The sequence below is a fragment of the Colwellia sp. BRX10-4 genome, from assembly GCF_014077465.1.
GTDB lineage: Bacteria > Pseudomonadota > Gammaproteobacteria > Enterobacterales > Alteromonadaceae > Colwellia_A.
Map to the genome: position 1 here is coordinate 1 of NZ_JACGVZ010000023.1, position 57,671 is coordinate 57,671.

Below are 57,671 nucleotides of genomic sequence, written 5' to 3' on the forward strand. Positions count from 1 at the left end.
ATCATAACTTCGCCCTTTCTTTATATGAGGGCTCGCCAGTTGTAGACCTCCAAAAAGAATGTGCTAACACGCCTTGGGCATCAGTAAAAACCGAATTAACTTTTATAAACGGTTTGGCTAGTGGTACAGCAAATATGTTGGGACCAATTTGGTACCCAAAAACGGTTCAAGTATCGTGTAAATAAAATATAACAACACGCCCTGAGGTGGACAACAAGTTAAATTTAGCTAGTTATTGCAAATTTTAACAACGGTGAGCCTCTTCGTTTTAATGCTCTCATTGATTTTAACTCAGGTATTATCACTGAAAGTTTATCTATGTGAAGTTTAATCATTTTAACTTGTATGAATGCATCTGTGGGGTCATTTTTTGCGCCGCTAGGTGTTAATGCTTTGTGGTAATTTGCGACCGCGGATGGATTCACCGTAAATAAGACGAGGTGGTCATATTTTGCGAACGCATAAATTAAGGAACTTTTTTAAGTTTACACACAATAGCAATTTTCTGATCTGTGTAACGCAGCTTAAGCTCCATTGCCCATTTGCGAATCGCTTCTGGTTTATGTTTTATAATGGTGTAGTGATAGTGTTTGGTGTTTTTTGGGATCTCACATATATCATGTTTATTGTCAGCCCAATCGATACCAATAAGTGCATCGAAATCATCGACGTTATATGCTTTCATTTTATGCTCCAGCGAGTAAAGTTATAGATGGAATGTGCTTAAGTCTCGTTTCTCGCAGGTCTTATAGATAGTCTTCGTAGGCGATCCCTGAGTATGCGTTTGAAGCGAGTAGCTCTGTTGGTTCGAACGTCTTGTTAGAAACATTGGATGTTTGCCGTTCAATATTCGTAACCAACAGAGTCATATTCCACTTATCAACTATTGTAAATTAATCGATTGACAAATGGATTTGTCCAACTATAAGCAATTCAACAGGACTAAAAAAGCGGGCTGTTTGCTTCGCTCCATTTTAGGCCACTATTTTTAGTCTGTTATTTGGGCTTTAGGGAGCAGAGATAATCTCTGCACATTATTAAGGAGTTGAAAAATGATTAAGTTTTTATTTTTGTGTTTGTGCATAATACCCAATGTTGTATTAGCTGCTAGTGATGAATTTTATGACACAAGTACGATTCAAGAAGTAAAATCTATTTATTGGTTAAATCAAAAGCAAGATAGTGCAATTATTTATGCTAGATGGGAAAATTTTAATTTAATAAAAAATTTTATTGATACTGTAGTATTAATGGGGTCAACAACCAAAAATCCAGTCAACCTAGAAAGTGCTGACATATTGTTGTTAACGTCTCCAAATCAGAATGAATTGTTTAAAGTGTACTTTACTGATGGCTTCATCACTATAAATAGACAATCATATACTGCAGACTCAGCAGTCATTTCTAAGTTTAGAGAAATGAATAAGAGTAGGATTGCTAAGGGGGATTCAATAACTTCCAAGGTATTAAAACGCGTGTTTAAATCAAATGATTAGAGCTGACTGGTGTTAACTGCTTTCTGGCAAGCGTTTAAACGAGCGTTATATGTAAAGGATAGTCATGTTAAAGTTAATAGTTTTAAGCTCAATTTTTATAGTTTCAATTTTTTCACCTGAGGCAAAAAGTGATGAATGTAATCTTACCGGCATTTGGGATCACTCAGCTAAACTGGCAAAACTTTTTATTGATTTAACTAAAGGCGAAATCTCCGTTTATTCTCATAACTTAAACCCTGAGTATATAGGGTTAGTTGTATTAAAAAGTATTAAGATAGGCTCAACAAAATCTTCTTGGGATGCAAAAATGTATAGTGCAGCAGAAGGTTCATTCGTTGATGTTCAAATAACTGCAAAAAGCTGTGATCAAATAAGTGTCGCGTTTCAAGGCGAAGAAGTATTAGGATTAGTTAGGTAATTTACTATAAGCTATTCAAGTGGAAAAAATATAGTTGGCTATTTGCATATTATTGGCGCGTTATGTTTAAGAACAAACTATTTCTAACAATTAATTCAAAGTATTTTAAGCATAAAAAGCCAATTAAGCAGGAATAAATACAGCGAACTGTTCGTCCTGTTCTATTATAGGCCACAATTTTTAGCCCGGTCATTGGGTGTTATATTACAAGGGATTTTTGTATGAAAAATAATATTATTAACTTTAGTACTTATTTCTACTTGTGGCTGTGCTACAAAGCAGATAAATCTGGAACCTTCACCATTAAATTACCTTGAAGTTGATCAAAGTTTAATTGAGTTGCTCATTCAGAAAGGATCTAATGCAAAGAAAGTACACTGGGTAAGTTTTATGGTTGACTGCAAAAGTCAGCAACAAGTTGCTGAAATAATATCAAGAGCAAAAATTGTTTGCTTTGACGATGATTACATATTCTATTCTGAAAAAAGGCAACTTTGCTCTTCATCTTTAAGCGCTTATATGAAGTTGAATTTAAGTGAGATTTCTTCATTTAGAGCTAAATTAATGCCCTTAATTCCATCAAACTCATGTGGAACAGTAGGTTGGGGCGCATCGGTAGAAATGTAATATAAGCTATACAAGCAAGGCAAATAACAGTTGGCTCTTAATAGGGCGTTAGGCATCAAATATATACAGGGATAGTGTATGAAATCATATTTAGCATTTATATTTCTCTTGGTAAGCTTTAGCAGTTCAGCCAACGATGAAACTCTATTACCAACAAAGAAAGGACTTTATGATCTTGGTGGTTTTAAACTTTATTTAGAATGCTATGAAAACGATAAACCTAAGTTGATTTTAGAGCAAGGTTATAGCAGAGCAGGCTCGGATGGAGCTTGGATGAATAATGTTAAGCGGTTAAATAAAACTTTCAGTATTTGTTTATACGACCGTTTAGGGTTGGGGAAAAGTGAGAAAGGGCCTGTACCTTTTACCGTTTATGATACGGCAAACTGGTTACATGAATTATTGTCTGTCGCCAATGTTAAACCTCCATATTATTTTGCTGGTGGTTCCTATGCATCCTACATTATTCGAGCTTACAATCATTTATATACCAGTGATGTTTTAGGTGCTGTATTCATTGACCCAGGTATTTATGGGTATTTTCATACAATGGCTACAAGATGGCCTGATGGCTTTGAAACAGAAAATAAAGATTTGCGAGATATAATGGAATTTGAGTTAGGTGTAAAAGACCCTATGTTTAAAAACATGGCTGAAAAAGTAGATCATCTTAAAAGTTATGAGTTAATCACAGCTTCCAAAACTTTTGAAGGTAAGCCTCTTATTGTTCTTTTTTCAAAAACAAGTAAAGATTATATTAACCAAACACCTAGATATGATGAGCCTTTTGTTCCCGACAGTATTGCTAAGCCTATGAATGATTTATATGCTAATGCAATTAACAGTTTTAAAGCTTTATCGACTGATACTAAAATTATTTTTTCTGAATCAAAAAGACATCATCTTCATATAGCAGATCCTGATCTAGTTGTTAGTAATATTGAATCATTGATTGGTGGTCATTGATGCTTAGTGAAGCATTCAAGCAGGCATTTTAACCATTGGTTAGGTGGCGTTAACATTATAATCACCAATTAAAAGGCTCTTAATAGGGCGTTAGCTGTATTTGTAGTATCCTGCTATTTTTTTGAATATTTCTGTTATTTCAGGAGATTGCTCAATTTTTCTTAATTCCAATATTTTATTTTGAGCCTTAAGATATGCTTGTTCAAAGGTTTTATTATCAATTGTGATATCAGTTTTTTTCTGTTTGCCATTTACAATAATTTGAATATGTAAAATTTGTTTTATTGAACCACTTTTATTTTTTAATGTTCGTTTTAGTCCAATAACGGTTCCATCGGGATGAAATATCTTATTTATATCTAACTGCATACGTATTTGACGATATAGTCTTTTTTGAGAGATTTCTTTTTGTCTTTTCTCTGCTAAAATTTTAGCTTTGTCACCATGCTTGGCAATAGAAAAGTATTCTTGAATACCAAAAACCTTATCTTGAACTCTATATCGCTTAACATTTTGTATATTTGGGTGTGCCATGACAGTCATAATTGTAATATTTACCTGCGTTTAATGGAGTTAATTATAAATCGTTCATTCCTTAAACTTATTAGCCAGCAGGATTATAAATATTTTAATGTAATATTCAAGCTTAAATAGAAGACAAAAATGTAGTTTTTTCCTACGTAACAAGTAGATAACATAAAGCTAACAAGCCATTTAACAAGGACAAGTAAGAGTTTGCTATTTGCTCCCTCGTCACTTTTTTAACCAACAATTAAAACCTCTTAATGGGGCATTTGGAAGCTAAATGAAAGTTCAGCATATCATCGACGATTTAGAGTCTGTCTTTAGCAAGCAGCCTGAAACAAAAGAGTATGATGTCGCCTTTGCCTGTTACTCAGAAGACGGGTCAGGAAGTATAGAAATTGACTACGTGAAGCCTTTGATTGGGATGATGATGATGAATTTTTTCTTATTCCTGAAAACTGTGCGAAACACTATGAGCGAGAAGCAGTTAAGTATAAAGCAGCGCACTTTGTAGAAGAATTAAAAAACATTAAAATTGAGAACTTTTCAGAATTTAAAACTTATGTAAGAGAAAAGATTAAAATAGCAAAGGACGGTTCTGTTGTTTCATTAAACTCACCTATGTGGGGAACAGGTGTTCACGATGCTGAGAAGTTTGTATATTTCTATCACGGCAAAGAGAGGGCGTAGCTAAAATAATACGGTGGTCTCTTTTCTCCATTATATTTTCTTGGTGTTATTTGTAAGCCTTCCACTTCAAGTATTACTGCTAAGCTAGCTGGAATAGGCTAATGATAAAACCAGGTGTTTTCCAAAACTTAAACTTGCAGTTTTTTCAGTGTATGTGCTTCTATAGTTAAACAGGTATAACTTTGTGTTATTTGGCTTAACGGGTAATCATAATCCTAAACTATCAACAAGATTATAATTTTTGTCTTTTGCGGCCTTATCAATATTGCCTAACGGTTATGATTTTTTAGCTATGAAGCATCAATAGTATAATAAACAACCAGATCTTTCTAAATAACATCATAATTATGAGTAATAGATAGTGTTACTTGGAGTGTTACATTAGCGGTGGGATTTTATAACACAATATAGGTTTGTAAAAAGCGTTATAATTTTGCTAGTTAGTTGTTTGGATTGGCTTTTAGGCATAAAAAAAGACGCCCTAGGACGTCTTGATTTATAAATGTGGTCGGAGTAGCAAGATTCGAACTTGCGACCTCACGTCCCCCAGACGCACGCGCTACCAAGCTGCGCTATACCCCGAATCAGTAAACATTAAGAGGGTTAATCTGTTTACTGTCTGTATAATAATGGTTTAAATACTGATTGCAATATAAAATATAGAAAATCAATCTGTTAGTTTATTTATTGTTCAATTTCTCTACCTGCTTACTAAACTGCTTAATAAAGTTTACCCCATCAATCATTAATGGAAAATCAGAGTTTACCATTATAGGAGCCGCTAATTGTCGAGAGTAGCTTTGGAAATTACCGTTTTGATCAATAAACACTGATTTGTCTTTACTAAATACCATCATGCCATCGTCCATGGTATTGGCAATAATACGGTCTTTGGATAACCGCAGAACATTTTTGCCATTACTATAGGTTTTTTCATTAATGTCACAGTTTAACCATTCCTGTATTAAGGTTGGTTGAATATCCATGTGACTGGTTAAATGGCTCACTGTCTTACTTTCACTTTCAGGCAAAATGAGTAACGAAGGTTTAATAGATAAACTGGTCGCCTTGGTCTTGTTACCAACGGAAGTGATCCAAATAATATCTTTAGTTTGTTTTGTTTTTTGTGCTAGTAGCAAAGCATCCATAAACAATTCAAATTGGTAAGTATTACTGTCAGCAAAATAAAATAAATGTAAGCCTACAGGTAAGCTATTAAGCTTATCAGCAAAGACTAGTGATGAAATATTATCAAGTGTCGTTTGCTGATTAAATAAAGGTTCAAAACCTTGTGATTCTAGAACTAGTTCTTTATTTATCTTGTCATCGCCATGGATCATTGTGTAAGAACTTGCCAACTTATTTCTGTCTAATAATTGAAAGAGTAAAGGGATCGCCTTTTGTTCTTCCAAGCCTTCTTGATAAATACTTGGCAAGCTGTAAAACAAGTTAAACCACGCGTTTTTGTGTAAGGCGTTATCGATATGATGTTCGAGCGTTAACTGGTTTTGGGTGTTTCTCTGCTTAAATTGCTTGATCTGTTTATCTGTTAAGCTGACATCGTTAACCACCATAAATACTGATTTCTGTATTGGTGTTTGTGAAACACAGGCTTCATTGAGCAGCGGGTATTGCGGAATAGCATTGGTAAAGGCTAGTGGGCTTGTTGTTCTTTCTATATATGCTTCACGGTCAAACATACCGTATTTTGTGAGTAATGTTTTAGCCGTCGATGGGTATGACAAAGGTAATACTGTGTCTTGCCTTAAAATATCATATTCTAAGTTCGCATCAGCCCAAATATGTAATAAGTGGCTAAAGAAAAAAGAACAGACTAAACCGATAACAACAAACTTTGCGAAGACGACTTTCTGTAAGTCTCTTAAATGTTTCCACGCATAATTACTTATAGTTAATTCGAAGGCTAAAATAAATAAGGTTAATACGATACTAACAAACCAAAACATACGGCTGTTATGTTGTATTTGCGTGCTAATTAAATCAACAATTTGTGCACTTGAAGAAGCATTTAGATGGTAACCCAAACTGTTATATATATAAGCATCTAGCAGTAATATTAACAATTGCAGGGTAAAAACCACAGAGGCTATCGCTCGAATAAAACGGGTATGTGGAAATATTAAGGTGATCGGGAATAATATTAAAACAAAAGTCATAAAGGTTAAAAAACCCATATGACTAAACCACGTGGTGATTAAATAAAATTGTCCAAGGAATGTCTCGGGACCTCCTTCACTAAAAATATAAAAGGATGATAATCCAATGGCGGCAATTATATTAAAAAAAGTGAACCAATGGCTCCAACTGATTAGGTGTAACAGGCGCTTGCTATACGTTTTTGAATCAAATGCAACCATAGTTAATTATCATTCTCTTATTATTGTAGTTTATCAGTTCTATATTTTATGAATATAGGGGTAATTATAAGACCGACTTTTTTAAAGCATTAGTGAAATTGGTTACTATATCAGCTCTTTTTGCTTCAGGAATATTTTTATTAATAATTTCTGTTAAGGTATTTCCTAAGCACATCAGCGCTAGATCAGGGGTTGCAGACTCATTAACTAAAACATTATGTAAATCTTGGATAATTTTTTCTACACGTTCATTCGAATACTTGGATACAATAGGCATCTTAAATACTTAATAGGTTATTTGATAGATTGGTACAAGTTTATCAAATGCCTGAACAATATAAAACTGGCCTTTAACTATGAGCTTAATTATTTCAAACATTGCCCTACATTTTTTAACCAAAAAAGAAGAAACCGGTGAAGTTGTACTGCGTTTAGGGCCAGAATCTATCGATATCAGCAATAAGATTGAAAATTTTGTTGATGGACTTCATAAAATCTATAATGCTAAAGCGAGTAAAGCTTACGGACATTTTACCACTATGCCTGCAGTAGGAGATACTGCTCGTTTTGTTGATATTATGGAAAGCTACTTAGGTGAATCACAAAGTTTTTATGCTTTTAGTAGTCAGGCGGCTAATTTATTAAAAAATGAATTGGAAAAATATAACCTGGCTGAAACCGGCTACTTAGTTGTTTGCCACTATGAGTATATGGGTGGTCGTTATTTACTAGCTACAGTGATCCCCGTTTCTGAACATTATTCTGTTGATGGCGAATTGAATATTTCTGCTGACAAACACCTTGATACCGCGCGTATGCAATTAGCAGCGCGTATCGATTTATTTGATTATAAAGAAAATCAGCAAGGTAATAAGTATGTTTCGTTTATCAAAGGTAGAGCGGGTCGTGTTGTTTCTGATTTCTTTTTAGACTTTTTAGGTTGTGAAGAAGGCTTAAATTCCAAAGAACAGACACAAACGTTAGTGCAGGCTGTTGAAGATTATGTTGCTGTTAATCAACTTGATGCGACAGAAAAACAGAATACCCGCAAAGAATTATTGAGTTACTGTAAAGAACAAAAAAGCGCTGCTCAGGATGTCTCCATTCAAGAAATAGGGCAAGTGATCAAGCAAGAGGGCGCTACTCAAGATTTTCATCAATTTTGCCAAGAGCAATCTTATCCGTTGGAAGAATCTTTTCCACATGATCAAACGGTTGTTAATAAAGTCACTAAGTACTCAGGGTATGGTAATGGTATTAGCTTGAGCTTTGAACGCAGCCACTTTGGTGAAGACGTTGTTTACAATGCGGCAAATGAAAGTATCACTATTTATAAAGTCCCCCCAAATTTAAAAGAGCAATTATTAGCGTTATTGCAAACAGCTGATAAGAAAGAGCAAGATGCTCATCAATCTGAAAATACAGAATTTTAAAGTTAGTTAACTAATTTATAGGTATAAAAATGACAACATTAACCATTACTCGCCCAGACGATTGGCATGTACATTTACGCGATGGCGATGCTTTAACGACCACAGTTCCAGATATTAGCCGTTACTTTGGCCGCGCTATTATTATGCCAAACTTAGTTCCTCCCGTTACCAATGCAGAATTAGCGATGCAATATCATCAACGCATTATGGCTGCTAATATAAACGGCTCAAAACAAAGTACGCCATTTCAACCATTAATGGTGCTTTATTTAACTGATAAAACAACCGTACAAGAAATATATGACGCTAAAGCAACGGGTCTTGTTTTTGCGGCTAAGTTGTATCCTGCTGGAGCAACGACAAACTCTTCTTCTGGTGTGACGAGTATTGATAACATCGCTGATGTACTTGTAGCAATGCAAGAAGTGGGCATGCTTTTATTGGTCCACGGCGAAGTGACTGACAGCCATATTGATATATTTGATCGTGAAGCGATATTTATTGAAACTATTTTAACGCCCTTAGTAGCAAAATATACGGATTTAAAAATAGTTTTAGAACATATAACCACTAAAAATGCGGTTGAATTTGTTGAGCAAGCAGGTCATAACGTTGCGGCGACAATTACCGTTCACCATTTATTATTTAATCGTAACGATATGTTAGTTGGCGGGATTAAACCTCATTACTACTGTCTACCTATTTTGAAACGTAATATTCATCAACAAGCATTAATTGCTGCAGCAACTGGAGGGAGTCGTAAGTTTTTCTTAGGAACTGATTCTGCTCCTCACCCACAACATGCCAAAGAATCGGCTTGTGGTTGTGCAGGATCTTATACGGCACATGCAGCAATTGAGCTCTATGCTGAAGCATTTGAAGCAGCAGGGGCCTTGGATAAGTTAGAGGGCTTTGCGAGTTTACATGGGCCAGCATTTTATAATTTACCGGTTAATAGCGATAAAATAACTTTAGAAAAAGCCCAATGGCATGTACCAGCGACTATGTCGTTTGGTCATGATGTTGTTGTGCCAATCCGTGCTAACGATACTATTGCTTGGCAAGTAAAAGACTAGATTTAAATAGGAAGTAATAATGCAATTATTTGTAAATGATTTAACGGTCATTGATTTTTCATACTGTTGCCAGGAACGTGGCATTGTCGGCGAGAGTTGGATCGTTGATGTACTCCTTGATGGTGCTCTCAATGAAATGAGCATGGTGCTTGACTTTGCTGTGGTTAAAAAGCAAATTAAAGCAATTATAGATGATGCTGTTGATCATAAATTATTATTACCGATGAAAAACGAATGTATGACTGTTACTGATTCATTACATCAGAAAAACCATGAATACGTTGATTTTATCAGTGAGCGTGCCAGTTACTATTTACAGTCACCAAAATGTGCTTTTGCTAAAATTACTAGTGATACGATTGATGTAGCATCTGTTACTGAGCATTTAACCGCAATAATTCTTGAGCAATTACCACAAAATGTTCAAGGTCTTAAGCTAACCCTTCGACCAGAGAATATAAGCGGCGATTTTTACCATTACACCCATGGTTTAAAATTACATGACGGAAATTGTCAGCGTATTGCTCATGGTCACCGTTCTACTATTCATATTTTACAAAAAGGTCAACGTGTAGCGGCATTAGAAAAAGCTTGGTGCTTACGTTGGCAAGATATTTATATTGCTTCAGGTGTTGACCGTGTTGCAAAAGCAGATATTGAACTGTCAAATTTTGCTCAACACAATTTGACGCCCGATCACCATTTCTTTTCTTATACCGCGCCACAAGGTCGCTTTGACATCGCGGTTGAGAATAAGGTATTAGACGTTGTCGATTGTGACTCAACCGTTGAGCTTTTAGCCGACTTTATTGCCAGACAATTAGTTGCTGATAATCAACGTGAGGTAACGGTTGTTGCCTTTGAAGGTGTTGGTAAAGGCGCGATTGCAAATGCTTAATACTAAAAACACTAAGCTTATAACCTTATGTTTAATAGGTGTTTTTTTTAGTCAGCACTCGTTTGCTGATATTAAGCTTTCCGGAGAAATAAAGCAGGGCGCTTTAGTTATAGGTAAAACAGCTAATGATAATGTTGTTACCTTTGATGGGAAAGTACTGCCTTTATCTGAGTATGGCGATTATGTTTTTGGATTTAGCCGCGATGATGATAAAACGCATCAATTAGTGATCACTCAGCCAAATGGTGAAAAAGAATTAAAGTCTTTAACACCGGTAAAGCGTCAATACGATATTCAACGTATTGAAGGTATTGCCAAAAAAATAATGAACCCCAATCCAAAAGCTGTTACTCGTTCTAAGCAAGATGGCGCGCAAGTGAGTACAGCCAGACAAACCTTAAGTACTAAAACTGATTTTGCAAAAGGTTTTATTGCACCAATAACAGGCATTATTACGGGTGTCTATGGTAGCCAACGGGTTTTTAATGGTGTACCTAAACGTCCTCATTATGGTTTAGATTACGCAGGAAAAACCGGCGATCCAGTCAAAGCTCCCGCAGCAGGCACTGTGGTAATGTTCGTACCTGATATGTTTTATTCAGGTGGCACCATGATAATCGATCACGGTCATGGTATTACTTCTAGTTTTTTACATTTAAGTAAATCTTACGTTAAAACCGGCGACGAAGTTAAAAAAGGACAAGTTGTTGCTGCCGTTGGCGCTAGTGGCAGAACTACAGGTCCTCATTTAGATTGGCGTATTAATTGGTTTAATATGCGTTTAGATCCCGCCTTAGCGTTAAAAGCTGTTGCCATTAAATAGAAAATATTAACGCGATATTAAGGTCTACATTCATTTATTAAGTCGGTAGTAAGTTATACAAATAAATGAGTGTAGGATTAATTAACCCGTCTTTTTTTACCACTTTCAGCACGTTTCTTATTTTCACTTTGAACATATACCGTATCGGTTGTTGCCATGCTTGCATGACCCAAATCTTCTGAAATATCTTTAAGAGGGCGCCCACGTTCAATTTCCATACTTGCACCGGTATGCCTTAACCAATGGGCAGAAGCTTCTTTCAATTTTAATGCCTTATTTTCACCTTCGGATCTGCGCATATTTTCATGTGCTTGATCGAAAACACTTTGAACTAAACGGCGTAAATGTCGAGATGTCATACCACCTTGGCCACGAACTTTCTCAACAAGAATTGAATTTTCATTACTTGATGGTAAGCCTAATAAACCTCGGGAAGAGCGGTAACGTTCTAAAAAAGGTAAGAAATCAAGAGGAACGGTGATATCACGCAATTTACGGCTTTTTCCAAAGACTTTAAGCCACCAATTTTCATCATCATCTTGCCAAAAGTGTCCCATTGTAGGTGACCAATTTGCACGTTCTGATAGTTCCGAAATTCTTAAAAAAAGAGTTTTTAATGCAGATATAACAAATAAATTTCGTTCAAATAGTGGGTTTTCATCAGCCATTTCAATGGCTGTATCTAAAACATATTGCCATTGGCTAGCGGTTAAGCGTTTAACTTCTTTAACTTGAGAGTCTATTATAAAATGTCGGCAATCTTTTTTAGCTATTTGTGCAGGATTACCAATGCAAAAATCCTCAGCCATTAAATAGTTGTAGAAAACGATAATTGCGGTAAACATTGATGAAAGTGTTTGTTGTGATGGACGATATTTTTTCTTATCGATGATATATTCAGATTTTAGACTTTTAGGTGCTTGGATTTTATATGGGAACCAAAGCTTATTAGCTAAGGAATAACCATTGGATATTTTGAAACGTTCTTGATTTGATGTACCAATCCAAGTAACTGGTGGCTGCCAACAAAAGTCAGCATATTCAAGTAAGTCTGATTTACGTAATTGGTCTATTGGTTTTTTCTTTTCAATAAATGACCATAAAAGAAAACGTTCAACGTCATTTCTAAATCGGTCATAAGTATGTGTAGATTTATTTCTACCAATATAAGTAAGGAAAATTTTCCCCCAATCAAATTGTTCAAGCCACCAAGGTTCATTTGATGAGAATATTTTATCTAACTCTGGGTAGTCATCAAAATCAAAATCACACAAATCAATGTATGGTGGATATAAAGGAACAGGTTTATTTAACAACATTATTTTGAAAACCAAGTAGATAGTACGTATAAAGGCAGTCTAAACCATTATACCCACTATGTCCAATACTGAAGAGTATCGGACATAGTGGGCTATATGAAATCTAGGGAAGTGCTCCCCGTAATTACTTGCAGAATAAAAAACTTCTGATCTGCTATTATAATTTTAATCATCTCTTATTCATTGCATAAACTTGTCGTCTAGCAACGCAATAAATTATGAACGTTATTTTAAATTTATCGCGTTAAGTGTTAAGACGCTATGCCTAGTCGTTGAAATGCAAAAGCACCAATACCTATTAGTACTAATATTAAAACAAGCTTACTCTTAACGGCTGAAGTATTTCTATAAAAACGAGGTTTATGCGCTTGTATAATTTTAGCTTCAACACCTTCAATACGGCAATTAACGGCTTTGCTTTTACCGTTAGCTTGCTCTTCTACATCAAAATAAATTAAATCACCTACTTTAGGTTTTCTACTCATCTCTTTTAATGATGATATATGAATAAAGGTATCTTTAGTCAGTTCACTCGATTTAATGAAGCCAAAGCCTTTATTATCTTTCCAACTTGTTAATTGTCCTTTGTGCATCACGGTTCCATTACAGATTTTAGTTATAAACTATAAAAGCTTTTTCTAAGGTAAATATTACAATAATTATCATTAAAAAAGATCAATCGAATATGATCCGACTGATCCTCTTTACTATAACTTAATGTCGTTAATATTACATATGGTCAATAATACAATCACCAAACTCTGAACATGTAACCAGTGTTGCACCATCCATCAAACGTTCAAAATCGTAAGTGACTGTTTTAGCGTTAATAGCACCTGACATACCTTTAAGTAATAAATCAGCGGCTTCAACCCAACCCATATGTCTCAACATCATTTCTGCAGACAAAATAACAGAGCCTGGATTAACTTTGTTCAAACCCGCATATTTTGGTGCTGTGCCATGTGTTGCTTCAAAAATGGCAATATCATCATTCATGTTCGCGCCTGGTGCAATACCAATGCCGCCAACTTGTGCTGCCAATGCGTCAGATATATAGTCACCGTTTAAATTCAATGTTGCGATAACACTGTATTCTGCGGGTCTTAATAAAATTTGCTGTAGCATTGCATCAGCAATAACATCTTTAATGATGATCTCTTTACCTGTTTTTGGGTTTACAAATGAACACCAAGGACCACCCGCAATAAAGTCAGCACCAAATTCATCGCGTGCTAATTGGTAACCCCATTCTTTAAAGGCGCCCTCGGTATACTTCATGATATTACCTTTGTGTACTAAAGTTACCGACTCTCTGTCGTGATCTATAGCATACTGAATGGCTTTTCTCACTAAGCGTTCGGTACCTTCTTTAGATACCGGCTTAATACCGATACCACAGTTTTCGGTGAAACGAATTTTTGTTGCGCCCATTTCATCGGTTAAAAACTTAATCATTTTCTTTGCTTGATCAGAACCCGCTTTATACTCAATACCAGCATAGATATCTTCTGAATTTTCTCGAAAAATAACCATATCTACTTCGCTTGGCTTTTTAACAGGGCTTGGTACACCGGTGAACCATTGTACTGGGCGCTGGCAGACATATAGATCTAATATTTGTCTAAGTGCTACGTTTAATGAACGCATGCCACCACCTACAGGCGTAGTTAACGGCCCTTTTATGCCAACTTTATACTGCTTAAACATTTCTAATGTTTCTTCAGGTAACCATGTTTCTGAATCGTAAACTTGGGTTGCTTTTTCACCGGCATAAACCTCCATCCAGTGGATCTTACGGTCACTGTTATAAGCTTTTTCAACAGCAGCGTTAACAACTTTAATCATTGGCGGTGTTACATCGATGCCAATACCATCACCTTCAATAAAAGGGATAATAGGATTATTCGGGACACATAGCTGCCCATTTTCACAGGTAATGGCTTGACCTTCAGTCGGGATTTTTACGTTCGTAGACATATATGATTCCTCTTCTTTAGCACAATAACGTTAACAGGTATTAACTTTAAAGCTATATTGTTTGAATTATGGATAAAACTGCTTATTTTAGTATAGGTTATCTTTACTTGAATGTTAAAAATAAATGAAAAAGACATGCAACACTAATACAAAATAGATGATATTGACTATAACCGAGGTGAATAATTTAAACAATCGTTTAAATTATGCGTTTGAAAGCTATTAATACCCGCTAATGAAATAAAATAGCTTGGTGAAAGTAAACTATCTTGAGATAATTACTATCAATATTATTTTTTAGGATTGTTGATGAAACTATTAGTACGTAACTTATCTCGCTCTACAACCGAACAAGAAATTCGGATTTTATTTTCAGCTCATGGTGGTGTCACCGAATGTACTTTAGTTTTAGACCAAGAAACGGGAAAATCTAAAGGTTTCGCGTTTGTGGCAATGCCTAATGAAGCAGAAGCTAAAAAAGCGATAAAAGCACTGCACGAAACTAGAATTGGTAGTAATAGAATTAGAGTGAAAATATCTAAGTAAGACTAATTATCATTATTAGCATTCAATAAAAAGGCTGAGTATCAATTAAGATACTCAGCCTTTTTTATCTTTATAACTTAACGAGTGTTACGTTACAGTAAGCTAGACAATATAGTATTAAACGTTTCGCTTGGACGCATCGCTTTACGCGCTAGGTCAACATCAGCATAATAATAACCGTTAATGTTCATTGATGGACCTTGAGCGGCATTTAATTCAGCAATAATTTTAGCTTCTTGCTTAGTTAATGCTTGAGCAATAGCAGTAAAACTCGCTTTTAACTCTTCATCATTTGTTTGTTCCGCAAGTGCTTGTGCCCAGTACATAGCTAGATAAAAATGGCTACCACGGTTATCTAATTCACCCACTCTACGTGAAGGCGATTTGTTTTCATCGAGGAACTTACCTGTTGCTGAATCTAGCGTATCAGCAAGTACTTGCGCTTTGTTATTCTTGGTATGAACGCTTACATGTTCTAAAGAAGCAGCAAGGGCTAAAAATTCACCCAAAGAATCCCAACGTAAATGGTTTTCTTTTTCAAATTGTTGAACATGCTTAGGTGCTGAACCACCCGCGCCTGTTTCAAATAATCCGCCGCCATTCATTAGTGGCACAATTGAAAGCATTTTAGCGCTGGTGCCTAACTCTAAAATTGGAAATAAATCAGTTAAGTAATCACGTAAAACGTTACCGGTTACTGAAATAGTATCTTCACTCTTAGCGGTTCGCGCTAAAGTAAACTCACAGGCTTTAACGGGTTCTAAAACCTGAATATCTAAACCTGTTGTATCATGGTCAGCTAGATAGGTATTTACCTTTTTAATCATCTCTGCATCATGGCCACGATTTTCATCTAACCAAAATACTGTCGGTACATTAGTGGCTTTAGCACGAGTCACGGCAAGTTTAACCCAATCTTGAATAGGGGCATCTTTAACCTGACACATTCTCCAAATATCACCTTGAGCAACGTTATGTTCTAATAAGGTATCGCCGTTGTCATTAACCACTCGAACTGTACCTTTACCTGTCATGGTAAAGGTTTTGTCATGTGAACCGTATTCTTCAGCTTTTTGCGCCATTAGACCTACGTTTGGCACTGTACCCATTGTTGTTGGGTTGAATGCACCGTTTTCACGACAAAAATCGACAACCGCTGAAAAGACACCAGCGTAGTTACGATCTGGGATCATAAATTTAGTATCTTTTTGATTGCCATCACGATCCCACATCATACCAGAAGCTCTTAAAGCCGCAGGCATTGAAGCATCAATAATGACATCGCTTGGTACATGAAAATTAGTAATACCTTTGTCTGAATCAACCATCGCAACTTCTGGACGTGTGGTATAAACAGCGGCTAAATCGGCTTCAATTTCTTTTTGTTTTTCGCTTGGTAAACGAGATATTTTTGCATACACATCGCCAATACCATTATCAGCATCTACACCAAGTTGTTCGAAAATAGCAGCATGTTTGTCAAAAACATCTTTATAGAAAACTTTGACTGCATAGCCGAACATGATTGGATCTGAAACTTTCATCATGGTTGCTTTTAAGTGAAGAGAAAGTAAAACGCCCTCTTCTTTAGCTTTAGCTGTTTGTGTTTCATAGAATTCAATTAATGCCGCTTTGCTCATTACTGCCGCATCGATAATTTCTTTGTCTAATAATGGTAAGTGTTCTTTTAATAAGGTGACCGCACCATTGTCGCTAACGAATTCAATTTTTACATTGGTTTCGCCATTTATAGTGGTTGATTTTTCACTACCGTAAAAGTCACCCGCTGACATATGAGCAACGTGTGATTTAGAATCTTTTGACCAAGCACCCATAGAATGAGGGTTTTTGCGTGCATATTGTTTAACTGAGCTAGGCGCACGACGGTCTGAGTTACCTTCACGTAAAACAGGATTAACCGCAGAGCCTAAAACTTTTGCGTAAGTAAGCTTAATAGATTGCTCTGCTTCATTTTGTGGTTCAGCTGGGTAGTTTGGTAAGTTATAATCTTTAGCTTGAAGCTCTTTAATAACGGCTTCTAGTTGTGGTATTGAAGCTGAAACATTAGGTAATTTAATGATGTTAGCTTCTGGTGTTTTAGCTAACAGGCCTAATTCTGATAAAGCATCACTTACACGTTGTTCTGCTGTTAAGTATTTTGGAAAGTTCGCTAATACACGGGCCGCAAGTGAAATATCACGCGTTTCAACGTTAATACCAGAAGAAGCCGTAAATGCCTGAATAATTGGTAATAAAGAGTGAGTCGCCAATGCAGGCGCTTCATCGGTAATCGTATAAATTATTTTTGTTGAATCTGAGCTCATTTACTTTCCTATTGCTAATTGCCTAATAAAGTGAAAACACCACTTATTGGCATTATTCATCACTGTATTACTATTAATTATTCCGCGAGAACGCTAAAGCGTATTAAAAATTTATCACTATTTATTCGCGATCTATTTGCCTGAGTAAGTACAGACATAAAAAACCAGTGGCTGTACCACTGGTTAACCTGAGCATTATAAACTTTCAAGTAAGCTTCGTAAACAATATGGCTATAATTACAAATAACTATGTTGTATATGTAGCGATTATTTATTCTAACCAACCTTTATCAATGGCTAGCGAAAACAATAAGGGCGAAAAAGTTTTGTACTTATCATAATTTGACGGACATTTTGCATTTTCTATGTAATGCGCTTTCCATGGATCATTAATTAGCCAAATATTATTATTAGCTACTGCAACGCCTTCTAATGAGGTGTTATCGATAGGCTCCCAATCACTGCATTCGTTATTTTTAATACTCACTGGCGCTAAGAAATTCATAGCAATAACTTTCGTTGGTTGTTTCTTTGCTAAATCGATAATCCATAATTGATCATCATTCCTAGCTGCAGCAACGATATAACCAGGGTGATTATCTTTCGATAGATAGTCCATACCATTAATAGGGTGCATACCCTGACTAAATGTCGGTAATAGAACTTCAGTATCAACTACCGGAGCAAATTCATCAGTCGCCCAAAAGTTTTCGTCTAACACCAACGAAAAAATACGCGCTAAACCTTTACTATCTTTTTCCAAACCAAGGTATAACGTGTTGTCTTGACCAAAAGCTAGTCCCTCGATACCATCATTAGAAAAATCACCGACGTTATAACTTGCGTCAAATTGCAAGGGTCTAACATGTGTCATTGATAATATATTATTATCATCAAGCGCTAATCTCACAATAAGTGTCGGGTATGTTGTCGACCCGGTGTTTTGAAAACGCTGTTGACATACCGATGAAAGTTTATCGCTATTACGGGCATCTTCGGTCACTATAATGAAAATTTTATCATTGTTAGGGTCAACCGCTAAAGCTTCAAAATCAGGCTCACCTGCTAGATACGAGGAAAAGCAGCTGGACTTTACCTGGCTAGACATAGTCATGAACAACGATTTTTCTTCTACTAAGCCACTCGTGGGCTCAATAATATGTAATTGTTTTTGCTGAGAGTTATCAGCTGAACCATCAGAAAGAGTCAGTAACTTGTCGCGCCATAGCTTTAACGCGGAGGTTTGTGGATCAAACATAACTTGCTGATCAGTTTCTACCAGCCATTTCCCCTTTAAAGTCACTTGCTGATAAATGTTATCATCAGCAAGTACAGTAAAAGCCGAGAGATAGATAGCTATAAAGGGTAGTAGCTTCATTAACAACTCAACCTGTAATTATTTTAAAAGGTGTAATATATTGGTAAGGTCAGATTTGCCTTCAGCAATTTCTTCTTGTGTTAATCCTGACAACTCATGTGGAAATACCAACCACTCATCAGACTCGTGAACGTAGTAGTCTGGTTTGATATCAACCACATTATTGGTTGGCTTATACCAAGGACAAGCAATGCGAACATCAGTTGGCATATTATTACGCGCTAATTTTTCAAGTTGTTTTATTAATGCATCAATACTGCGGCCTGAATCAAAAACATCATCAACAATCAATAAGCCATCAGTCGCATTAGCATTTTCGATAATGTAATGCAAACCATGCACTTTAATTTCTTTACTTTGTTGGTTAATGCCATAGTAAGAAGAAGTACGGACAGCGATATGATCTGTGTCGATATTTTTAAAATCAAAATACTCCTGAACAGCAATACCAACAGGTGCTCCACCACGCCATATGCCTATGATAAATTGTGGACGAAAACCATCTTCAAAGACTTTTGCGGCCAGTCTAAAAGAATCTTCTAGTAATTCTTGTGCGGTGATAAATTTTTTATTCATAGTGGTTGTTTCTTACTGTAAAAGTAGTGTAATGTGGCGAATTATATCAATTCTTGACCGAATGGTTAAGTAAATTATTCAGTGAATTAACGTTTATTATTTACCTGTACTCAAAAAACTTGAGTTTAACTAAGAGAAGTATTAATGCAAAAAACAATATTAACAACTGCTAGTTTACTATTTAGCTTAATGTATGTCTCACCAAGTTACTCTCAAGAACTAAAAGTAGCTTCATGGAATATCGCTTGGTTAGGTTCTCATGAGTATAATAAACGAAAATCAGATGATTATCAGCAATTAGCCGTCTATGCTAAACAACTTGATGCCGATGTGATTGCTTTACAAGAAGTTGAAGATGAAAATTGGGCAAAAATGGTCTTTGGTAACGAATACGATTTTTATTTTTCTACAAAAGACTGGGTACAACGTGTTGGTGTTGCCGTTAAAAAATCAGCGGGCTTAACTGTGGTTGCCAAAGAATATAAAGCATTAAATGTTACCCGTGTCAGACATGGTATGGATTTAACCTTATCTCGAGATGGTAAACAAATCAGGTTACTTGCCGTACACTTAAAGTCTGGTTGTTTTGCTTTGCCACTAGATAGCAAATACCTTGCAGCGATGCCAAGTAGTACAGATAAAGAATTAAGACTAAAAGAAGCCTGCACCACATTAAGTATGCAAATAGACCCACTTGAACGTTGGGTAGATGAACGAGCTAAAGATAATGAAGCCTTTATAGTACTTGGCGATTTTAACCGCAGATTTTCACAAGATGTAAGTCATCAATATGCAGAAGACCAAGGTTTGTGGCAAGCCCTTGACGATGAAGGCAATGAAGCGCTTTGGACACCAACGATGACAAAAGAGTCTGCTTGTTGGGGCGGTTACTACAAAGATTATATCGACCATATAGTTTTTAACCCTAGCGCTAAAAACATGTATGTCGAAAACTCTTTTGAACAATTAGTTTTCAAAGAAAAATATACTCGCGAGCTTGCAAATACATTAACAGACCATTGCCCTATTTCGGTTAAAGTCCAGCTTTAAACATTTAGTAAGGATTTTGAGCTAGAATAGACGACAGACATAAACCGTTGCTAGTGTTAACTAGCAACACTTTATATTATCAGGACAATAGACCCATATGTATAATAAGCAACTGCCACTTATAGATCTTCACCGACATTTAGACGGAAACATTCGACCTCAAACTGTTTGGCAATTAGCTCAGAAAAATAATATTGCTTTACCTGAAACTAATTTTGAAGACTTTTTACCTCATATTAAAATTACAGACAATGAAGCCGACCTGCTCGCTTTTTTAAAGAAGTTAGATTGGGGCGTGCAAGTACTTTCTTCATTAGATGATGTTATTCGTATCGGTTATGAAAATGTTGAAGATGCTTATCTGGCTAATATTGATTATGCAGAATTACGTTTTTCACCTTTTTATATGGCAATGACCCACAAACTCCCTATTGAAGGTGTTGTGGAAGCGATTATTGAAGGCGTTAACCAAGGCCGTAAAAAGTACCCGACCAAAATAAATTTAATTGGTATTTTGAGCCGTACTTTTGGAGTAGACAACTGCGATACTGAGCTTAACGCCCTTTTAGCCTATAAAGATAATATTGTTGCACTTGATTTAGCGGGTGACGAGTATAATTTTCCTGGTAGCCTTTTTGAAAGTCATTTCAAGAAAGCATCGCATGCGGGGTTGCAAGTAACCGTGCATGCGGGTGAAGCGGCTGGACCAGAAAGCGTTTGGCATGCTATAGAAAAACTAGGAGCCACCAGAATTGGTCATGGCGTCGCTTGTGTAAAAGATCAAAAGCTAATGGACTACATGCTTAAACATAACATTGGTCTTGAGTCTTGCCTGACATCTAATTATCAAACAGGTACGATAAAAGATTTAAGTCAGCACCCCGTAAAAACCTTTTTAGCAAATGGCCTTAATGTTTGTTTAAATACCGATGACCCTGCAGTTGAGAATATTGAGCTTGAAGATGAATTTAACCTTGCCAGTAACTTACTTAAACTCAGTGAAACACAAATAACGCAATTACAAAGCAATGCCATTGAAATGAGTTTTTTAAGCCATGATGAAAAACAAACATTACGCCAATTAAAACTATAGCGTAAAGATAATATTGCTATCAATCACACAGTGATTATAAATTTTATTGGTTGTTGTTAACCTTAATGATTAATAGGTAATTGATCGTTACAGTACTTAGTATTATTATACCCATATTAACTTTTAGGCGACTTTTAAATAGTCGCCATAAACATTTTTTCAGTAAAAAACCCTTGATAGCAGTTTGATCCCATCAGGTCTGGCTAGAAACTTACTGAGTTACACTTAAAAACTAAAGGATAACTCTTATGCCAACTCCACATATTGAAGCTCAAGCAGGCGACTTTGCAAAAACTGTATTAATGCCGGGCGACCCACTTCGCGCTAAATATATTGCTGATAATTTTTTAGAAAATGTTAAATGCGTTACACGTGTTCGAAACATGTTTGGCTACACGGGCACCTATAAAGGCAAGCCTATCTCAGTAATGGGTTCTGGAATGGGGATCCCTAGCGTTTCAATATACGCGACTGAATTATACAAAGACTACGGCGTTGAAAGTATTATTCGTATTGGTTCTTGTGGCGCTGTTCGTGATGACATTAAAGTACGTGATATTGTTATTGGTATGGCAGCAAGTACCGACTCTAACGTTAACAGACAGCGTTTTCATGGCGTTGATTTTGCCGCATGTGCAGACTTTTCATTGTTAAAAAGTGTTGTTGATACGGCTGAACGTTTGAATAAACCTGTTCGCGTTGGTAATATTTTCACGGCGGATTTATTTTATACTCCGCAGCCTGAAATGTTTGCCACTATGGAAAAGTATGGAATTTTAGCGGTAGAAATGGAAGCGGCTGGCCTTTATGGCGTTGCAGCCGAATACGGTAAAAAAGCTTTAACGGTATTAACCGTAAGCGATCATATTAAAACCGGTGAACAAACTACCGCAGATGAGCGCGAAACCACCTTTAAAGACATGATGGAATTAACCTTAGAAAGTATCCTATAACGTTATATTCGTTCATCCTGAACATAAAAAAGGGGGTAGCATTTTTGCTAACCCCTTTTTTATAACCATTATTTACACGAATAACAGCTTTTTAATCAAACCCACTTCGCTACTTATTGTTAAAGTTAAGCTCAGTTAGAAAGCTGGTGCCGTAATCCATTTTATCAACATTAAACATTTCAGCTATGGTTTGCCCTAAATCAGCAAAGGTTGTTCGTTTACCTAAATTTACCGAAGCAATATTGTGATGATAAGCCAATACTGGCACATACTCACGGGTATGGTCGCTACCTGGCCAAGTTGGATCACATCCATGGTCAGCGCTTAAAAACAGCACATCGTTATCGGTCATCGCATTGAGTACTTCAGGGATACGTAGATCGAAGGCTTCAAGTTCTTGTGCATAGCCGACCGGGTTACGTCTATGGCCAAAATCTTGGTCGAAATTAACCAAATTAGTAAATATTAACGAATTATCTGCTGCACTATTAAGATGTTTAATACTGGCATCGAGTAAAGCATCTAAGCCCGTCGCTTTGGTTTTTTCGCTAATACCTTGATGGGCAAAAATGTCAGCAATTTTACCGACACTGATCACATGCGTACCGGCATCAAAAATTTTATCTAATACGGTTGGTGCTGGAGGTAATACCGAATAATCGCGGCGGTTACCTGTTCGAGCAAAATTGTCTGGGTTGTCACCGATAAAAGGCCTGGCAATAACTCGCCCTATATTAAGGCCTTCAAGTTCTGCTCTTACTGTTTCACAATACTTATAAAGATTGTCTAGACCAAAATGTTCTTCATGTGCGGCAACCTGAAAAACGCTATCTGCTGAGGTATAACAAATAGGTAAGCCAGTTTTGATATGCTCTTGTCCTAACTTTTCTAAGATAACCGTACCTGAGGCATGACAATTGCCAAGCATGTCGCTAAAGCCAGTGGCTTTGTTAACTTTATCTATTAGGTCAACCGGAAAGGCTTTTTCTTTATTGGTGAAATATCCCCAATCAAAGAGAACCGGCACACCTGCCATTTCCCAATGACCACTTGGGGTATCTTTACCTGTGCTTATCTCTTGTGCGTAACCATAAGCCCCTTTTTGAGGTTCACCACCTTGCTGTGGAAAATCGGTATTGGACGCCTCATGGCAAGCTTTAAATAAGCCCAAACTTGCCAAATTTGGTAAGTTTATCGCTTTTCCAGTCTCTGCATAATATGCTTTAGCGAGGTTAGCAAGGGTATTTGCGCCTACATCACCAAACTCAGCTGCGTCAGCAGAGTAACCGATACCAAAACTGTCTATCACTAAAACTATTGCGCGGGCCATAGCATTTCCTTTATGATCATTTTTTCAATATATATTCATAAATAGCAGAATAAAACATGACCACATGGTCAAGTTGTGCTAATTTACCATCTTTTGAAAATGGGGTAAATGATGCTTTAAAATATACGCGAATAAAGTAACGTATTTTTGATCATTTAACCGTAAAAGTATAAAATTAGCGTTAATTACTATCACATTATCACTAATGATAGGATTAAAACCATTTCTGAAGCTGAATTATCGACAGGCATAAACAATTGAACGCAAATAAACCGACAATCATTACAATCACAGGTCCTTCTGCATCGGGTAAAACCCTTTTTGCGCATACTATTCACGACGAACTTATCGATGAATTAGGTGAAGACGGTATTTCTATTCTAAGTGAAGACGCTTACTATCGCGATCAATCTCATTTGTCGATGTCTGAGCGTGAACAAACAAACTATGATAATCCCAGTGCCTTTGAACATGACTTGTTAACTGAGCACTTAAAAAACATCACTGAAAATAAATCTATCGACGTACCTATTTACTGTTATAAAACGCATACACGTTTAAATGAAACACGGGTATTTACCCCAACAAAGATTGTGCTTGTTGAAGGTATTTTACTGCTTTCAAACAAAGCACTTAGAGATCAGTTTGATATAAAAGTCTATATGGATACGCCTCTTGATATTTGTCTAGTTCGACGAATTAAACGTGATTTAACCGAGCGAAATAGAAGTGTTGAGTCTGTAACAAATCAATACTTAGAAACCGTTAGACCTATGTATTATCAATTTATTGAACCCTCTAAAGCTTGGGCTGATATAGTGATCACACGAGGCGGAAAAAACAGAATGGCGATAGAAGTACTTAAAGCAAAAATTCGTCAACTGTCAAAATTACCATTACAAAAATAGCAATAATAATAACAATAAAAAATATTAAGGGGTATGTATGGATTTTGCTGCATTTAGAGGGGTAATAGGCATATTTGTTTTATTAGCCATTGCCTATGGAATTTCTAAAAGTAGAAAGGACATTAATTTACGTACGGTAGGTTTTGCATTTTTGCTACAACTATTACTCGGTGCGTTTGTTTTATATGTCCCTTTTGGCAAAGACGTATTGACCACGATTACTTCAAGCGTTCAAAGTGTTATTGATAGTGCTAAGGTCGGTATTAACTTCCTCTTTGGTGGCTTAGGCACAGATGCTATGTACGATAATGGTGTTGGTTTTGTTTTTGCTGTGCGTGTTTTACCTAATATTATTTTCTTTTCTTCGTTAATCGCCGTACTTTATTATCTGGGTATTATGCAGTGGGTTATAAAAATTATTGGTGGTAGTTTACAAAAACTCTTACAAACCAGTAAACCTGAGTCACTATCAGCGACTGCCAATATCTTTGTTGGCCAAACAGAAGCGCCCTTAGTTGTTCGACCTTACATTGCTAAAATGACTCAGTCTGAACTATTCGCCATTATGGTTGGTGGCTTAGCCTCTGTTGCAGGTTCTATTATGGCGGGTTATGCGGGTTTAGGCATAGAGCTTAAATACCTAATAGCGGCGTCGTTTATGGCGGCACCAGGTGGCTTACTCATGGCTAAAATCATTTGCCCTGAAACAGAGCCTGAAAAAATTGTTCAAGACTCCGTAGACTTTGATGAAGGCGATGAAAAGCCTGCTAATGTTATTGATGCTGCTGCATCTGGCGCGGCATCTGGGTTAAAACTTGCGGTTAATGTGGGTGCGATGTTATTAGCTTTTATTGCTTTAATTGCTCTCCTGAATACGATTGTTGGTGGTATTAGTGGTTTGTTTGGATTCGATAATATTACCATCGAACTTATTTTAGGCTACGTGTTTGCTCCTTTCGCTTTCATTATTGGTGTACCGGTTAATGAAATGCTACAAGCAGGCAGTTTTATTGGCCAAAAAATTGTGGTCAATGAATTTTTTGCTTATGTTAATTTCGTTGAAATTAAAGATACACTTTCACCGGTAACCCAAGCCATCGTCACCTTTGCATTGTGTGGCTTTGCTAACTTATCTTCCATCGCAATCTTGTTAGGTGGTATTGGTTCAATGGCACCTAGTCGCCGACGTGATATCGCGCGGCTTGGCATGCATGCTATGTTAGCGGCGACCTTAGCTAATTTAATGAGCGCAGCTATTGCTGGCGTATTCATTTCTTTATAAATAATTGATAGGAAAATAAACGTTATGTCTGACCTTAAAGCCATCGCTCAACGCGCACTTTCGTTAATTGATTTAACAAGTTTAACCGACAGTGAAACAGAAGAAGAAATTATAACCTTGTGTCGACAGGCAAATTCTATTGGTGGCGTTACTGCTGCTATCTGTATTTTTCCTCGCTTTGTGCCGTTGGCAAAAAAGACGTTAAAGGCGCAACAAACACCACAGATAAAAATTGCTACCGTCACTAACTTCCCACACGGTAATGATGATATAGATATCGCATTAGCCGAAACACAAGCCGCTGTCGCATACGGCGCAGACGAAGTCGATTTAGTTTTTCCTTACCGAGCGCTAATGGCGGGTAATGAGGCCATTGGTTTTGATATGGTCAAAGTGTGTAAACAAGCTTGTGGTGAATTTGCTAAGTTGAAAGTAATTATTGAAACGGGTGAGCTTAAATCACCCGCGTTGATTGAACAAGCCAGTGAAATTGCGATTAATGCTGGTGCTGACTTTATCAAAACCTCAACGGGGAAAGTAGCGGTAAATGCAACACCAGAAGCCGCACAAATTATGCTTGAAGTGATAAAAAACAAAAATACCAATGTTGGTTTTAAGCCCGCTGGTGGTGTTAAAAACGTAGAAGATGCAGCCGTTTATCTTACTTTAGCCGATAGTATCTTAGGCAGTGAGTGGGCTGATAATAATCACTTTCGTTTTGGTGCAAGTAGCTTACTTAACAGTTTACTTGACACACTAGGACACAGCACAGAAAATACCTCAGCAACTAACTACTGATCTCCTTTGATAAAGAAGTAACTCATGGCACAACTGTATTTTTATTATTCATCAATGAATGCGGGTAAATCTACACATTTGCTGCAATCGTCTTATAATTATCGAGAGCGCGGTTTAACTACCGCAATTTATACGGCGCAAATTGATGACAGATTTGCTAAAGGTAAAGTCGCTTCACGCTTAGGTATAGATGCAGATGCTTTCTTATTTGATGATAGCATCAATATGTTTATAGAAATAAAAGATAAACATCAAGCGGCTAAAATTGATTGTGTGCTGATTGATGAAGCACAGTTTTTGTCAACCGAACAAGTTAAGCAGTTAACAGATGTAGTCGATCTCTTACATATTCCCGTATTAGCCTACGGAATAAGAACTGACTTTCTTGGTGAAACTTTTTCAGGCAGTGCTGCCCTACTTGCTTGGGCCGATAAGTTAGTCGAGTTAAAAACAATTTGCCATTGTGGTCGCAAAGCTAATTTTGTTATCAGACAAGATGAAAATGGTGTACCCGTAAAAGTAGGTCAACAAGTAGAAGTGGGCGGCAATGAACGTTATGAGCCGTTATGCAGAGCCCATTTTAAGCAATTGGTCTGGTAAGTATCTAGATTAAAGTACTTATTGCTAACAATATATTCAGCTAAACTTCCTCTATCCTTTAAAAAAACAAGGAATATTCCATGTCAGTTTTTGAAAGTTCTCATCCATTGGTTAAACACAAAGTCAGTTTACTACGCGATAATAATATTTCAGTTAAAGCCTTTCGAGAGTTAACCAAAGAGATATCAATGTTATTAACGGTTGAGGCGACTCAAAACCTTAGTATTAAAAATATCCCATTAACTTGTTGGTCTGGCGAAATTTCAGTGCCAACTCTTGCTGATAAACAACCCACACTGGTACCAATTTTACGTGCCGGCTTAGGTATGCTTGAAGGCGCACTGTCAATACTGCCGTGTGCAAAAATAAGTGTTGTCGGTATACAGCGTAATGAAGACACATTAGCGCCAGAAAGTTACTATGAGAATATTATCTCTGATATAGAAAGTCGAACAGCAATTATTATTGATCCTATGCTAGCGACTGGCGGCACAGCATTAGCAACCATAGATTTATTAAAGGCGTCGGGATGTAAAACAATCATTGCACTATTTTTGGTCGCTGCGCCTGAAGGTATAAAATTGCTTGAGGATGCTCATCCGGATGTCATGTTAACGATTGGTGTAATAGATGAGAAACTTAACGAACAAGGTTATATTTTACCGGGTCTGGGCGATGCCGGAGATAAAATCTTTGGTACGTTGTAATTAATACGGCGTGCTAACTAATCACTTTTTTAATAAGTGATTAGTTAGCAAGATATTACCTATATCGGCATTGTCTATAACGGCTTTATTTAATAAATAACCGGTGGTAATTCAGGGCTATCTTCAGAATAAGTGATCGCCTGTTTAAATTGCTCTGCGGCTAACAGCGCTGAATTTTCATCTTTGGCATGTACACGAGCAATGACTTCTCCACTATTGACCTGAACTCCAAGCGGTAAAATTCTATCGAAGCCAACACTATGGTTAACTTTTTGTTTTGGCGCTGCTCTACCGCCACCTAATCCCACCACTGACATACCAATATCTCGAGTGTTCATTTGAGCTAAATAGCCATGTTGACTGGCTTTAACTTCCATAATAATGGCCGCTTTATTCATTGAGCCCCATGGGTTTTCAACAAAATCTTTTGGCCCACCTAACGCCGCTATCATACGCTCAAATATCTCAGCTGCTTTACCTGAATGAAGGGCTTTGTCAATTTTAAGGTAAGCGGTTTGCTCATCGCTGGCTAAGCCCGAATTCACAAGCATCGCACAGGCTAATGTTTTAACAACTTTATGTAAACGAGGTTCGCGTTGTTTACCCGTCAAATATTTAGCGGTTTCATACATTTCAATGGCATTACCGGCACTGGTGCCTAATACCTGATTCATGTCAGTAATGATCGCTTGAGTCTTAACCCCTGCACCATTGGCGACACTAGAAATGCTATCAGCAAGTGCTTTAGCATCTTCAAGAGATGACATCATCGCGCCATTACCCACTTTGACATCCATCACTAAAGTATCAAGACCTGCTGCAAGTTTTTTAGATAAAATTGAAGCGGTTATCAGTGGAATAGATTCAACTGTCGCAGTGACATCACGAATACCATAAAGGCGTTTATCTGCTGGCGCTAAATTATCTGTTTGAGAAATAATGGCTACGCCCACGTCTTTAACAATACGCTTAAACTCGCTAATTGTAGGTTCTACATTAAAACCAGCAATACTTTCTAATTTATCTGATGTACCTCCGGTATGCCCTAACCCTCTCCCTGAGATCATCGGCACATAAGCGCCACACGCAGAAACAATCGCCGCTAACATAAAGCTGACTTTATCACCTACGCCACCCGTAGAGTGTTTATCAACGATGGGGGCATCATAGCCCTCCCAAGAGAGCACATCACCCGAGTTCATCATCGCGGTGGTGAGCGTTACTTTTTCTTCAACCGATAATCCTTGCTGAAAAATTGCCATCGCCATTGCACCGACTTGGCTGTCAGAAAAGTTACCATCAACTAAACCATTAACAAAATCGTGAATTTGGCTTTGATTAAGGATTTTACCATCGCGCTTAGTGCGAATAATTTCTTGGGGTAATATCATTGATGGATATCCTTAAATGTCCAATAAATATTTTGGCGTAAAAGCATCAGGTAAAAGCTCAGCGACACTCCACACTTGTTGTTTGTCTTTGTGATTAAACGCTATCACAGGTGCTGATTGCTCAAAAAACTCAGCAATAACCTGTCGGCAAGCACCACACGGAGGTGTCATTTTTTCTTGCTCGGTATAAATAACGATCATTTGAAAGCTTTGCTCACCCTTTATCACGGCATGGCTTATGCAATTACGTTCTGCACAGACAGTTAAACCGTAAGAGGCATTTTCAACATTACAGCCTTGGACAATCGTACCGGAAGTGGTTAAAGCCGCAGCACCGACATGAAACTTACTATAAGGCGCATAAGCTTTTAAATAAGCTTCTTTAGCGGCTACTTTTAATTCTGCAGGTATTTCTATGGTATTTTTATTCATTATTGTAAAAATTCAAGAGTAATGTAGACCTGTGAGAATACCATAGCTGACCAAGTGGTCAAGTAATGCATTTAAGGTATCACTTACTCGGCTAATTTTTTTGTAAAAAAAAGCCCTTTAGTAAACTAAAGGGCCTATATTTCAATAAATTACAGTGTGGTTAGAACTTGTAGCTAACACCCACTTTTATACGCCATGCAGAATCAGTCGTATAAAATTTATTGTCTGCGTAACTACCATCATCATTTTGTGAGATAGAACGGCCATATACATATTGTCTTGTTGCTGGGTCAACAGTAAATTCAACTAACTCTTGAGTACCAAAGTCGCTTCCGTATACTTTACCTTTGCTGCTATCTACAAGATTTAATAGATTATCAACCGTTAAGTAAACCATACCTTTGTGGCCTTCTTTAAACCCTGGGATTTCTTGACGAATGCTTAAATCAAGTGTTGTTACCCATGGTGTAGTTATTACGCCTTTTGGTAAGTAACCACCGGCATATTTATCTAAACCTAAGTCGTTAATCGCTTCAAAGAAGTTAGCTTCATTTTCCGCTGAAGTGAAAACAACGTTAGTATCACCTGGTGTAGGAATATAAGGTAGGAACGAATCGTTAGTAGTACCTGGGCTTATTAAGCCATAAGGGTCGCGACCAGGGCCACTTCTTCCATCTACGTCATTACCGTCAGCATAGAAAGTAACTGGCTTGCCTGAACGGCGTTCGAAGAACAAGTTGATGTTAGTTTTGTAACCTGCAACAAATTCAGTTTCATAACCTAAGTTAACAACAAATCTGTGTTCTGTTTCAAAACCAGAACGACCGACTACAGCGTCATTACGGTTAATCGTCGTATTAAAACCATAGTTACTGCCAGCTGTTGCACTTGCACTTGTGTGTGCATCAGTTACATCTTGGTTAGTGTATGACGTTGTTAATCTAACACCACTGTCCCAATCTTTGTTCAAAACAACGCTGAAGATTTTAGAACGACCATCTTTACCAGCATTTGTTAACATTAAGTCAGAAATTGAGCCATCGGCATCATCATAGATAGTACGACCGCCATCTGCTGTCGTGCCATCTTCGTCACCGAACAAACTTGCGTCTTGCCAAAAAGCAGTATTTTCTGACTTTTTGTATAAATATTCTGTGGTTAATAAAAAGTCTTCACCTAATACCGGAATATCAAAGCGGTAATCAAGAGCTATCTGGTAGCGCCAATCAGAAGGTAAGTCAAAGTTTGGATCAACAAAGTTTGTGCCAGCAAATGTGCTTGAATTAGCTACTGTGTCCTTATCTTCTTGACGTGGACCGCTAATATCTACATTTTCAAAGGTACCGTTTTCAAAAACTTCACCGATTCCAACGCCAGGGTTTGAATAAGAGTTAGATACCCAAACTGTTGGTTGACCACCAGAATAACGACCAACACCACCGCGAACGATAAGGTCATCACTTGCATCCCACTTAATACCAAAGCGTGGTAAGAAAATACCCGTGCCGTCTAAGTTTTCAGTATTGTCAAAACCTGTACGTGCTTTAGATTGTTCGTTATAGATAGGTGTGTCGCTAGACGCTAACATTTCGTATCTTAAACCCATGTCGATAGTAATATCGTCATTGAACATCCATTCATCTTGAATGTAAAAAGCATGCTCGTCACGTACAAATGAAGCAGCTGCGTCATTTGCATCTAAGCTAGTTGCATTTTTGTAGATAACTCTGTTTGCCACTTTATCTTCAAAGTCGTCAATACTACCAAAACGGTAATCGCCTTTGGTACTTTGTAAAAACAAGTTAAAAATGTCTAAACGTTTAAACTGGTAACCAAAACTTAAACTGTGATCGCCCACTAAGTAATCACCGTCTAAAGACATAATAAAAGTCTTTTTACGTAAATCGTTAGAATGGCGAGAGTGATCTGCACCAATTGCGATATCACCAGATTCAGCTTGAATAACGGTGTCAGAGTAATCACCTAATGAAGCTTGAGTCGTTGGGTTATCAAGGTAAGTTAGGCTAAGTTGTGTTGAAAAATCGTCATTCCAATCAGAATAAAGTTTAAACGCGTAGTTGTTTAATTCTTCTGTTCTGTCATACCAATGTGATGATAAACGTAATTCGCGACCAAAACTAGACTGGTTACGTGTACTGTTACCTTTAGTATATTGGTAAGTAAACGCTGAACGATGATCATCGTTAATGTTCCAATCGAGTTTCAACAATAATTTTTCATCGTCAACTTTAGGAGTTAAATCCCATTCGCCTGGCTCTACGCCGTAGACTTCACGAGCAATTCTTTGTACTTCTAAAACATCAGCAACGTTGGCATCAGCAGAGTTAGGTACGTTAGCGCCATCTGGTCCCCACTCAATAGTTGATGTTGCTTCGTAATATTCGTATGAAGCGAAGAAAAATAATTCATCTTCAATAATAGCGCCACCAAGGGTTGCACCAAAAGTTGTTTCATCAAAATCTAATGGCGCTTCGTCTGTACCATTTTTAGGTGTGCCGGCCATGCCGTCATTTTGAGTTTCATAAAAGAATGAACCTGATAACTCGTTGGTACCTGATTTTGTTACTGCGTTAATTTTAGCGCCTTGGAAGCCGCTGTCTTTTGCATTGAAAGGAGTAACATCGATAGTGACCTGTTCAATCGCGTCAAGAGAAATAGGTGAACGCGTTGTAGGGTAACCATTGGCATTCAGACCAAAGTCATCATTTTGGCTAATACCGTCAACACTGATGCTGTTAAATCTTGGGTTAGTACCGGCAACACTTAACTCGCCATCTTTAGAAGATAAAACGGCAAGTGGGTTGTTACGAACAATATCTTTAATATCACGGTCGAAACTTGGAGCATTAACAATATCATCTGCACCAAAATAACTGTTGCTACCAATATTATTAGAAAAAATCTTGCTACCTGTTACAGAAATACGTTCAACATCGTCTGCAGCTTCAAGTTTTGCATTTAAACGAAAGGTATCACCTAGTGTTAAAAAGATATCTCTGTAAACAGTAACACCTTTTTCGCCAGTGATTTTAATCGTGTAAGGACCGCCTACGCGAAGACCTTTACTTGAAAAATTACCTGCGTCGTTAGAAGTGGTAAGCGTTTTTGTGCCTGAAGGTTCGTGGATAATTTCAATTTTTGCGTTAACTGAAATAGCACCCGCTGAATTTTCAATACTACCTCGAATAGCGGAGGAGGTATCGTTTGCCATAGCAGAAGTCGATAAGCCAAGTGCAAAAATAACTGCACTTGAAATAAGTGAGAGACGTTGAGTGTTCATCGGTTATTCCTTGATTACGTTTTTTAAGTGTTTACGAATTATTTTTTTTAGCAACCAAAAAACCTAACCAGTTGCTCTGTTTTTAATTTCGGATGAAATTAGACCAGATTTTTATTACACTTTCATTACATATTTTCAGAGTTTTTGAAATTCAAATAGTATTTGTTAGTGATGGCAAAAAAAACAATCAAAAAAGTATAATAAAAAGCCATAATAAACAACAAGATGCGCTACAAGTTTATGACTATCATTTATATTGATAGCGAAGATACCTCTTATATAAGATATTGTTATCTATAAGTGGATTTAAGGCTTTTTAGTTATAAGTAAAATGAGTCAATTAAGATAAAAAACAAACCATAATAAACAATTAACCATATATACATAGCCTTAAGCCTATTAACACCGATTATTTAACTCAAATAGCTATGCAGAGAAATTAAAAACATCAACTAAAGCACTAAAGTTCCCTTTCATATAAATGGCTAAACATTTATAGTAGAATTTCATTGAAAAATGGCATTTAGTGACTTAAATCAATGATAAAATAAAGATAAGTATAACAAACCATAAAAGTTAACTATTTGGTCAACAGATAGTAAAAAAGTAAAATTATAATAACAATTTAACTTAAAAATGTTTTATTTATGCATTTTAAATATTGAGCAACTTAATGAAAAATAACAAAGAAATAAAAAAAACAGGGAATATTCGCGCACTAAGCCAACACAAGATTTTAATAGCGGCTAGTACAGAATTTGTTTTACAAGGGTATAAAGGCGCTACGGTGCAATCAATCGCCGATAGAGCAAGCCTACCTAAGGCTAATATACTTTATTATTTCAAAAATAAAGAAAATATATACCATGCCGTACTAGAACATACCCTACAAATGTGGGACGAAGGTATTGGTGATATAAATCCTGATGATGGTCCTAAAGCAGCTATTGAAAAATTTATTGAAGCAAAAGTAAGAATGTCTTTTAAGCACCCTGAATCTTCAAAAATATATGCCATGGAGATTATTCAAGGTGCACAGCATTTGAAAGATTTTGCACGTACCTATCAAAGAAAGTGGGTAAGAGAGAAAGCACAACTATTTCAGCAATGGATAGATAATGGTGAAATGCGCGATGTTAACCCGACTCATCTAATATTTCTTATTTGGTCAGCAACGCAACACTATGCCGATTTTGAAACACAAATTTTAACGATTATGAATAGGGCTGATTACGAAGATGAGGATGTCGAAGATGTTATCGCTTTTCTAACTGACATGATTTTACGTGGCTGCGGTTTACACTAACGTTGACATAATCATCGACATTTAACTTATTACTTTAATATTAGCGCTAACTTATATGAGCACAACACAAGCACAGCCTCTTAAAATAGCAACCTTTAATGTAAGTATGGAGGCTTTAAACTATCAGTCTGCGCTAAGTTCTGGGGCAACTAATATTTCAAATAACACCCTGCAAATAGCCATAGACAGTGATCATCAACAAATTAAAAATATTGCAGAAATTATTCAGCGTAATAACCCAGATATTCTTTTACTGAATGAATTTGATAATCAAGATAATAGCGATAATAACCACCACCACGCCCTAAAATCTTTTATTAAACGTTATTTGAACAAAAGCCAAAATGGGCAAAAAGAAATTGATTTTCCTTATTTTTATCAAGGAGCCGTTAATACGGGTGTCAATTCAGGCTACGATCTAGATGGCGACGGTAAACGAGGTGTTTTGCCGGGTGATGGTTTTGGTTACGGACATTTTCCAGGTCACTTTGGTATGGTTCTCTTGTCAAAATACCCGATTAATATTGCCGATATTCGTACCTTTCAATACTTTAAGTGGCGAGATATGCCTAACGCCCTACAACCTTTCGATCCTAAAACCTCGACATCTTGGTTTAGTGATGAAGCTTGGGAAAATATGCGTTTATCTTCTAAATCTCATTGGGATATCCCGATTGAGGTTAATGACCAAGTCGTTCATATTTTAGCAAGCCACCCTACACCACCGATATTTGATGGTCCAGAAAATAGAAATGCTAAACGTAATCATGATGAAATTTGTTTTTGGGATGATTACATCTCACCGGAAAAATCAGCATACATTTATGATGACAAGGGTCAAAAAGGAGGTTTAACATCCTGTGGACCTTTTGTTATTCTCGGTGATCTTAATGCGTCTAATGTTGAGGGTGATGCGTTAAATTCGGCCATATCAAGCTTACTAAACAATGATAAAATTCAAGATGCATTGCCCCAAAGTGAAGGGGGAAAACGACACAGTCAAAATAACGCACATGCAAAGTATCATACGGCCTCTTGGCGAATGAGAGCCGATTACGCGTTACCATCAAAGTCTGGGCTAGCTATTGAAAAGTCAGGCGTTTACTGGCCAACAGAAAACGAAGAGACTTTTAGGTTAATAAAAAACAGATCAGCATCTTCCGATCACCGTATGGTATGGATTGACCTATTACTGAAGACTAAAGCGTTATCTAAAATTATCACCAACCCTTATTAATTATTAACACTTATACAAGAAGATAAAAATGAAAAAACTCCTATCTGCTGTTAGCATCGTACTTGCATTAACAGCCTGTCAAACGATTGATAATGACTCAACAGCAATGCTTGTAAATGCAGAGACTGCTAAGAAAATGCCTTCACCAAAAAACATCATTATGGTGATAGCCGATGGTATGGGTCCCGCTTATACAACATCCTACCGATACTTTAATGATGACCCAACAACTGACATTGTAGAAGAAACAGTATTTGACCGTTTACTTGTTGGCTCGGTTAGTACTTACCCGGCAAGTGTTTCTGGTCTTGTTACTGATTCAGCTGCTGGTGCTACTGCACTTGCTACGGGTTATAAAACTTATAACGGCGCAATTGCTTTAGACGTGAATAAAAACAGCGTTGAAACTGTACTTGAATTTGCCAAAAAACAAGGCAAAAAAACAGGTGTTGTCGTCACATCACAAATAAATCATGCGACCCCGGCTGGATATTTAACACATAATGAAAGCAGAAATAATTATAATGCCATTGCTGATAGCTATATAGATAAGGGTATAAAAGCAGATGTTTATTTTGGCGGAGGCTGGAAATACTTTATACGTGAAGACAGAAATTTAATTGAAGAATTTAAAGCGTCAGGGTTTCAGTATATTGATAACTACAATGCCTTAAACACACTTAAACCAGAGATGCCTGTTATTGGTCTTTTTGATGATACTGGTTTACCGTCAGCCCAAGATGATAGTGACCCATATCGATTATCCGCCATGACTAAAGTTGCAATTAAACAACTAGAAAATAGTAAAGGTTATTTTATGCTCGTTGAAGCTAGTCAAATAGATTGGGCTGGCCACTCTAATGATATAGCAACAGCGATGGCTGAAATGTCAGATTTAGCTAAAACGATGGAGTACTTAGAAGAGTACGTAAAACAAAACCCTGATACGTTAGTTATATTAACAGCTGATCACAGTACGGGTGGTTTAACCGTTGGTGCACGTGGCAAGTATGAGTGGCACCCTGAAGTTTTACGTACAATGAAAAGTTCGCCAAGCGTAATTGCTAAACAGTTAGCTAACAACCCAGTAACACAACAGGGATTAAGTCAATTACTTAACTTCGATGTAACAAATAATGAAGTTGAACAAATTGAAGCGGCGAAAATATTTGCAGTTGAGGAAATCGCCACTTACAAATCACTTGATGAACAAGAAAAACTAAAGACTAAAGAACCCACCATGAATAACATCATAGCAAGTGCAATTAAAAACATTATAGATATTAGAACAAACACTGGCTGGACATCAGGTGGCCACACCGCAATTGATGTTCCTTTACATACACTAGGTAAAAGCAGTGAAGTCTTAAAGGGCAAGGTTGATAATACCGACATTGCTAAACAAATATTTTTATTGCTCGGTAAAAAGTAACGTCCTACTTTAATAATATAACAACGGCTAATGAAAATTAGCCGTTTTTTTTGTGCTTAAAAACTACTCTCCCTGATATAAAAACCCTTTATCTCATCAGTAAATATTTTGTTGATTAAACGTTTATCCATGCCTTTACTACCTTACTTTATGTGGATAATTCAGCTAGAAAGAATAGCTAAAAATCCTTTGTTGTTTGTTAATCTCCTTCAAACAACTTAATCATAGTAACCCCAAACCCCCTTTATTAGCTTCGTTAAAGCATTCTTGCCTATCTATAACGATATAATTTAACTCGTTATCACTTTCCTTATTTATAAAGATTCTAGTGATAAGTGACCAATCACTTCACACCAACAGTAGGGTTATTAGGGTTGCTGACACTGGAAGTTGCAGGGTTATTGGGGTTGCTATTCTGTTTAGGTGGGGGTTGTTGGGGTTATTAATTTGTTGCTATATGGAGTTGCTGGGGTTACACTTAAATGCATTAATTAAAGAGGTAATAACAATGAAATACCCTATCGCATTAAAGAAAATAATTGGCGTTGAAAACTACAAAACATACGTTCCTGACTTACCCGGTTGTGTAGGTAATGGTGAGAGTATTGATGTCTCTTTAAACAATATTAATGACAGTATCGCTGCACATCTTTCTATATTGGCCGAATATGGTGAAGCCATTCCACACGCTACAACGATTGAAAATCATCTAACAGCCTACCCAAATGTTATTTGGTGTATTCTTGATATCGACATAACACCCTATCTAGGGAAAAGTCATAAAATCAATGTCACCTTACCGGAGTTGTTGATCAAACAAATTGATAACCGAGTCAGTAAGTCTTCAACTTATAAAACACGTTCCGGCTTTATCGCAAGTGCGTGTATCACTGAGTTAAATAAATAAGAGTTTCCCTGAGTTATTATTTAAAAGTTTAGGGAAAAATAAGAAAGAGTAAGACTTAACAAGGTTCATGGTGATGAACGCTGTAAGATTAGTTGTAAGGATTATTAAAGGAAGTGCTTTAAATTGATCAGCGTTTCTTATCGGTAGACTTTTTTCGTAACGATAAAAGCCTGATAATTATCTATTAACAAACTAAGCAATAAATCAGTTAAGGCACTCACTTATTGCTTGTTCTATCTGTAATTTAAAGTAAAGCTAGCAGCTAAAGCCGCGCCGTTATCGACGATAAATTAACGTTTGAACTGGCTTTATTGATATCTGTTTCAAAACCGAGTTGAGCAATCATTGGAACTGGAATAAGTGTTCTGAGTTCTGCTATATTTTCAGCGAGATAATTCATTGGCTCAACGCAGTTTGCTACCCAACCAATACAATCAAGACCATCGGCTACTATCGCTTCATAGGTGAGAACCGCATGATTTAAACACCCTAGTTTCATATTCACCACCAATATTACCTGCTGTTTTGTTTGCTGTACAAACTCAGATAAAAATATACCTTTACCTAAAGGTAATCGCCAACCCCCTGCACCTTCAGTGATAACAATATCGCAAGCCCGAGCAATAATACGCTCGTAACCCACATTTATATCAGCGAGTTTAATGTCAACATTCATTAAATTAGCGGCGATGTGTGGCGCTATTGCCAGTTCAAATGCAATAGGGTTAATTTCACTAATACCTTGTCCACAGTTTGCTTGCTGCAACAATAATTGTGCATCTTCATTAACCAGAATTTCACCTTGTGCGGCATGTTTAAGCTCACAGCCTGCAGATATAGGTTTAAACACAGCAACTTGATAATCTTTTTTAACTAAGGCTGCGGTGAGTATTTGCGCAAAATAGGTTTTTCCAGCATCAGTATCTGTAGCAGTAATAAATATTTTAAGCATTTAATTTCACCATCATTGCAGAATACACCTTATAAGTCGCCGGATAAATACCACTAGGCTCTTGAAAGTCTTGATAGCTATTAGTCATCTTTTGCCATTTATCTTTACCCGCTAAACCCTTACCTTGCTGTTTAGGGACATGATTTGCGCCTAGCCCTTTCAGTTCTCGCGCTAGATGTATAACATTTTGATATTCTAACACTAGGTCTTGAGTTTTTTGCTCAAGTAATTTACATGAGGACTTACCAAAAGTAACTTTTAGGTCAGCATGTGTTTTAAAGTCAATCACGTGCTGTTCATCATCGACTTGTGCCCAAGATGATTTTAATTCATGTAATGTGCCATCGAGTAAGGTGGAAAATATAAACAATCCTCCTGGTTTGAGTACGCGTAAAATTTCTTCTATAATATCATCGAGTGGATCACACCACTGAATAACCAAATTAGAATAAATAACATCAATGGAGTTGGCTTGAAAAGGCAGGTAATACGCATCAGCTTCTAACCAGCAAATTTCCTTACTGCGGTTTTCTTGAGCAAAAGCCAGCATTTTAGCAGAGATATCAACGCCAATAGTTTGCTGGAATTTACTGGCAAGAATGTCAGTAAAAAAACCGGTACCAGAGCCTAAGTCAACGACGGTGAGATCTGAACGGTTGGGTAATAAAGACATTAAGTGCTTACCCGTATAGCGTTGTAGTCGCGATGAAATATCATACGACTGACTCGCTAAGCCAAATGACTTAGCTATTTTAATTCTGTTTAATACTTCAGGCATTAACGTAAAACCTCATTCAAACAATTAGCTAAGTAATTGATATCGCATTCTTTATGGTTGGCCGTAATGGTAACGCGTAACCTTGAGCTGTTTTTAGCAACCGTTGGTGGGCGTATCGCGGTTAGCCAAATACCTTTGTTTTTCAAATGTTGACATATTTCTAGAGTTCTTGTTTCACTGCCAATAACAATAGCGTGAATAGAAGAGGATGACGGAATTATTGTTATTTGACTATTAAGCTTAGTTGATAAAAGCGCGCTCAATTCAAAAATATTATCTCTGCGCCAAGACTCTTTTTGAGCAAGCTTGATGCTGGTTTTTGTCGCCCAAGCAACGGCGGGGGAAATCGCGGTTGAATAAATATAATGACGAGAAAAATTGACTAAGTAATCATAAACATCTTCATCACAAGCGATAAATGCACCACTAGTGGCTAAAGCTTTACCAAAAGTTGCCATTACTATATCGACCTGACCAAAGCTACTACTGCCCTGACCGGCCTGACCAATAATACCAATACTGTGTGCATCATCCATGTAAAGCATAGCTTGTTGCTGCTGAGCAATCATAATTAACTGGCTAACGTCTGCACGATCGCCATCCATGCTAAAGATACCTTCAGAAATAATGAGTTTATTGTCAACAGGACTTTTCGCTAAATATTGTTCAAGTTGCTGATGATTATTGTGTAAATATCGCTTCACTGAAGCTTCACTAGCCAGAGCACCATCAATTAAAGAAGCGTGACTTAACTTGTCTAAAAAAAATTGGCAGTCTTTTTTACCCAAGGCTTGTAATACACCAGAATTAGCCGTAAAACCACTACTATAAAGTAAGCAGCGTGGTTTATTTAACCACTGACAAACTTCATCTTCTAAGGCTTGGTGTGCATAATGAAAACCGGTAATTAAACTCGAAGCGCTTGCGCAACTGCCGTATTTATCGACACCTTCTTGCCAGGCTTTATTTATTAAAGGATGGTGATTTAAGCCGAGATAATCATTAGAAGAAAAATTTAAATAGCGTTTTCCTGCAACAACCACCTCTCGGCCATTTTGCTCGCTTATACATTGGCGTTGGCGATATTGTGATTTTTCTTTTTGCTGAGCGACTTGCTCAGCAATAAAGTTAAAAGACATAAATTTCAGCTTGGCTCTTGATCAGTAAATAAACGTTAAAGCGCAGCGTCGTAAAAAAGTTCTTTATTTTGCTGATTGACAACGGCAGTCGTTATTTTCTGCTCGGTCTCAATATCATCGGTGGCCACTGTTTCTGTGTTAATGCCCAATTTTGCAAATAACTGCATATCTTTATTGGCTTCAGGGTTGCCTGTAGTTAACAACTTACAACCGTAGAATATTGAGTTGGCACCGGCTAAGAAACACATTGCTTGCATTTGCTCGTTCATTGCATCGCGCCCAGCTGATAAACGCACATGGCTTTTAGGCATCATAATACGTGCAACGGCTATACAACGAACAAAATCAAAAGCTTCTAAATCGTCAACATCTGCAAGTGGTGTTCCGGCAATTTTTACCAGCATATTAATTGGAACACTTTCAGGATGTTTAGGTAAGTTGGCCAATTGTGCTAAGAATGACGCTCTGTCTTGAGCATTTTCACCTAAACCAACAATACCACCACTACAAACTTTCATTCCCGAATCACGGACATTTTGCAGTGTATCTAATCGGTCTTGATAGCTGCGTGTGGTAATAATAGAGTTATAATGTTCAGGAGAAGTATCTAGGTTGTGGTTATAATAATCTAACCCGGCTTCTTGTAATTCATCGGCTTGACCTCCGTTAATCATGCCTAATGTCATACAGGTTTCTAAGCCAAGTGCTTTAACACCTTTGACCATTTCTAATACAAAGGGCATGTCACGAGCTTTTGGATTTCTCCAACCTGCCCCCATACAAAAACGTGTTGACCCCTGGTCTTTCGCTACCTTTGCTGCTTCTAATACTTTTTCAACTTCCATCAAACGTTCTTTTTGAACATCAGTATTATAGCGTGCACTTTGCGAGCAATATTTACAATCTTCAGGACAAGCACCTGTTTTAATTGACAATAAGGTACTAACTTGTACTTCATTAGGATTAAAGTGTTCACGATGAACGGTTTGAGCTTGAAACATAAGGTCACTAAAAGGTCGAGCAAACAATGCTTCCACTTCTGCTATTGACCAATCATGACGAGGTATATTCGTTTGTGACATGTGAAACCTTTACTGTAAAATGTAAATGTGAAATTGCATCGCTAAATATTAGCAGGTAATCTATACGCCAGTCATTAATTGTCAACATAAAAAACATAGCAAGCTTTACATATGAATAAAAAACACACAGATTTAATCGATTTTGATAAGAAACATGTTTGGCATCCTTACACATCGATGTCAAACCCTCTGCCTTCCTACTTAGTTGAATCGGCCAAGGGCGTTTATATAAAGTTAGCGACGGGTGAAGAACTTGTTGATGGTATGTCGTCTTGGTGGTCTGTTTTACACGGCTATAATCATCCAAAATTAAATCAGGCGCTTGTTGATCAAACACAAAAGATGGCACATGTTATGTTTGGGGGGTTAACGCATGAACCCGCTATTAATTTGTGTAAAAAGCTCATTGAGATCACACCAGAGCCGCTGCAAAAAGTTTTTTTATCTGACTCTGGCTCTGTATCGGTAGAAGTTGCCATAAAAATGTCATTACAGTATTGGCACAGTCAGGGCAAAAGTGAAAAGCATAAATTATTGACCGTTAAAAATGGTTATCATGGTGATACTTTTGCCGCGATGTCGGTATGCGATCCGGTTAATGGTATGCATCAAATTTTTGAAAGTGTATTAATGAAAAACATTTTCGCACCTGCGCCACAGTGTGATTTTTATCAACCTTGGGATAGCGCTGAGTTAGCGCCTTTAAAAGCCCTATTTGCACAACACCATAATGATATTGCCGCCTTTATTATTGAACCTATTGTCCAAGGTGCTGGTGGTATGCGTTTTTATCATCCTGAGTATTTAAAAGCCTGTCGCGCCTTATGTACCCAATATCAGGTGTTATTTATTGTTGATGAAATTGCTACGGGTTTAGGCCGTACAGGAAAATTGTTTGCTTGTCACTGGGCGGATATTAGTCCTGACATTATGTGTTTAGGAAAAACCCTGACCGGCGGTTATATGACCCTGGCAGCAACATTGTGTACGCAAGAAATCGCAAAGACCATCAGTGATGGAGAAGCCGGATGTTTTATGCACGGCCCAACGTTTATGGCTAATCCGCTGGCTTGTGCGGTAGCAAATGCAAGTCTAGATCTTTTGGCAACAGGAGAATGGCAACAGCAAGTGAGTTTTATTGAAGATTATTTAACGCGACACTTATTAGTGTTAAATCAACATTCAAGAGTAAAAAATGCCCGCGTCTTAGGCGGTATAGGTGTGGTAGAAACAAGGGTTGCTGTTAATATGGCAAAGATACAAAAAAGATTTGTTGAATTGGGTGTCTGGATCAGACCGTTTGGTAAGCTTATTTATATTATGCCGCCTTTTATCAGTGATGAACGGGCTTTAGCGAAACTTGTTAAGGCAATAAGCACGGTACTCGATGAACAGCAGTGTTTTGAAGATTAATCGACACTGATTAGCTGCTAAGTAAAACGGCATAGAATTATTAATAACCTTACGCCAAGTTAAGTTTCACTAATATGTAGATGGCCCAAGCAACCGTTATGGTAATTAGCAGGACGATATTAAAATGCTTACTGTCTTGTTATCTTCTAGTGCGATAATGATCGACAACCAAACAAAGGTAACTACAAAGTGCACTGACCCAAAGCACGATATATAAATAGCCCGTTAATGGCGTTAACCAAAATTCTCTTATTTCAATATTTCTAAAGCGCAATAAACCATAATCTTGCTCTGGTGCGGCATAAAAAGACATAACAATAGCAAAAATGAATAATATCCATCCGCTTAATGCCAAAGTCCGGCTTAACAGGACCCAAAACCTGTTGAATGTCGCCTGTTTTTTAATCCCAATATCATTGATTCAAACCCTCTAAAGTCAATATTACTGTTTTTTGTTTTTATATAGACAGGATTAGCAACTTTTACTTGTTAAACACCGCAGTAAAGGTAACATATCACACCTTAAAGTTAGTGCAAATAAATTCAGTATTCTACTCTGGGTCTGTGCACCGGCAAAATCTATGACAATAATTTAATAAAGAAAAGAGGTTGATAATGTCAGTTATCTCAATCACTGATGTACTTGCTGGTAAGTACCCAGTAAGTGAAGCAGTTACAGTACACGGATGGATCCGCACTCGCCGTGATTCTAAAGCAGGTATTTCATTCCTAGCGGTTCATGATGGATCATGTTTTGATGCGATTCAAGCTATCGCACCCAGTGATCTCGATAATTATCAATCAGAAATATTAAAATTGACTACGGGTGCTTCTGTAAAAGTCACCGGTATTTTGGTTGAGTCTCCGGGCCAAGGCCAATCTTTTGAAATTCAGGCAACTAAGGTAGAGATACTTGGATTGGTTGATGATCCTGATACCTATCCTATGGCAGCTAAACGTCACAGTATTGAATTTTTACGAGAGCAAGCTCATCTGCGTGCTCGTACTAATATGGGCGGAGCTGTTGCTCGTGTTCGTAATACGTTAGCTCAAGCGGTTCATCGCTTTTTACACAGTAAAGGTTACTTCTGGATCAGCACGCCGTTAATTACTGGCTCAGATTGTGAAGGCGCTGGCGAAATGTTCCGTGTGAGTACGCTTGATATGGAAAACTTACCTCGCACCGATAAAGGTAATGTTGATTACGCTAAAGATTTTTTTGGTAAAGAAACTTTCTTAACCGTTTCAGGTCAATTGAACGTTGAGACTTATGCATGTGCCCTTTCAAAGGTTTATACTTTTGGACCGACCTTTCGTGCTGAAAACTCTAACACAACACGTCACCTTGCAGAATTTTGGATGATTGAACCAGAAATCGCTTTTGCTGATTTGTCTGATGCTGCTGACCTAGCAGAAGAAATGCTAAAATATGTCTTCCAAGCTGTGCTTGATGAACGTAGTGATGACATGAATTTCTTCCAACAGCGTATTGATAAAACAGTTATTGACCGTATGAATTCTGTTATTAATAATGATTTTGTCCGTTTAGATTACACTGACGCTATTACAATATTAGAAAATTGTGACAAGAAATTTGAAAATAAAGTAGCTTGGGGTGTTGATCTTAATTCAGAGCACGAGCGTTACTTAGCCGAAGAACATTTTAATGGCCCCGTCGTGTTACAAAATTACCCTAAAGATATTAAATCATTTTACATGCGCCTAAATGATGATGGCAAAACTGTTGCTGCTATGGATATCTTAGCACCAGGCATTGGCGAAATTATTGGTGGTAGCCAACGTGAAGAACGTCTTGATGTACTTGATGCGCGTTTAGCCGAAATGAATTTAAACCAAGATGATTACAGTTGGTATCGAGACTTACGTCGTTACGGCACTGTTCCTCATTCAGGTTTTGGTTTAGGTTTTGAACGTTTAGTGGCTTATGCTACCGGTATGCAAAACGTTCGTGACGTAATTCCTTTCCCAAGAACGCCAAACAACGCTGCGTTCTAGGCTAAGAATAATAAGCCCATAAAAAACCTCATTATTGAGGTTTTTTTATGGGTGATATATCCGGTTTACTCAGTAAGTTCTTTTACCATAAAATATTTACAGCCTGTTTTTGGATAATTTTCTTGTACCCATTTTGTTTGATACCCCTGCTTTTCATAAAACGGCATTGCTTGAAAATTCAGAGTATCAAGCATACTTAACGTACATCCCCTCGCCACTGCTGCAGTTTCAAGTTGTGCTAATATCTTAACACCCATTTTTTTACCACGAAGTGACTCGTCGACCCACAGCGTATTAATTAAAAGCCAATTACCAAAGGTGCGTGCGGATGAACCAGCAATAATGTTACCTAGTTCGTCCTTTATTTGAATAGCTAATGGCTTTCGTTCGCTTACTTCCCAGTGAGCCCAATTGAAGTCTGCAATTTTTTTATCTAAAAAATCAATTAATGCTTGCTCAGGCGCATCTAAAATTTCAATATTCATCGCGACTCCTTTATTTTACAAATATGAAACATGAGATGCTAAGGTTTTAGCGGGTTTAATAGGACGATCATTTTCGGCGGTGCCTATGTAAATAAAACCAATAATATCATCGTTTTGGCCTATTCCTAAGCCACGTTTCACTGAAGAGTCGTAGCTAAAGTCTCCTGTTCGCCACACAGCGCCATAACCTAAACTAAAAGCAGCCATTTGCATAGCATGGGCACAACAACCTGCTGCGATTGCTTGTTCAAACTTAGGCACTTTGTCGTGCGCTTGATACCGCGTGCTAACAACGATAATTAACGGTGCACGATATGGCATCTTTTTAGCTTTTTGTATTTTAGCCTCAGTAAACTGTTGAACTTTAGCGACATCTTCAAATATCTGGCTTAACTTATCTAAACCTTGTTCTTTAACAAGGGTAAAAAACCAGGGTGATAAACAACCGTGATCAGGAACGCGCATTCCAGCGTTCAATATAAATTCAACATCGCTAGCAACAGGGGCTGGTGATATTAACCTAGGATTAGATTGTCGCTGTAATAATAATTCTTTGGCATTCATTAATTATAAAGACTCATGGGTAGTTTCAATACTAAGGATTATATACCCGTTGTCCTTCAAAGTGCACGCGGATCGCTACATGTTGTTTAATAAACAACATAGATAATAATCAATACGGGTCAACCGACCGGCTCAAAAAAGTAAAGGTGTAACATATAATGAAAAAAGTTTGCTAATAACACATTTATTTACTAATCAGACTACATAAGTGATCAATAATTAAGTAGCATAGCCAGTAATTACAATTACACACTAACTGTGCCGGATATTATGACAGAACCCACATCGTTACCTAATGCTCCTGTAAAGCAAAGTGCTTTAAAACGAGTGACTTTAAAATTTTTTAGTTTATTAAATTCATTTAGAAAAATAATTATTAATGTCGTTTTTTTTCTGGTTTTATTTATATTTATCGCGGCACTTGGCAGCGATGATGACAAGACCGTTGTCCCTAACAATACAGCCTTAGTGTTAAATCTTACCGGAGATATCGTTGAACAAAAGAATGCGATTGACCCGATGGATGCTTTGATATCGGAAGCGTTAGAAGAAAAAGAAAAAAACCCAGAAGTTTTACTTAGCGACTTATTGAATGTCATTGAAAGAGCAAAAAATGACAGCCGTATAGAAATGATCGTATTACAGCTTCAAGGACTTAACAGCACGGGGTTAAGTAAATTACAAGACATTGCCCAAGCTTTAGAGACGTTTAAAGCGGCTGGTAAAAAAATAATTGCTGTTGGCGATCAGTATTCACAAGACCAATATTACTTGGCAAGCTCTGCTGATGAAGTATGGCTCAATCCTCGTGGTTGGTTGTTACTTGACGGTTATGGTCGTTATCAACTTTATTTTAAATCAGCATTAGATAAGCTTTCCATTAGCCAACATATATTTCGAGTCGGTACCTATAAATCTGCTGTAGAACCTTACATGCGCGACGATATGTCAGCGGCAGCTAAAGAAGCCAATAAATTATGGTTAACTGACTTATGGTCACAATATAAAAGTGATGTCGCAAGCAACCGAAAGTTTTCGATTAATAACTTTGATGAAAATGCTGATGTTTTAGTGGCAAAACTTGAGCAAGCTGATGGTAATATTGCGCAGTATGCTTTAGATAATCTTTGGGTTGACGCATTAAAAAATCGTCAAGAGATGAAGCTGTCTTTGATTAAACTTGTTGGAAAAAATTCTGCCGGTGATAGCTACAATCATATCAGTTTCAAACATTATTTGTCTGCTACTAAACCTATGTACCCAATGGTTAACCCAAATACCGATAAGGTCGCCGTTATTGTTGCTAAGGGGACTATTTTAGATGGTCACCAAAAACCAGGAACCATTGGCGGGGATAGTACAGCATCACTATTAAGAGAAGCACGTTTAAACAATAAGGTGAAAGCGGTAGTTCTTCGTGTCGATAGCCCAGGTGGAAGTGCTTATGCCTCTGAAATTATTCGTCAAGAAATTGAACTAATCAAGTTAGCAGGAAAACCTGTTGTTGCTTCAATGGGAACTTATGCCGCCTCTGGAGGCTATTGGATATCGGCACCTGCTGATAAAATAATCGCTTCTCCGGCAACAATCACCGGCTCAATTGGTATTTATGGATTTTTCATGACCTTTGAGAATTCATTAAGCAAACTAGGTGTTTACACTGATGGCGTTGGTACTACTGATATAGCAGGATTTGGTGTAACCCGCCCACTAACTGATGGCATGGCAAGAGTATTTCAATTAAATATTAATAGAGGCTATCAAGACTTCATTGGCCTTGTCGCCGAAAATAGAAATATGAGCCTTGAGCAAGTTGATAGTATAGCCCAAGGACGTGTCTGGTCAGGGGCAAAAGCGAAAGAGTTAGGGCTTGTTGATGAATTAGGCAACTTAACGACCGCTATTAATGCAGCAGCAGAATTAGCCGAGTTAGCAACGTTTGAAACCTTATTGATTGAAATAGAACAAACGCCAAAAGATCTTTTCCTGCAAGGGTTATTAGGTCAAGCGAAGACTTTCTTTCCTGAAACTGAAATAATAACCCTAAGTAATACGGATAAATTATTTTTAGAAATGAAAGCACAACTGTCTCACCTCAACATACTTAATGATCCGCAAGGGGTTTATTCCTTATGTATGACCTGTGAAATTAATTAGTTCGCAGTGATCTTAATCGCTTTGTTAGATTCACATGGAAGTGAATAGAGAACACTATTTAACAAGCGCACGTGATTATCAGACAAAACGAAAAGACAGTAATAATTCTAAGGTAACAACATGAAAAAACGCATTTATATCGCCTACACTGGCGGTACCATCGGCATGAAAAACAGCGGACAAGGTTGTGTTCCGGTAAAAGGACATTTAACCGAGTCAATTAATGGTACGCCTGATTTTCATCGACAAGAGATGCCTGATTTCACCATTAATGAATATTCACCATTAATTGATTCATCGAATATGACGCCGCAAGATTGGCAACGTATTGCCGATGATATAAAAGCTAATTACGATAATTATGATGGTTTTGTTGTTCTTCATGGTACAGATACCATGGCTTATACCAGCTCTGCGCTTTCGTTTATGTTTGAAAATTTATCCAAACCTGTCATTGTAACCGGCTCACAAATTCCGTTAAGCCAATTACGCTCAGACGGACAAGTAAATCTGTTAAATTCACTTTATATTGCGGCAAACTACCCCATTAATGAAGTGGGCCTATATTTTAATAATAAATTATACCGGGGTAACCGTTGCATTAAAGCTTACGCTGATGGCTTTAACGCTTTTGACTCCCCCAACATGTCGCCACTTCTAGAAGCTGGAATTAATATTAAGCTCCTTGAAGGTAAACTCAACGTTGCTGTTACTCAAGCATTCTCGGTCGCACAAATAACACCACAACCGATAGGTGTTGTTCATTTGTATCCAGGGATTTCTAGTGAACTAGTCGCCAACATTATCAAGCAACCGGTAAAAGCGTTAATTATTCGCAGTTATGGCGTGGGTAATGCGCCACAAGATGAACAGCTACTTGCTTGTTTAACGCAAGCTTATCATCAAGGAATTGTGGTGGTAAATTGTAGTCAATGCATAAAAGGGACTGTGAATATGGAAGGTTATGCAACGGGCGTCGCATTAAGTAAATGTGGTGTTGTCGGTGGTGGTGATATGACATTAGAAGCAACATTAACTAAACTACATTATTTACTCAGTAAAGAATTGCCTCAAGCTGAAATTTGTCGTCTTTTAAAAGAAAATCTTCGTGGTGAACTCACTACTCATTAAGCCTTTATGCTCTGGTTGCTATGATTAATAAACATGGCAGCCTCATTTATCTCTCATATATTTCCAAATCCCTCCTTGCCTAAAGATAAAAATAAAAATATTTAAAAACAGCGGCTTAAAATAACGTCAGTGCTTATGCTCGCCGTTTTAGAAGGAATACCCTTTAAATATACGGTTACGCGTTACTGAGAGGTAGGATGAAATTCACATTAAGTATAACGGTAGCCTGCTTTAACACGCCTTAAAAAACTGGCTAAATTTAGTAAACACCTGAGAAGAAAAAGCCACTAAATAATCAGTGGCTTTGGGGTATCGTTAAGACTATTTAATGAAATAAACTCACATTCAACTGACATTAGACTCACATAAAACTAGCAGTAAATAGCTTTAACTCTGGCCAGTAATGGTAAATCATTTGCAGACAACGCCCCTAATTTTAACCATTCAATAAGCGATTTAGTTAAATCGATAGATTGCCCTGACAACATTTGATTTTGTAATAATTGTACTTGTACTTGCATCCGCTCGGCTTTAAATTCTGCAGGTGACTCTTTACTTGCTAAAATTTCAAGTTCAAGGGTTTTGTTACTTCTGTCAATCAGTTTGCTGTTTTGATAACACTCTTGTAAACGTTTCTGCCAAACATTGGGTAAATCTACCAGTGCTTCAGAAAAATCTGCTACCGTTTCAGGTTTATTAGTGGCTAAACTTTCTAAGCAATCAAAAACAAGTTGCCAAGTCTTGGCCTTTTTATTTTCTGTCATTTGCATGAGTCGTTGAAATATTTGGGCAAGTAATTTTTCAGCTAAAGTCACAGCACTTCTTATTACCGGACGTTGACTGGTAATTTTCACTCGTAATTCTTCAATACTTACTTGTAAATTTAATAACGCTGTTTCTGATATATCTGCGACTAGTTGTTGCTGATAGCTTTGTAATTGTTGTGATAATTCAATTTGTTGATTTTCACGGTTCGATTGTTCAAGTAACTTTGCTTCATCACGCTTTGCAAATAGCTGGTCATTCACTTTTCTAAATTTTTGCCAAAGCTGATTCTCTTCACGTTGACCGCTGTAACCAAGGGATTGCCATTGTGTTTGTAATTTTTTAACACTCTCAATCGCAGAGAAAACATCATCGTCATTCAATGCTTGAGTAACTTGAGCGATCAATAGGTTTTTGCTATCACTGTTACGTTGATGATAATTTCTTAATTCAGCTTTAACGGGTTGTAAGCTCGCCATAAACGATTGACTGAGTAAGTTGAATTTAGTTTTATCAACCTGCCCCGCGTTTTGCCATTGCTGTATTAATTTATTGAGTGTTGCATCTGTAAACTTCCAATCGATGGCTTCATTATCAATGCCTTCATTGAGTTTTGCAGAAAAGTCATTGGCAAAACTTTCGGCTTTACTAATAAGTTGTTGGCGAGATTCAAGATGTAGTTCACGTAACTTTTCTTGTTCTGCATAAAATAACCGACATGGGGCAAAAGCTTGTTCGCAAAGTGCGTTGAATTGATAATTTAACTCTTTTTCAATTGATTGTTCAGCATGTCCAAGTGAATTCCACGTAACACGGAATTGTTTAACTTTTGCCGCTTGCTCATTGGGGTTATCAATGGGCTGATCAACGAGTAACTTAATATCCACAAGTAACTGCTGTTTTCTAGGCGTAGCAATAGATTGCTCTAAATCACTTAATTCGGCAATTTTATCTGTTATATCATCAAAGTCACGTTGAACTCGTAATTTTTGCTCTTCTGATAAACCATCAAAATGTTTTTTAGCTTTTTTGAAAACACCAAAAGCCGCATTGTACTTACCTGTTATTATTAAGCGCTTTACGTCAGCAATTTTTTTCTGGCATTGTGATAAAAGTAAGCCTTGTTCTTTAATTAACAATTTTAGGCCTTGCTGCCATTGTTGTTTTATTTCTTTAAAGGCGTCAACAATAGACTGTGGTAATACCCCCGCTGCTTTTAGCTCAACAGTTTTCCATTCTTGTAACCACTGATCGAACAAAGGTTTACGCAGGTTCAATTCTTCAATATCTTTAGGTAAAGCGACTTGTGATATTTTTGAAATTAGATGGGTTGCATCACTCACCGATTGTGCAATCTCAGGCAATTGAGCCAGTTTTTTTGCTTGGGCTTTTACTAAAGCAATAAAGTGCTGTTGTTCTTTACTGTTTAAGATTGAAGAGGTTATTTCTCCACGTAATTGCTCAAGTTTATCTTGATACTCAGCTTCATCAAGGTCACCACTTTCAAAAATTGTTGTGGTAAGTTTTTTACTCATTTTATTAAGGGCACTATTAAAATGCTCATTAGCCAAACGTTTGTCTGCCACTAATTTTTCAGCAATGATTTCTTGTTGATGGGCTTCATGTAACGGAGAGAAATGCTTAATGAGTTGGCTATTAATTATTTTATACTTATCTGTAAAGTTTTCAGCTTCTGGCGAAGAGAGACAAGAGAAGTCTTGATAATAGTTTTTCCACTGCGTTTCTAATTCAGCTTGTTTTTCTTTGAGTTGCAGATAATCATTTACTTCTTTCAAAGCGAGTAACTTTGCTAAAACTAACTGCACACCTTTTTTAATTTTGTCAGGTTGCTCTGCCAACTGATGTAAATGCTGTAACTGTTGCTCAATATTAGTTTTTATTTTTTCATTACATGATTTTTTAAGTAATTTATCTAACACATCGAGAGGCAATTCTTGTTCGAGTAAATAAGCTTGTACGACTTCATCTTGCTTATGGGTAAATATTGAATGGGTTAACGATGGTTTATTAATTTTTTCAAATAAAGCGATAACAACATCAGCTTGTGCTTCATTTTGTAACCATAGTTCCAAGGACGGTAACTTATTATTACTTTTCAATAAGACTAATTTTTCTTGATTACTGATCGTTATTTTATGCTGACCAAGCAGAATTTTTTCTACTTGCTTAAGACAATATTCGCGGACTTTTTTATTGTCGTTGTCGATACTGTTTTTATGCCAGACAGTAAAGTCAGCCATTTTAATAAGAGCAGCGCGGCGCACTAATTCGTTAGGGTCTGTTTGTGCAAGGTTTGTTAATATAACTAAGTCATCAGGATTGCTAAGTAATAAATCTTCACTGATTGCCGTTAACCGAACATTGTGTTCTTTACTTTGCCATTTTGCTTTGAAAAATTTAGAAAAAATCATAAATCGGAAAACCTTGCAATATTATTGTCTGGGTTGTTTTTAAGATCAGCAAACTCGCTTTTCAACTGGCGTTTAGTTTTATCTACGATAAGTCCATCTGCGCCAACACTTAAGATTTGATCTGAGTTTAAATGTCTTGATTGATAAGCCATGGTAATTTGTAGCGCTGATGTTTTTTGTGCTGTATCAACTATAGTTCCCTCTGGCCATTTGCCCGTTTCAGCGGCACACTTTAAGCGCAAGTACATTTCTTCTGACATATCGTCTACTAATGAAATAATATCCATTGTTATATTTACAGCCTTTGTTTCTTAATTCTTACGAGAAAAGTTAATGTTAATTTCGGTATTTAAGCATCAGCAAACGAATGCGGGTTGCAATATACCAAATAAAGCCAACCACTGCCGCACCAATACTGATAAAATATTGCCATGTGCCCTGCTGTGCGTCTTGCCAATACAAAAACAGAAAACCACCACAAAAAAGCAACATAGCGATAAATGAGTGATTCATCAGTTTTTGAGATTGATCTATTTTGCTTAATTTTTTCATTGATGCTATTTGACTGGCATCAACTTTGGTCAAATCGATTTCACAATGAGAGCAAGACTTCGCTTTGTCAGATATCTTTTTCTTACAGTTTGGGCAATTAATTACAGCCATAGGAAGATAACGCTCCATAAAATAATTAGTGTTAATATTCTACCTAAATTTAAGCAAAAAAAAACGTCCTATTGGACGTTTTTTAAAGTAATTTCACTTTTATTGCAAATTAATAAAAGTAAATCAATTATAAATAAAATCACTTGTTTTTATTAAAACGATCTTCCCAGAACTTTGCTTTTTCAATACCTAGATTTTTAGGGTCAAAGGTAAATTTTGTCACCCCTAATTTCTGCTGACGTTCGTAATCTTTTAGTGCTTTAATCGCGGGTTTAGCCATAAAGAAAATGGCGATAAGTGCAAAGATATTCAACCATGCCATTAACCCAACACCTATATCACCAAGACTCCAAGCAGCACTTGGTTCTGCAACAGTCCCATAAAAGACAGCTGACATTAGCACCACTTTAAGGAAGAATCTAAGTACCGGCATTTTAATTGTTTTATTAATATAAGAAACATTGTTTTCTGCGATAAAGTAATAAGCTAGTACTGTTGTAAAGGCAAAGAAAAACAATGCAATAGCAATAAAGGGTTTACCGAAACCGGTTAAAACACTATCGACCGCAATTTGCGTAAAAGCAGGACCGCTAATAACAACGTCACTTGCTAAGTTACTAACAACAAAACTAGTCGCGCCTTCAGGCATAACATTATACGACTGTGTGATTAAGATCATAAACGCAGTTGCAGAACAAACAAATAAGGTGTCAATATAAACTGAGAAAGCTTGCACTAATCCTTGTTGCGCTGGATGTTCAACTTCTGCAGCAGCAGCAGCATGGGGTCCAGTACCTTGTCCGGCTTCATTTGAATAAACTCCGCGTTTAACACCCCAACCAATTGCAGCCCCAAAGCCCGCCATTGGCGTAAAAGCATCGGTAATAATTAGCATAAAGACACCGGGTAGCTGATCAATATGCAATGCTATGATAGTACAGGCAATAATAATGTAAGCAAGTGCCATAAAAGGCACCACAATTTGGGTAAAGTTCGCAATACGCTTAACACCACCAAAAATGATAAAACCAAGTAATAAAACAATAAATACCGCGGTATATACTTTAGTTAAAGGTAAGTCGCCCATAAAAGAGCTAACTGAACCACCGGCGCCAAACACATTGACCATAGCATCACCGATGCCGTTTGATTGCACAACCGGTAGTAAAACACCACAAGCGAGAATAGTTGATAAAGCAAATATCCAAGCATACCATTTCTGACCTAAGGCTTTTTCAATGTAGTAAGCTGGGCCACCACGGTACTGACCGTCCTCTTCTTCTTTATAGATTTGGGCATTGGTTGATTCGATATAAGCCGTTGCTGCACCTAAAAAGGCAACTACCCACATCCAAAATACCGCGCCAGGTCCACCAAAACCAATAGCAGCAGCAACCCCTGCAATATTACCAGTACCAACTCGTCCAGATAAAGACACCGCTAAGGCTTGAAAAGATGAGATACCCTTTTCTGAGCTTTTACCCGAAAGTAATAGGCGAAACATTTCTCTGAAATGACGTACTTGCGCAAATCGCGTTAAGACAGAGAAAAAGACCCCCGTTCCTAAACAGAGATAGATTAAGTACGGGCTCCAAATATAGCCGTTAATGGTATTTACAATCGCTTCCACATGACACTCCAGATTTATTATTATTATTATTTAATTTGTTGTTCGACATTTGAGGCCCGCTAATCATTTAAGCACAACTTGATATAGCACTTAAACGAACATCGACCTTCAATTATTGATTTTAGATAGGTTTAGCGTAAATCATCAACAACATGATAAATAGCCGTTAAAAAGTCACGACCAAATAAGCTACTACGCGTGTCTGACCAACCGACACTGCGGTCTGGTAATAAGTCATTATCTTTAAAAGGCATTTCTACAGTATAAGACAAACATTTGAAGTTATTACCAACCCAATTAGCACCCACAGTTAAGTTAGCTTGGCCAGGCTCATCTTTATCATAACCTTTGTCATCTTGAAACTCAGGAGTTACCGCTAAAAGAATTGCTTTGAATTTTTCTTCTAAGGCTTTATGTTTAGCGTCATATGCGGGTACACCTTCACAGCCAGCGACAAAGTTAAACGGTAGAGCTTCATCGCCATGAATATCAAGAAACATGTCAACACCGGTAGCTAACATTTTCTCACGCACCAAGAATACTTCTGGACTACGTGCCATTGAAGGTTCTAACCACTCACGATTTAAATTAGTACCGATAGCATTTGTTCTTAAATGTCCTCGAACTGAACCATCAGGATTCATATTAGGCACTAAATAAAACACCGAACTGTCTAAGAGTGAGCGAGCAACGCCATCGTCTTCATCGAGCAAACGGTCAATAAAACCTTCCATAAACCATTCAGCCATACTTTCGCCAGGATGTTGACGAGCAGTAACCCAAATAACTTTCTTGTTGGGACCTTCTTCTCCAACTTTTAATACTGAAACATCGCGTCCATCGAGGGTTTGTCCTAAAACTTGCAACTGACAATCAATATCTAATTGCGCTTGATGCAGTAAGTCTTGATGACGTTCGTAGCTATAAGGAGCAAAATAAGCAAAATAAACTGAATCATATTCTGGGGTTAAAGTAATACTCAGTTTTTCTCCGTCAAATTCAGTTGGTACACGAAACCAGTGCTCACGGTCATAGGATGCCACTGCTTGATAATCTGTCCATCCTTCTGTGTAAGCAGAAGTTCCAGCATTCATTAAATGAAGGGTATGTTCACAACGTTCGGTATTATTAAGTTTAAAATGAAACCACTGATAAAAATCAGATTGGTTGTCTTTAACAATTTCAAGTTGAATATTATCGGCTTGGCTTGCATCAATAACGCGGATATTTCCACTATCAAAGTTAGAGGTAATTTGCATGACAGGATCTGCTATTTTTATTATGAATAGCCACAGTGTACACAAACAATGAAAAGATCAGAAGTAATATGCGTTAAAGTGTCCTAAGAAACAGCCCAATTTCAGAAGAATAGCCCATTGATTTTGCAATAACGGTATTTTTATCATCAATGACATAATAACTTGGATAACCTTCTATCTTGAATTGGTGCTTAATTTGCTCTGTGCCTAAGGCAATAGGGAAAGTTAACTGATGCTGGCTAGAAAATTCAAAGACCTCTTTTTTATCGACATAATCTAATGCAATGGCGATAACATTTATCTGTTGATTCTTTTCATATATCTCCTGAAGATTACCGATACTGACATGACATATTTGACACCAAGGAGCAAAAAAATAAATAATAGTAGTTTTGTTAAAATTGGCAAGTTCAATGGTTTTATCATCGAGCGTTTCTAACAAAACAGTTTGTGGCGTTATCTGTTCTCCCGATGATAGCATGTCTGATTCTCTTAACATTGTCAGTGCTTGAAAGATAGCTAAAAACACCACAGCTTGAATAAATAAACTCTTCAACACAACTCACCTTTATAAATAATATAATAACGAAATAGTTCTATTTATAGACCCGATCACCAGATTAAAAATTCAAATTAAAACAAAAAAAAATCCAATACCTAGGTATTGGATTCTTATTGCTGTCAATAAAGAGGGGTTACCAAGTAGTGTTAGCCTATTTGTGTTAAACCATTCATATAAGGTTGCAATGCTGTTGGAATTTTCACACTACCATCAGCTTGTTGGTAATTTTCTAAAATAGCGACTAATGTACGACCAACCGCTAAGCCAGAGCCATTTAAGGTGTGCAATAATTCAGGTCTCTTCGTTTCACTGCTTCTAAAGCGTGCTTGCATGCGGCGAGCTTGAAAGTCACCCATGTTAGAACATGAAGAGATTTCACGGTAAGTATTTTGTGCAGGCAACCATACTTCGATATCAAACGTTTTAGTCGCACTAAAACCAATATCACCCGTACATAAAATAA

Annotated in this window: 54 protein-coding genes, 1 tRNA gene and 1 pseudogene (1 of these 56 running past the window's edge); 27 read left to right on the plus strand and 29 right to left on the minus strand. The window is 37.1% G+C overall.

The window, feature by feature from the left end:
* A partial coding sequence (locus tag H4J67_RS15635) for a Bor family protein (RefSeq protein WP_220471667.1) occupies nt 1-185 on the plus strand: 185 nt, incomplete at its 5' end.
* Between the two features lie 281 nt (nt 186-466).
* Here H4J67_RS15635 and H4J67_RS15645 read toward each other — a convergent pair.
* Nucleotides 467-685 carry a hypothetical protein gene (locus tag H4J67_RS15645; protein ID WP_182204280.1) on the minus strand — a complete coding sequence of 73 codons (219 nt, stop codon included), beginning with the start codon at nt 683-685 and terminating at the stop codon, nt 467-469.
* A gap of 367 nt (nt 686-1,052) precedes the next feature.
* On the opposite strand from H4J67_RS15645, the gene H4J67_RS15650 reads away from it, so the two are divergent.
* The 4 genes from H4J67_RS15650 to H4J67_RS15665 all read left to right on the plus strand — a co-directional run bounded on the left by H4J67_RS15650 (nt 1,053) and on the right by H4J67_RS15665 (nt 3,507).
* Nucleotides 1,053-1,496 carry a hypothetical protein gene (locus H4J67_RS15650; protein WP_182204281.1) on the plus strand — a complete coding sequence of 148 codons (444 nt, stop codon included), beginning with the start codon at nt 1,053-1,055 and terminating at the stop codon, nt 1,494-1,496.
* 64 nt (nt 1,497-1,560) lie between these two features.
* The gene (locus tag H4J67_RS15655) at nt 1,561-1,914 is read left to right on the plus strand and encodes a hypothetical protein (protein ID WP_182204283.1); all 354 of its coding nucleotides are present in this window, start codon (nt 1,561-1,563) and stop codon (nt 1,912-1,914) included.
* A 288-nt stretch (nt 1,915-2,202) separates the two neighbouring features.
* Complete coding sequence (locus tag H4J67_RS15660) at nt 2,203-2,541, plus strand: ribonuclease E inhibitor RraB (protein ID WP_259368642.1); 339 nt, start codon at nt 2,203-2,205, stop codon at nt 2,539-2,541.
* Nucleotides 2,542-2,619: 78 nt separating this feature from the next.
* Nucleotides 2,620-3,507: an alpha/beta fold hydrolase gene (locus H4J67_RS15665; RefSeq protein ID WP_182204284.1), complete on the plus strand. Its 888-nt coding sequence runs from the start codon at nt 2,620-2,622 to the stop codon at nt 3,505-3,507.
* Nucleotides 3,508-3,597: 90 nt separating this feature from the next.
* Here the strand turns inward: H4J67_RS15665 and H4J67_RS15670 are convergent, their stop codons facing one another.
* Nucleotides 3,598-4,041 carry a hypothetical protein gene (locus tag H4J67_RS15670; RefSeq protein WP_182173895.1) on the minus strand — a complete coding sequence of 148 codons (444 nt, stop codon included), beginning with the start codon at nt 4,039-4,041 and terminating at the stop codon, nt 3,598-3,600.
* Nucleotides 4,042-4,312: 271 nt separating this feature from the next.
* Between H4J67_RS15670 and H4J67_RS15675 the strand changes: the two genes are divergently transcribed.
* Nucleotides 4,313-4,546 carry a hypothetical protein gene (locus tag H4J67_RS15675; RefSeq protein WP_182173892.1) on the plus strand — a complete coding sequence of 78 codons (234 nt, stop codon included), beginning with the start codon at nt 4,313-4,315 and terminating at the stop codon, nt 4,544-4,546.
* A 681-nt stretch (nt 4,547-5,227) separates the two neighbouring features.
* On the opposite strand, the gene H4J67_RS15680 is transcribed toward H4J67_RS15675, so the two are convergent.
* The 3 genes from H4J67_RS15680 to H4J67_RS15690 form a co-directional block, all read right to left on the minus strand.
* A tRNA-Pro gene (locus tag H4J67_RS15680) sits at nt 5,228-5,304 on the minus strand.
* A gap of 98 nt (nt 5,305-5,402) precedes the next feature.
* Nucleotides 5,403-7,100, minus strand: a complete 1,698-nt coding sequence (locus H4J67_RS15685) for a DUF3413 domain-containing protein (RefSeq protein ID WP_182204287.1) — start codon at nt 7,098-7,100, stop codon at nt 5,403-5,405.
* Between the two features lie 64 nt (nt 7,101-7,164).
* Nucleotides 7,165-7,377: a DUF1414 domain-containing protein gene (locus H4J67_RS15690; RefSeq protein ID WP_070373583.1), complete on the minus strand. Its 213-nt coding sequence runs from the start codon at nt 7,375-7,377 to the stop codon at nt 7,165-7,167.
* A gap of 79 nt (nt 7,378-7,456) precedes the next feature.
* Between H4J67_RS15690 and yejK the strand changes: the two genes are divergently transcribed.
* Genes yejK through H4J67_RS15710 form a run of 4 tightly spaced genes read left to right on the plus strand, consistent with a single transcriptional unit; the run spans nt 7,457 to nt 11,330 of the window.
* Nucleotides 7,457-8,533 carry a nucleoid-associated protein YejK gene (gene yejK, locus H4J67_RS15695; RefSeq protein ID WP_182173886.1) on the plus strand — a complete coding sequence of 359 codons (1,077 nt, stop codon included), beginning with the start codon at nt 7,457-7,459 and terminating at the stop codon, nt 8,531-8,533.
* Between the two features lie 29 nt (nt 8,534-8,562).
* Complete coding sequence (gene pyrC, locus H4J67_RS15700; protein ID WP_182204289.1) at nt 8,563-9,609, plus strand: dihydroorotase; 1,047 nt, start codon at nt 8,563-8,565, stop codon at nt 9,607-9,609.
* Nucleotides 9,610-9,628: 19 nt separating this feature from the next.
* Nucleotides 9,629-10,507, plus strand: a complete 879-nt coding sequence (locus H4J67_RS15705) for a 6-carboxytetrahydropterin synthase (RefSeq protein ID WP_182173880.1) — start codon at nt 9,629-9,631, stop codon at nt 10,505-10,507.
* Nucleotides 10,500-11,330, plus strand: coding sequence for a M23 family metallopeptidase (locus tag H4J67_RS15710; protein ID WP_182173877.1), 831 nt, complete (start codon nt 10,500-10,502; stop codon nt 11,328-11,330). Before H4J67_RS15705 ends, H4J67_RS15710 begins: the two co-directional genes overlap by 8 nt.
* Before the next feature lie 77 nt (nt 11,331-11,407).
* On the opposite strand, the gene H4J67_RS15715 is transcribed toward H4J67_RS15710, so the two are convergent.
* The 3 genes and pseudogenes from H4J67_RS15715 to icd form a co-directional block, all read right to left on the minus strand.
* Nucleotides 11,408-12,649: a tyrosine-type recombinase/integrase gene (locus H4J67_RS15715; protein ID WP_182173874.1), complete on the minus strand. Its 1,242-nt coding sequence runs from the start codon at nt 12,647-12,649 to the stop codon at nt 11,408-11,410.
* Between the two features lie 379 nt (nt 12,650-13,028).
* Nucleotides 13,029-13,242, minus strand: a pseudogene (locus tag H4J67_RS20810) (cold shock domain-containing protein); the annotation flags it as partial.
* A 136-nt stretch (nt 13,243-13,378) separates the two neighbouring features.
* Nucleotides 13,379-14,629 carry an NADP-dependent isocitrate dehydrogenase gene (gene icd / locus H4J67_RS15725; protein ID WP_182173866.1) on the minus strand — a complete coding sequence of 417 codons (1,251 nt, stop codon included), beginning with the start codon at nt 14,627-14,629 and terminating at the stop codon, nt 13,379-13,381.
* A gap of 309 nt (nt 14,630-14,938) precedes the next feature.
* Between icd and H4J67_RS15730 the strand changes: the two genes are divergently transcribed.
* Nucleotides 14,939-15,175 carry an RNA-binding protein gene (locus H4J67_RS15730; RefSeq protein ID WP_070373576.1) on the plus strand — a complete coding sequence of 79 codons (237 nt, stop codon included), beginning with the start codon at nt 14,939-14,941 and terminating at the stop codon, nt 15,173-15,175.
* A gap of 92 nt (nt 15,176-15,267) precedes the next feature.
* Here the strand turns inward: H4J67_RS15730 and H4J67_RS15735 are convergent, their stop codons facing one another.
* From H4J67_RS15735 to H4J67_RS15745, 3 genes are all read right to left on the minus strand, one after another.
* On the minus strand, nt 15,268-17,499 hold the full coding sequence (locus tag H4J67_RS15735) for an NADP-dependent isocitrate dehydrogenase (RefSeq protein WP_182204293.1): 2,232 nt from the start codon (nt 17,497-17,499) through the stop codon (nt 15,268-15,270).
* Between the two features lie 271 nt (nt 17,500-17,770).
* A complete protein-coding gene (locus tag H4J67_RS15740) occupies nt 17,771-18,877 on the minus strand; it encodes a hypothetical protein (RefSeq protein WP_182204295.1) in 1,107 nt (368 codons plus the stop codon).
* Between the two features lie 18 nt (nt 18,878-18,895).
* On the minus strand, nt 18,896-19,453 hold the full coding sequence (locus tag H4J67_RS15745; protein WP_182173857.1) for a phosphoribosyltransferase: 558 nt from the start codon (nt 19,451-19,453) through the stop codon (nt 18,896-18,898).
* A 144-nt stretch (nt 19,454-19,597) separates the two neighbouring features.
* On the opposite strand from H4J67_RS15745, the gene H4J67_RS15750 reads away from it, so the two are divergent.
* The 3 genes from H4J67_RS15750 (at nt 19,598) to deoD (ending at nt 22,549) form a co-directional block, all read left to right on the plus strand.
* Complete coding sequence (locus H4J67_RS15750) at nt 19,598-20,503, plus strand: endonuclease/exonuclease/phosphatase family protein (protein ID WP_070373572.1); 906 nt, start codon at nt 19,598-19,600, stop codon at nt 20,501-20,503.
* A gap of 97 nt (nt 20,504-20,600) precedes the next feature.
* Nucleotides 20,601-21,596 (plus strand): adenosine deaminase, encoded by a 996-nt coding sequence (add, locus tag H4J67_RS15755; protein WP_182204297.1) that lies wholly within the window; start codon nt 20,601-20,603, stop codon nt 21,594-21,596.
* A gap of 248 nt (nt 21,597-21,844) precedes the next feature.
* Nucleotides 21,845-22,549: a purine-nucleoside phosphorylase gene (deoD, locus tag H4J67_RS15760; RefSeq protein ID WP_146800086.1), complete on the plus strand. Its 705-nt coding sequence runs from the start codon at nt 21,845-21,847 to the stop codon at nt 22,547-22,549.
* A 109-nt stretch (nt 22,550-22,658) separates the two neighbouring features.
* On the opposite strand, the gene H4J67_RS15765 is transcribed toward deoD, so the two are convergent.
* Nucleotides 22,659-23,879 (minus strand): phosphopentomutase, encoded by a 1,221-nt coding sequence (locus H4J67_RS15765; protein ID WP_182204299.1) that lies wholly within the window; start codon nt 23,877-23,879, stop codon nt 22,659-22,661.
* A gap of 257 nt (nt 23,880-24,136) precedes the next feature.
* On the opposite strand from H4J67_RS15765, the gene udk reads away from it, so the two are divergent.
* The 5 genes from udk to upp all read left to right on the plus strand — a co-directional run bounded on the left by udk (nt 24,137) and on the right by upp (nt 28,174).
* Nucleotides 24,137-24,787 (plus strand): uridine kinase, encoded by a 651-nt coding sequence (gene udk / locus H4J67_RS15770; protein WP_070373568.1) that lies wholly within the window; start codon nt 24,137-24,139, stop codon nt 24,785-24,787.
* A 37-nt stretch (nt 24,788-24,824) separates the two neighbouring features.
* A complete protein-coding gene (locus tag H4J67_RS15775; protein ID WP_182173845.1) occupies nt 24,825-26,069 on the plus strand; it encodes a NupC/NupG family nucleoside CNT transporter in 1,245 nt (414 codons plus the stop codon).
* Between the two features lie 24 nt (nt 26,070-26,093).
* Nucleotides 26,094-26,867, plus strand: coding sequence for a deoxyribose-phosphate aldolase (gene deoC, locus H4J67_RS15780; RefSeq protein WP_182173842.1), 774 nt, complete (start codon nt 26,094-26,096; stop codon nt 26,865-26,867).
* A 24-nt stretch (nt 26,868-26,891) separates the two neighbouring features.
* On the plus strand, nt 26,892-27,467 hold the full coding sequence (locus H4J67_RS15785) for a thymidine kinase (protein ID WP_182173839.1): 576 nt from the start codon (nt 26,892-26,894) through the stop codon (nt 27,465-27,467).
* Between the two features lie 80 nt (nt 27,468-27,547).
* Nucleotides 27,548-28,174 carry a uracil phosphoribosyltransferase gene (gene upp, locus H4J67_RS15790; protein ID WP_182173836.1) on the plus strand — a complete coding sequence of 209 codons (627 nt, stop codon included), beginning with the start codon at nt 27,548-27,550 and terminating at the stop codon, nt 28,172-28,174.
* Nucleotides 28,175-28,263: 89 nt separating this feature from the next.
* On the opposite strand, the gene deoA is transcribed toward upp, so the two are convergent.
* The 3 genes from deoA to H4J67_RS15805 all read right to left on the minus strand — a co-directional run bounded on the left by deoA (nt 28,264) and on the right by H4J67_RS15805 (nt 33,298).
* The gene (gene deoA, locus H4J67_RS15795) at nt 28,264-29,565 is read right to left on the minus strand and encodes a thymidine phosphorylase (protein WP_182204301.1); all 1,302 of its coding nucleotides are present in this window, start codon (nt 29,563-29,565) and stop codon (nt 28,264-28,266) included.
* A 12-nt stretch (nt 29,566-29,577) separates the two neighbouring features.
* Nucleotides 29,578-29,997 carry a cytidine deaminase gene (locus tag H4J67_RS15800; protein ID WP_070373562.1) on the minus strand — a complete coding sequence of 140 codons (420 nt, stop codon included), beginning with the start codon at nt 29,995-29,997 and terminating at the stop codon, nt 29,578-29,580.
* Nucleotides 29,998-30,157: 160 nt separating this feature from the next.
* Nucleotides 30,158-33,298: a TonB-dependent receptor domain-containing protein gene (locus H4J67_RS15805; protein WP_182204303.1), complete on the minus strand. Its 3,141-nt coding sequence runs from the start codon at nt 33,296-33,298 to the stop codon at nt 30,158-30,160.
* A 673-nt stretch (nt 33,299-33,971) separates the two neighbouring features.
* On the opposite strand from H4J67_RS15805, the gene H4J67_RS15810 reads away from it, so the two are divergent.
* The 4 genes from H4J67_RS15810 (at nt 33,972) to H4J67_RS15825 (ending at nt 38,180) form a co-directional block, all read left to right on the plus strand.
* Nucleotides 33,972-34,604 (plus strand): TetR/AcrR family transcriptional regulator, encoded by a 633-nt coding sequence (locus tag H4J67_RS15810; RefSeq protein ID WP_182204305.1) that lies wholly within the window; start codon nt 33,972-33,974, stop codon nt 34,602-34,604.
* Nucleotides 34,605-34,659: 55 nt separating this feature from the next.
* Nucleotides 34,660-35,841, plus strand: coding sequence for an endonuclease/exonuclease/phosphatase family protein (locus H4J67_RS15815; RefSeq protein ID WP_182204306.1), 1,182 nt, complete (start codon nt 34,660-34,662; stop codon nt 35,839-35,841).
* A gap of 28 nt (nt 35,842-35,869) precedes the next feature.
* A complete protein-coding gene (locus H4J67_RS15820; protein ID WP_182204308.1) occupies nt 35,870-37,273 on the plus strand; it encodes an alkaline phosphatase in 1,404 nt (467 codons plus the stop codon).
* 508 nt (nt 37,274-37,781) lie between these two features.
* Nucleotides 37,782-38,180, plus strand: coding sequence for a type II toxin-antitoxin system HicB family antitoxin (locus H4J67_RS15825; RefSeq protein ID WP_182173813.1), 399 nt, complete (start codon nt 37,782-37,784; stop codon nt 38,178-38,180).
* A gap of 262 nt (nt 38,181-38,442) precedes the next feature.
* Here H4J67_RS15825 and bioD read toward each other — a convergent pair whose 3' ends face one another.
* The 4 genes from bioD to bioB are packed head-to-tail and all read right to left on the minus strand — an operon-like array spanning nt 38,443 to nt 42,131.
* On the minus strand, nt 38,443-39,132 hold the full coding sequence (bioD, locus tag H4J67_RS15830; RefSeq protein WP_182173810.1) for a dethiobiotin synthase: 690 nt from the start codon (nt 39,130-39,132) through the stop codon (nt 38,443-38,445).
* On the minus strand, nt 39,125-39,910 hold the full coding sequence (gene bioC, locus H4J67_RS15835) for a malonyl-ACP O-methyltransferase BioC (protein ID WP_182173807.1): 786 nt from the start codon (nt 39,908-39,910) through the stop codon (nt 39,125-39,127). Before bioC ends, bioD begins: the two co-directional genes overlap by 8 nt.
* On the minus strand, nt 39,910-41,049 hold the full coding sequence (locus H4J67_RS15840) for an 8-amino-7-oxononanoate synthase (RefSeq protein ID WP_182204309.1): 1,140 nt from the start codon (nt 41,047-41,049) through the stop codon (nt 39,910-39,912). The genes bioC and H4J67_RS15840 overlap by 1 nt, the downstream gene beginning before the upstream one ends.
* A 35-nt stretch (nt 41,050-41,084) precedes the next feature.
* On the minus strand, nt 41,085-42,131 hold the full coding sequence (gene bioB, locus H4J67_RS15845) for a biotin synthase BioB (RefSeq protein WP_070373554.1): 1,047 nt from the start codon (nt 42,129-42,131) through the stop codon (nt 41,085-41,087).
* Nucleotides 42,132-42,242: 111 nt separating this feature from the next.
* Here bioB and bioA point away from each other — a divergent pair, with 111 nt between their 5' ends.
* The gene (gene bioA, locus H4J67_RS15850; protein WP_182204311.1) at nt 42,243-43,544 is read left to right on the plus strand and encodes an adenosylmethionine--8-amino-7-oxononanoate transaminase; all 1,302 of its coding nucleotides are present in this window, start codon (nt 42,243-42,245) and stop codon (nt 43,542-43,544) included.
* Nucleotides 43,545-43,683: 139 nt separating this feature from the next.
* Here bioA and H4J67_RS15855 read toward each other — a convergent pair whose 3' ends face one another.
* Nucleotides 43,684-43,857, minus strand: coding sequence for a hypothetical protein (locus tag H4J67_RS15855; protein WP_182204313.1), 174 nt, complete (start codon nt 43,855-43,857; stop codon nt 43,684-43,686).
* 302 nt (nt 43,858-44,159) lie between these two features.
* Here H4J67_RS15855 and asnS point away from each other — a divergent pair, with 302 nt between their 5' ends.
* Entirely contained in the window at nt 44,160-45,560 is a 1,401-nt protein-coding gene (asnS, locus tag H4J67_RS15860) for an asparagine--tRNA ligase (protein WP_070373551.1), read from the plus strand.
* Between the two features lie 65 nt (nt 45,561-45,625).
* Here the strand turns inward: asnS and H4J67_RS15865 are convergent, their stop codons facing one another.
* Entirely contained in the window at nt 45,626-46,045 is a 420-nt protein-coding gene (locus H4J67_RS15865; protein ID WP_182204314.1) for an N-acetyltransferase, read from the minus strand.
* Nucleotides 46,046-46,060: 15 nt separating this feature from the next.
* Complete coding sequence (locus H4J67_RS15870; RefSeq protein ID WP_182173792.1) at nt 46,061-46,609, minus strand: NAD(P)H nitroreductase; 549 nt, start codon at nt 46,607-46,609, stop codon at nt 46,061-46,063.
* A 270-nt stretch (nt 46,610-46,879) separates the two neighbouring features.
* Here H4J67_RS15870 and sppA point away from each other — a divergent pair, with 270 nt between their 5' ends.
* Together sppA and ansA are read left to right on the plus strand one after the other, a co-directional pair.
* The gene (gene sppA / locus H4J67_RS15875; protein WP_182204316.1) at nt 46,880-48,766 is read left to right on the plus strand and encodes a signal peptide peptidase SppA; all 1,887 of its coding nucleotides are present in this window, start codon (nt 46,880-46,882) and stop codon (nt 48,764-48,766) included.
* A gap of 120 nt (nt 48,767-48,886) precedes the next feature.
* The gene (ansA, locus tag H4J67_RS15880; protein ID WP_182173786.1) at nt 48,887-49,897 is read left to right on the plus strand and encodes an asparaginase; all 1,011 of its coding nucleotides are present in this window, start codon (nt 48,887-48,889) and stop codon (nt 49,895-49,897) included.
* A gap of 371 nt (nt 49,898-50,268) precedes the next feature.
* Here ansA and H4J67_RS15885 read toward each other — a convergent pair whose 3' ends face one another.
* From H4J67_RS15885 to serS, 7 genes are all read right to left on the minus strand, one after another.
* Complete coding sequence (locus H4J67_RS15885; protein ID WP_182204317.1) at nt 50,269-53,094, minus strand: DUF349 domain-containing protein; 2,826 nt, start codon at nt 53,092-53,094, stop codon at nt 50,269-50,271.
* Nucleotides 53,091-53,381, minus strand: a complete 291-nt coding sequence (locus tag H4J67_RS15890; RefSeq protein WP_070373547.1) for a YeaC family protein — start codon at nt 53,379-53,381, stop codon at nt 53,091-53,093. The genes H4J67_RS15885 and H4J67_RS15890 overlap by 4 nt, the downstream gene beginning before the upstream one ends.
* Nucleotides 53,382-53,430: 49 nt before the next feature.
* Nucleotides 53,431-53,757 (minus strand): hypothetical protein, encoded by a 327-nt coding sequence (locus tag H4J67_RS15895; protein WP_182173780.1) that lies wholly within the window; start codon nt 53,755-53,757, stop codon nt 53,431-53,433.
* A 139-nt stretch (nt 53,758-53,896) separates the two neighbouring features.
* Nucleotides 53,897-55,387, minus strand: coding sequence for a sodium:alanine symporter family protein (locus H4J67_RS15900; protein ID WP_182173777.1), 1,491 nt, complete (start codon nt 55,385-55,387; stop codon nt 53,897-53,899).
* Nucleotides 55,388-55,518: 131 nt separating this feature from the next.
* Nucleotides 55,519-56,646, minus strand: coding sequence for a carboxypeptidase family protein (locus H4J67_RS15905; protein WP_182173774.1), 1,128 nt, complete (start codon nt 56,644-56,646; stop codon nt 55,519-55,521).
* A 73-nt stretch (nt 56,647-56,719) separates the two neighbouring features.
* Nucleotides 56,720-57,205 (minus strand): TlpA disulfide reductase family protein, encoded by a 486-nt coding sequence (locus H4J67_RS15910; protein ID WP_310650649.1) that lies wholly within the window; start codon nt 57,203-57,205, stop codon nt 56,720-56,722.
* 149 nt (nt 57,206-57,354) lie between these two features.
* Nucleotides 57,355-57,671, minus strand: partial view of a serine--tRNA ligase gene (gene serS / locus H4J67_RS15915; RefSeq protein WP_182173771.1) — the 3' end only. 964 nt of this gene lie beyond the right edge of the window; 317 of the gene's 1,281 nt are visible here — the last part of the coding sequence; the start codon falls outside the window, past its right edge; its stop codon occupies nt 57,355-57,357.

Excerpts from the sequence above, each read along its gene's own strand:
- H4J67_RS15645 (WP_182204280.1), bottom strand. The coding sequence starts at position 685 with ATGAAAGCATATAACGTCGATGATTTCGATGCACTTATTGGTATCGAT.
- bioD (WP_182173810.1), bottom strand. The coding sequence starts at position 39,132 with ATGCTTAAAATATTTATTACTGCTACAGATACTGATGCTGGAAAAACC.
- H4J67_RS15750 (WP_070373572.1), top strand. The coding sequence starts at position 19,598 with ATGCAAAAAACAATATTAACAACTGCTAGTTTACTATTTAGCTTAATG.
- H4J67_RS15655 (WP_182204283.1), top strand. The coding sequence starts at position 1,561 with ATGTTAAAGTTAATAGTTTTAAGCTCAATTTTTATAGTTTCAATTTTT.
- H4J67_RS15820 (WP_182204308.1), top strand. The coding sequence starts at position 35,870 with ATGAAAAAACTCCTATCTGCTGTTAGCATCGTACTTGCATTAACAGCC.
- H4J67_RS15895 (WP_182173780.1), bottom strand. The coding sequence starts at position 53,757 with ATGGCTGTAATTAATTGCCCAAACTGTAAGAAAAAGATATCTGACAAA.
- H4J67_RS15855 (WP_182204313.1), bottom strand. The coding sequence starts at position 43,857 with ATGTCTTTTTATGCCGCACCAGAGCAAGATTATGGTTTATTGCGCTTT.
- bioA (WP_182204311.1), top strand. The coding sequence starts at position 42,243 with ATGAATAAAAAACACACAGATTTAATCGATTTTGATAAGAAACATGTT.
- H4J67_RS15890 (WP_070373547.1), bottom strand. The coding sequence starts at position 53,381 with ATGGATATTATTTCATTAGTAGACGATATGTCAGAAGAAATGTACTTG.
- H4J67_RS15690 (WP_070373583.1), bottom strand. The coding sequence starts at position 7,377 with ATGCCTATTGTATCCAAGTATTCGAATGAACGTGTAGAAAAAATTATC.
- H4J67_RS15825 (WP_182173813.1), top strand. The coding sequence starts at position 37,782 with ATGAAATACCCTATCGCATTAAAGAAAATAATTGGCGTTGAAAACTAC.
- H4J67_RS15670 (WP_182173895.1), bottom strand. The coding sequence starts at position 4,041 with ATGGCACACCCAAATATACAAAATGTTAAGCGATATAGAGTTCAAGAT.
- H4J67_RS15870 (WP_182173792.1), bottom strand. The coding sequence starts at position 46,609 with ATGAATGCCAAAGAATTATTATTACAGCGACAATCTAATCCTAGGTTA.
- H4J67_RS15710 (WP_182173877.1), top strand. The coding sequence starts at position 10,500 with ATGCTTAATACTAAAAACACTAAGCTTATAACCTTATGTTTAATAGGT.
- H4J67_RS15810 (WP_182204305.1), top strand. The coding sequence starts at position 33,972 with ATGAAAAATAACAAAGAAATAAAAAAAACAGGGAATATTCGCGCACTA.
- H4J67_RS15885 (WP_182204317.1), bottom strand. The coding sequence starts at position 53,094 with ATGATTTTTTCTAAATTTTTCAAAGCAAAATGGCAAAGTAAAGAACAC.
- H4J67_RS15675 (WP_182173892.1), top strand. The coding sequence starts at position 4,313 with ATGAAAGTTCAGCATATCATCGACGATTTAGAGTCTGTCTTTAGCAAG.
- H4J67_RS15745 (WP_182173857.1), bottom strand. The coding sequence starts at position 19,453 with ATGAATAAAAAATTTATCACCGCACAAGAATTACTAGAAGATTCTTTT.
- H4J67_RS15665 (WP_182204284.1), top strand. The coding sequence starts at position 2,620 with ATGAAATCATATTTAGCATTTATATTTCTCTTGGTAAGCTTTAGCAGT.
- bioB (WP_070373554.1), bottom strand. The coding sequence starts at position 42,131 with ATGTCACAAACGAATATACCTCGTCATGATTGGTCAATAGCAGAAGTG.
- H4J67_RS15705 (WP_182173880.1), top strand. The coding sequence starts at position 9,629 with ATGCAATTATTTGTAAATGATTTAACGGTCATTGATTTTTCATACTGT.
- H4J67_RS15740 (WP_182204295.1), bottom strand. The coding sequence starts at position 18,877 with ATGAAGCTACTACCCTTTATAGCTATCTATCTCTCGGCTTTTACTGTA.
- H4J67_RS15735 (WP_182204293.1), bottom strand. The coding sequence starts at position 17,499 with ATGAGCTCAGATTCAACAAAAATAATTTATACGATTACCGATGAAGCG.
- H4J67_RS15685 (WP_182204287.1), bottom strand. The coding sequence starts at position 7,100 with ATGGTTGCATTTGATTCAAAAACGTATAGCAAGCGCCTGTTACACCTA.
- H4J67_RS15805 (WP_182204303.1), bottom strand. The coding sequence starts at position 33,298 with ATGAACACTCAACGTCTCTCACTTATTTCAAGTGCAGTTATTTTTGCA.
- H4J67_RS15815 (WP_182204306.1), top strand. The coding sequence starts at position 34,660 with ATGAGCACAACACAAGCACAGCCTCTTAAAATAGCAACCTTTAATGTA.
- add (WP_182204297.1), top strand. The coding sequence starts at position 20,601 with ATGTATAATAAGCAACTGCCACTTATAGATCTTCACCGACATTTAGAC.
- deoA (WP_182204301.1), bottom strand. The coding sequence starts at position 29,565 with ATGATATTACCCCAAGAAATTATTCGCACTAAGCGCGATGGTAAAATC.
- H4J67_RS15765 (WP_182204299.1), bottom strand. The coding sequence starts at position 23,879 with ATGGCCCGCGCAATAGTTTTAGTGATAGACAGTTTTGGTATCGGTTAC.
- deoC (WP_182173842.1), top strand. The coding sequence starts at position 26,094 with ATGTCTGACCTTAAAGCCATCGCTCAACGCGCACTTTCGTTAATTGAT.
- sppA (WP_182204316.1), top strand. The coding sequence starts at position 46,880 with ATGACAGAACCCACATCGTTACCTAATGCTCCTGTAAAGCAAAGTGCT.
- upp (WP_182173836.1), top strand. The coding sequence starts at position 27,548 with ATGTCAGTTTTTGAAAGTTCTCATCCATTGGTTAAACACAAAGTCAGT.
- H4J67_RS15785 (WP_182173839.1), top strand. The coding sequence starts at position 26,892 with ATGGCACAACTGTATTTTTATTATTCATCAATGAATGCGGGTAAATCT.
- ansA (WP_182173786.1), top strand. The coding sequence starts at position 48,887 with ATGAAAAAACGCATTTATATCGCCTACACTGGCGGTACCATCGGCATG.
- bioC (WP_182173807.1), bottom strand. The coding sequence starts at position 39,910 with ATGCCTGAAGTATTAAACAGAATTAAAATAGCTAAGTCATTTGGCTTA.
- pyrC (WP_182204289.1), top strand. The coding sequence starts at position 8,563 with ATGACAACATTAACCATTACTCGCCCAGACGATTGGCATGTACATTTA.
- asnS (WP_070373551.1), top strand. The coding sequence starts at position 44,160 with ATGTCAGTTATCTCAATCACTGATGTACTTGCTGGTAAGTACCCAGTA.
- H4J67_RS15800 (WP_070373562.1), bottom strand. The coding sequence starts at position 29,997 with ATGAATAAAAATACCATAGAAATACCTGCAGAATTAAAAGTAGCCGCT.
- H4J67_RS15730 (WP_070373576.1), top strand. The coding sequence starts at position 14,939 with ATGAAACTATTAGTACGTAACTTATCTCGCTCTACAACCGAACAAGAA.
- H4J67_RS15715 (WP_182173874.1), bottom strand. The coding sequence starts at position 12,649 with ATGTTGTTAAATAAACCTGTTCCTTTATATCCACCATACATTGATTTG.
- H4J67_RS15905 (WP_182173774.1), bottom strand. The coding sequence starts at position 56,646 with ATGCAAATTACCTCTAACTTTGATAGTGGAAATATCCGCGTTATTGAT.
- yejK (WP_182173886.1), top strand. The coding sequence starts at position 7,457 with ATGAGCTTAATTATTTCAAACATTGCCCTACATTTTTTAACCAAAAAA.
- deoD (WP_146800086.1), top strand. The coding sequence starts at position 21,845 with ATGCCAACTCCACATATTGAAGCTCAAGCAGGCGACTTTGCAAAAACT.
- icd (WP_182173866.1), bottom strand. The coding sequence starts at position 14,629 with ATGTCTACGAACGTAAAAATCCCGACTGAAGGTCAAGCCATTACCTGT.
- H4J67_RS15840 (WP_182204309.1), bottom strand. The coding sequence starts at position 41,049 with ATGTCTTTTAACTTTATTGCTGAGCAAGTCGCTCAGCAAAAAGAAAAA.
- H4J67_RS15865 (WP_182204314.1), bottom strand. The coding sequence starts at position 46,045 with ATGAATATTGAAATTTTAGATGCGCCTGAGCAAGCATTAATTGATTTT.
- H4J67_RS15775 (WP_182173845.1), top strand. The coding sequence starts at position 24,825 with ATGGATTTTGCTGCATTTAGAGGGGTAATAGGCATATTTGTTTTATTA.
- H4J67_RS15650 (WP_182204281.1), top strand. The coding sequence starts at position 1,053 with ATGATTAAGTTTTTATTTTTGTGTTTGTGCATAATACCCAATGTTGTA.